A 57,671-nucleotide genomic window follows, 5' to 3' on the forward strand; every position below is an offset into this window, starting at 1 on the left:
TGCAGAGCGTTCGTTTGATATGATCATCGGAATTTTAGGAATACTGAAAGCTGGCGGAGCGTATGTGCCGTTAGATCCAAGTTTTCCGCAAGAACGATTAGAGTACATGCTCAAAGACAGTCAGGCATCCATTGTCCTCACCCAACCTAACGTTCATGATAGGATCATCGGATTAACTGGCAGCCATGTAAAAGCGATCAATATCGAGTTAGCTTGCCGAAACGGTTATACAGACCAGCAAAGAAGCGGTTTAAAGCGGGAAGTAAAACCGGAACACCTCGCTTATATTATTTATACATCGGGAAGCACTGGAGAGCCTAAAGGGGTTATGGTAGAGCATCGGAGCATTATGAATACCCTGAATTTTCTTGAATCTCACTATCCTGTAACGGCTGAGGATGCATATTTATTGAAGACGAACTATGTGTTTGATGTATCGATCTCAGAATTATTCGGATGGTTTATTGGAGACGGCCGTCTTGTGATTCTTCCGCCTAATGGGGAGAAATCACCGCAGCTTTGCATGGATTATATTGAAACATATAAAGTGACTCACATTAATTTTGTGCCGGCCATGCTGCATGTTTTTTTAGAAATGGCGAAAGACAACAAGCGATTCACAGAGGATGGTCCGCTGAAGTATATGATGGTTGCAGGTGAAGCCTTCCCTAAAGAATTAGTGAAAAAGGCGGTATCGCTCTTTACAAACTGCCGTGTTGAAAATATATACGGACCGACGGAAGCCTCCATTTACGCTGCGTATTTCGGATGCGGAAAAGGAGATATCGCAAGTCACCATACACCGATTGGAAAGCCTGTCTCCAACACGAAAATTTACATTGTGGACCAGCATTTGAAGCCTGTCCCGATCGGAAAGCCTGGTGAGCTTTGCATCGCTGGAGCCGGCTTAGCAAGAGGCTATTTTAAAAAGCCGGGGCTTACGGCTGAAAAATTTATTGATAATCCCTTTGAACCAGGGACGAAGCTATATAAATCGGGTGATTCAGCAAGGTGGCTTCCTGACGGCAACTTAGAATACTTGGGACGGATTGATAGCCAAGTCAAAATACGCGGTTTTCGCGTCGAGCTGGGCGCAATAGAAGCAAAGCTTAGTGAATTTCCGGGCATTTTAGATCAGGCGGTAGTGGTGAAGCAGCTGGAAGGCCATCAACAGCTCGCTGCTTATTATACAGAGGAAAGCGGACATGCCTCTGCCAATCCAAAAGATTTGCGCCTTCATCTTAAATCGAGTCTGCCGGAATATATGATACCTTCACACTTTATCCGCTTAGATGAGCTTCCATTATCGCCCAGCGGAAAAGTGAACCGTAAAGAATTAGAAAAACGCGAGATCGTGTTCAACAGTAGGAAACCAAATCACTTGCACTTAACGGAAATAGAGGATCAGGTGCTGCGCATTTGGGAGGAAACGCTCAAGGTCAGCGGATTTGGGCCGGATGACGGATTTTTCGATGCGGGCGGCGATTCGCTTCTGGCTGTAGCTGTGGCTGAACGAATCAAAAAAGAATTCGATTGTGAGTTTCATGTTACTGAGCTGTTTGAGTATTCCACGATCCGTGCAATCAGTGAATACATTTTGGAGATGAAAAACTCAGATCTAGCCGGGACACAAAATGAAGATTATTATGATATCAAAAAAGATATAAAACACCTAGAACAGAAGATTCCTCCTTATTTTGACGACAGTGTTGCGATTGTGGGGATATCTTGCCAGTTCCCGGGTGCGAAAAATCATCATGACTTCTGGAACCACATCAAAGAAGGCAAAGAAAGCATACGATTCTTTTCTGAAGAAGAGCTTCGCGCAAATGGAGTTCCTGAAGAATTGATACAGCATCCTGACTATGTGCCGGTGCAATCTGTGATCGAAGGGAAAGATTTATTCGATCCCGGTTTCTTTCAAATCTCGCCAAAAGATGCTGAGTATATGGACCCTCAGCTCCGCCTCTTATTGCTGCACTCCTGGAAAGCGATTGAAGATGCAGGATATGTGGCTAAGGAGATTCCGGCAACAAGCGTATATATGTCTGCAAGCAGCAATTCATATAGAACGTTATTACCGAAGGAGACAACAGAAGGACATAAATCACCGGATGGTTATGTCTCATGGGTTTTAGCCCAAAGCGGAACCATTCCCACAATGATCTCACATAAGCTCGGATTAAAAGGGCCAAGCTATTTTGTTCATTCTAACTGTTCTTCATCACTAGTCGGTTTATATCAAGCATACAAAAGCCTGACATCGGGCGAATCACAATATGCGCTTGTCGGAGGCGCAACATTGCACGCACAATCAGCGATCGGCTACGTGCACCAAAACGGGTTGAATTTTTCAAGCGACGGGCATGTAAAGGCGTTCGATGCTTCGGCTGACGGAATGGCCGGAGGTGAAGGCGTAGCAGTCATCCTGCTGAAAAAAGCTGTGGATGCCGTAAAAGACGGAGACCATATTTATGCCATTATGCGCGGAATAGGCATCAATAATGATGGGGCAGAGAAGGCCGGCTTCTATGCGCCAAGTGTAAAAGGCCAAACAGAGGTGATACAGCATGTATTGGATACAACCAAGATCCATCCTGAAACGGTCAGTTATATTGAAGCGCACGGGACGGGAACGAAATTAGGCGATCCTATTGAAATGTCTGCGCTAAATAAAGTGTACAAGCAATACACCGACAAAACACAATTTTGCGGAATTGGTTCAGTGAAAACGAATATCGGCCATTTGGATACAGCTGCGGGGTTAGCCGGATGCATTAAAGTTGCGATGAGTTTATACCATAATGAACTTGCACCGACCATCAATTGTACGGAGCCGAATCCGGATATAAAGTTTGAAAGCTCTCCTTTTTATGTTGTCCGTGAACGAAAATCGTTAGAGAAACACGCAGGTGTCCATCGGGCGGCTCTGAGCTCATTCGGCCTTGGCGGAACTAACGCCCATGCAATATTTGAGCAATATGAAAACATTTCTGATGCAGGTACCGAAAACGAAGGCAATCAGCCTTACATCATTCCTATATCAGCTAAAAATAGTGAACGGCTCCAAGTATACGCGAAGGAAATGCTGTCCTATATCAGTCAAGACGAGCAAAGGCATTTCTCTTTAAGAGATATTGCATATACCTTCCAAGTCGGCCGTGAAGCAATGGATAACAGGATCGTTTTTATAGTGAACGATCTGGAAGAATGGACACAGCAGCTGGAAGCTTTTGTGACTGGAAAGCCGCTCACAGAAGGCTGTATTCAAGGAGAAAAAACGAGAATGACATCCGCTGAACAGCTGCTTGGAAATGCTGAAGCAGATGATATGGCTTCATCACGGATATCAAAAGAAGAATTGAGAAAGCTTGCCGAGATGTGGGCAAATGGCTTTCACGTTGAATGGCGCAGGCTCTATCCAAATACAAAGCCACGCCGCATCAGCTTGCCGACATACCCTTTTGCCGAAGAACGATACTGGCCTGAAAGCAGCACCGGCGCTATCACAACAATTGAACCATCTCGTTTGCATCCTTTGGTGCACCATAATACATCGGTTCTGTCAGAGCAGCGTTTCAGCTCCATTTTCACAGGACAAGAGTATTTTATTGCCGAGCATATCATTAAAGGCATGGCGATTTTGCCGGCGGCGGTCACGCTTGAAATGGCAAGAGCCGCTATAGAACAAGGAATTGGCGGATTGGAAGATCATGAAACTGGAATCAGGCTGAAAAATGTCGTGTGGGTTCGCCCGGTTGTAGCAGGAAGTGAGCCGGTTCAGGTAAATATCGGACTTTACGATGAAGATGGCGGACACATTGCTTATCGGATGTATGGCGATCCGGAATCCGCTGATGCAGAACCAGTTGTATATAACCAAGGTATAGCGGAATTGATTCAGTTAAAGCGAGAAAAAGCACTGGATCTTTCTAAGATCAAGAAACAATGTGATCAAAGCAGAATGGATGCTGCTTCGTTTTATAAAGGGATGATCGGCGCCGATTACGGTCCAGGTTACAAGAGTGTAGAGGCCGTATATAAAGGCGACGGCCAGCTGCTTGCCAAATTATCACTGCCGGAATCTGTTTCACATACGTTGGGCGATTATGTTCTTCATCCAAGTGTAATGGACGGGGCGTTACAGGCGGCTGAATATTTGCAAAATGTCGTCAGAGCGGAACTTTCAGACACTGAAGACTTTAAGGCAGCACTGCCATTTGCCCTGGAGGAACTTGAGGTCTTTCGTCAGTGCGTTTCTGACATGTGGGTTTATGTTCAATTCAACTCGAAAAACAAACCGGGAGATTTGATACAGAAAGTCGATATTGATCTATGCGATGAGCATGGCATGATCTGCGTGCGGCTGAAAGGATTTTCGACGAGAGTGATGGAGGCAGATATACAAACCGAACCATCAAAAATCAACACTGAAACTTTATTTCTTCAGCCCGTTTGGCAAGAACAAAAGGCTGCTGACAGCTTAGCTGCAAAAAAATATGCAGAGCATCTCGTATTCCTATGTGAATATGATCATGAGACGAGAAAACAAATTGAAGCAGCCATCGAGGATGTCCATGTATACAGCCTGGAAGCAAGGCCTTCTTCAGTAGATGGGCGTTTCCATTCTTATACAGAACAAGTGTTTAAAAAGGTACAAGAGATCATTCGTACGAAACCGAAGGACGGCATTCTCGTTCAGATCGTAACCTCTGCAGAGGGAGAACAGCAATTGTTTTCAGGGTTGACAGGACTGCTGAAAACAGCTTGTCAGGAAAATGCCAAACTAACCGGCCAAATGATTGAAGTCAGCGGTGAAGAAAGTGGAGAAAGCATCGCTGGCAAACTGTTAGAAAATCAAATGAGCGGCGATTCATATGTCAAATATCAAAACGGGACACGGTATATTGCTGATTGGCGTGAAATCAAACAGGCAAAAGGCGACGGCAGCAAACCGTGGAAAGACAATGGCGTTTATCTCATTACAGGAGGTGCCGGCGGACTAGGTCATATTTTTGCAAAGGAAATTGCGGAACAAACGAAAAATGCGACAGTCATTCTGGCGGGCCGCTCACCTCTTAGCGAAAGCAAAAGCAAAAAGCTGGAAGAGCTTCATAGCAAGGGGGCTGACATCACCTACAGGCAAACAGATGTTACCAATAAAATTGAAGTCTATCAGCTCATTGACGACATTCAAAAAAGATATGGCCGTCTGAGCGGTATTCTTCATAGTGCCGGAATCATCAAGGACAGCTACCTGGTTAATAAACAGGCAAAAGATCTGCACGATGTACTGGCGCCTAAAGTAAAAGGGCTTGTTTATCTAGACGAAGCGAGCAAGGATTTGCCTTTAGACTTCTTTATTCTCTTTTCATCTCTTTCAGGAAGTTTAGGGAGCATTGGCCAGTCTGACTATGCGGCAGCCAATGTATTTATGGATATGTATGCAGGCTATCGAAATAGGCTTGCCGACCTCAGCCAGCGGCATGGGAAGACGCTTTCTGTAAACTGGCCTTTATGGAGAGATGGAGGCATGCAGGTCGATCAAGAAACTGAGAAAAGGCTTGTGCAATTTGCCGGTATTGTTCCTATGAGGGCGGAAAAAGGAATTCAGGCATTATATCAAGCACTTCATTCAGAGGCAAACCAAGTAATGGTGATCGAAGGCGATGTGCAGAAAATAAAACAAAACATGCTGGCAAAAAACGCCTCAGCACCTATGGGAAAGATGGAAGCAGAACACATGACTGAACAAATAAATAGCATTGATACAGACAGTTTGCTGGATAAAGTAAAGGCGATGTTAAAGCGAGAGATCGCCAAGCTGTTAAAGGTCAAGCTTGAAACGATTGATGATCATGCCGAGATGACGGTGTATGGTTTTGATTCTATCTCCATGACTGAATTCACCAACCATATCAATCGCGCCTATCAGTTAGAGCTGACGCCAACCGTATTTTTTGACCACCCGACGATTCATGCGTTTGGCAAGCATTTGTCAGAAGAATATCAATCGGTATTTGCGAAGACATTTGCTGTGCGCGCTGCATCGGCTCAGCTTCAGCCTGGTGCGAAACAGGAACAAGCCGTGCGTGCCAAAGCTAAAAGACGCAGAAAGCAGCAAGTCATGCTGCCAAGCGCCATACAGAGTGATGCTGGGCCTGAGCCAATTGCCATCGTAGGCATAAGCGGGATTTTCCCTATGGCGAAAGATATTGAGGCATACTGGAACATCTTAAAAGAGGGCAAAGACTGCATGACGGAAATTCCGAAAGACCGCTGGGATTGGCGTGAATATGAAGGTGATCCGGCGAAGGAAGTCAATAAAACGAACGTAAAATGGGGCGGTTTTATTGACGGAATAGCAGATTTTGATCCATTATTCTTTGGCATTTCCCCGCGTGAAGCTGAACAAATGGAACCTCAGCAGCGCTTACTGCTGACTTACGCCTGGAAAGCGATCGAAGATGCAGGATATTCGGCGAAAAGGTTGTCAGGCACAAAGACCGGCGTTTTCATCGGAACAGGAAATACAGGATACAGCTCTCTTCTATCTAAAGCGAACTCGGCAATAGAAGGATCAGCGGCAGCCAATACGAGCCCTTCAGTCGGTCCAAACCGGGTCAGTTATTTCCTTAATCTGCACGGACCGAGCGAACCGATTGATACAGCGTGCTCAAGTTCACTAGTGGCGATCCACCATGCCATCTCTTCAATTGAGGAAGGCACTTGTGACATGGCATTAGCCGGCGGTGTAAATACGATTATCCTTCCTGAGGTGTATATCAGCTTTGATAAGGCGGGTGCACTGAGCAAAGAAGGAAAATGCAAGACGTTTTCAAATCAAGCCGATGGTTTTGCGCATGGGGAAGGTGCCGGCATACTGTTCCTGAAAAAATTAAAAGCGGCTGAAGAAGCGGGAGACCACATTTACGGAGTCATAAAAGGCAGTGCAATCAATCACGGCGGCCGTGCAGCCTCTTTAACGACTCCCAATCCGAAGGCGCAGGCAGATGTTATTCAGTCGGCATATCAAAAAGCGGGAATCGATCCGAAAACCGTGACCTACATTGAAGCCCACGGAACCGGGACGGAGCTTGGAGACCCGGTTGAAATTAACGGTTTGAAATCAGCTTTTAAAGCATTGGGTGTAAATGAAGGAGACACATCAGCCAATCCTTACTGCGGATTAGGGTCTGTAAAGACAAACATCGGCCACTTATCGCTGGCAGCCGGTGCAGCAGGAGTTATTAAAATATTATTGCAGCTTAAGCATAAAACCTTAGTGAAAAGTCTGCATTGCGAAAACGTGAATCCATACATTCAGCTGAAAAACAGTCCGTTCTATATCGTACGGGAAACGGAAGAATGGAAAGCGCTGAAAAATGAACGGGGAGAAGAGCTTCCTCGCCGGGCAGGTGTCAGTTCATTTGGAATCGGCGGGGTAAACGCCCACGTGATTATCGAGGAATATATTCCGGAAGCATCCGATGAGAATATACCATCCATCACGCCTGAACATCCGGGTATCTTCGTTCTATCGGCTAAAAATGAAGCGCGGCTAAAAGAACATGCACAGCAGCTGGCAGATGCGCTTGATAAGCAAACATATAGTGACGTAAATCTCGCCCGAATCGCTTATACACTGCAAGCCGGACGGGATGCGATGGAAGAACGTCTCGGGATTATTTCCGGTTCCATTGAGGATGTACAGCAAAAGTTAAAAGACTTTGCAGCAGGCAAAAGCGGTGTGGAGGATGTATTTAAAGGCAGGATTGATAAAGGCACACTCCAAATGCTGACAGATGACGAAGAGATTCAAGAAGCCGTCGAGAAATGGATGGAACGGGGAAAGTATGCAAAATTGCTTGAATTATGGGTAAAGGGGCTTGATGTAGACTGGACGAAATTGTATGGCGAGAATCTGCCAAAGCGCATCAGCTTGCCGACGTATCCTTTCGCAAAAGACCGTTATTGGATCTCTGATCATATTGAAAAAAGCGGCAGCATTGATGCAAATCAAGCAGCCTCCCGCCTTGGCGGAGCCATGCTGCATCCATTAATGCATCAAAACACATCGAATCTCTCGGAACAAAGGTTTAGCTCTATTTATACGGGAGAAGAGTTTTTCCTTGCTGATCATGTTGTGAAAGGCCAACGGATTTTGCCGGGAGTGGCTCATCTTGAATTGGCGCGGGCAGCTGTTGAGCAGGCCGCAGAGGTACAAGGTGTACCGCGCACCATAAAGCTAAAGAATGCGGTGTGGGTGCGGCCTATTGTTGTAGAGGATCAGCCGCAGCAAGTACACATTAGGCTTTTACCGGGAGAAAATGGTGAGATCTCTTATGAAATCTATGGTCATTCAGACGTTACTGGCGAACAGTCAATCGTCTACAGTCAAGGCAGCGCGGTATTGAATCCTGCTGAAAGTCTGCCGGCGGTTGATTTGCAATCTATGCGGGAGCAGTGTCAGGAAAGCCATTTCAGCGTAAACGAAGTATACGACACCTATCGGATGATTGGATTTGAATATGGTCCTGCTTATCGCGGAGTGAAAAAAATCTATACAGCTGAACAATTTGTTTTGGCAAAATTGTCATTGCATCCGTCAGCTGCAGATACGCTCAGCCAATACAAAATGCACCCTGGGCTGATGGATTCTGCTTTGCAGGCGTCAAGCATTTTGACAGGCGCCGGGGATAACCAGCTGACACTGCCTTTTGCGGTCCAGGAGCTTGAAGTCTTCGGAGCATGTTCGTCAGAAATGTGGGTATACGCAAGATACAGCCAAGGCAGCAAGGCAACTGATAAGGTGCAAAAGCGCGATATTGATGTTTTAGATGAGAGCGGCAATGTTTGCGTACGGATGAAAGGATTATCTTTCAGAGCAGCGGAAGGCGGCTCTGGATCGGCGGAATCTGATCAAACGCTGGAAACCCTGATGTTTGAAGAAAAATGGGTGCCTAAGGATTTTAAAAAAGAAAGTCCTGAGCCTCATTACGAACGGCACATTGTCATGCTTTGCGACATGAATGGCCTCTCAAAAGATCGCATTGAATCAAGAATGACAGGAGCGGAATGCATCGTTTTGGAGTCATTCCGCGAAGGACTTGCAGAGAGGTTCCAAGATTATGCCGAACAAGCGCTTGAGACGGTCCAGGGTCTTCTCAAAAGCAGACCTCAGGGCAATGTTCTGATCCAGCTGCTTACCTCTGCACAAAGAAAGCAGTACTCATTCTCAGGGCTATCGGCGCTCCTTAAAACCGCCGGCCTGGAGAATAAAAAGCTAATCGGCCAGACAATTGAAATCGATTCACATGAAAATATTGAAAGTGTAATAGAAAAACTGAAAGAGAATAAAAGGCACACAGAAGATCAGCACATCAAATATGAAAAAGGCAAACGGTACATCAATGATCTGGATGAAATGCAAATAGATGATCGGGAAATAAGCATGCCGTGGAGAGATAAAGGTGTATACCTCATCACGGGCGGCGCAGGGGGACTTGGGTTTATTTTTGCAAAAGAGATTGCTCGTCAAGCCGAACAGCCTGTGCTCATTCTGACAGGCAGATCCGCGTTGAATGCGGATCAGCAGGCGGAGCTTAACGAACTTCAGCAATTAGGGGCTCGCGCAGAATACAGGCAGATTGACGTGACACAAACGGAAGCAGCCTCCGAGCTTATCACAAGCATTACGTCTGATTACGAAGACTTGAATGGTGTCATTCACAGCGCTGGGCTGATTAAAGATAACTATCTTATGAGCAAAACCAATGAAGAGCTGACACAAGTTCTCGCTCCTAAGGTGAAAGGGCTTGTGAATGTGGATGAGGCAACCGAGCATCTTGCGTTAGATTTCTTTATCCTCTTTTCTTCAATATCAAGTGTTGCCGGCAGCGCGGGACAGGCCGATTATGCAATGGCTAATGCATTTATGGACAGTTATGCTGCTTATCGAAATGCGCTTGTAACCGCCATGTACAGGCACGGACAAACGTTGTCGATCAATTGGCCGCTCTGGAAAAAAGGCGGCATGCGCGCGAATAAAGAAATTGAAAACATGACGTTGAAAAACACAGGTGTGACTCCAATGCGGACCGAGACCGGCATTCAAGCGCTGTATAAAGGTTTGGCATTTGGCAAAGATCAAGTCATCGTCATGGAAGGAATCAAAGACATGATGAGGGAAAAGCTGACTCAAAAGCCGTCTTCTGATGATGTACCAATGAAAACAGTGCAAGTACCGGTGACATCTGAAGCGAGAATGGATCAAGGGAATATGTTTGACCACATTCAAGAAGTTTTAAAGCAAACAATCTCTCAATTGCTCAAAATCAAACCTGAAGAGATTGACCCGGACATGGAGTTTAATCAATATGGATTTGATTCGATTACGTTAACTGAATTCGCAAATACACTGAATGAGAAGTACAAGCTGGATCTTACGCCTACGATCTTCTTTGAGCACGCAACTGTTTATGCATTTGCAGGGTATCTGTCAGAAGAATATCCAAATGCTTTTACAGCTCAAACGCCTGCCAAAGCTGGGGTGCTGATGCAGCCTGTCGAAAAGAATATAAAAAATATGACGTTTTCGACTGAAAACCGCTTTGTAAAACCTTCAGTAACACCAATGCAAAGGGAAGCTGATCACAAGCCTGAGCCTATTGCGATTGTTGGGATGAGCGGCGTTTTCCCAAAGGCAAAAGACGTTGAGGAATATTGGGAGAACCTGTCATCGGGCACAGATTGTATTACAGAGGTTCCAAAAGACCGCTGGGATTGGCAGGAGTATTACGGAGACCCTCTGAAAGAAGCGAATAAAACAAACGTCAAATGGGGCGGTTTTATTGATGAAGTAGCTGACTTTGATCCATTGTTCTTCGGCATATCTCCGCTGGAGGCTGAGCAGATGGAGCCTCAGCAGCGCCTGTTAATGACCTATGCGTGGAAGGCGGTAGAAGAAGCGGGACACTCAGCGAGAAGCCTGGCAGGAACCAAAACGGGCATCTTCATCGGGACAGGAAACACAGGGTACAGTTCACTTCTGTCAAATGTAGACATCGAAGGCTCAGCGGCTGCGAATATGAGTCCTTCTGCAGGACCGAATAGAGTCAGTTATTTCCTGAACATTCATGGACCGAGTGAACCGATCGACACTGCGTGCTCAAGCTCTTTGGTCGCCATTCATCATGCGGTTTGCGCCATTGAAAATGGAAACTGTGAAATGGCGATTGCGGGAGGGGTCAACACGGTCGTAACTCCGCAAGGCCATATCGCCTATGATAAGGCCGGGGCGCTGAGCAAAGAAGGAAGATGCAAAACATTTTCTGACAAAGCCGATGGATTCGCAGTCAGTGAAGGTGCCGGCATTCTCTTTATGAAAAAGCTGACAGCGGCTGAACGAGACGGTGATCATATTTACGGTGTCATTAAAGGAAGTGCGGTAAACCACGGTGGCCGCGCAAATTCTCTAACGACTCCTAATCCGAAAGCTCAGGCGGATGTCGTAAAAACAGCATATGAAAAAGCGGGAATTGATCCAAGAACCGTAACTTATATTGAAGCGCATGGGACTGGAACCGAGCTGGGCGATCCAGTAGAAATCAACGGCTTAAAAGCGGCATTTAAAGAGCTGTATGAAAAAACGGGGGACCCGGCTGTTCATGGCAGCCATTGCGGACTTGGGTCAGCGAAAACAAACATCGGTCACTTATCGCTTGCGGCCGGTGTGGCGGGTGTCATTAAAGTGTTATTGCAGCTCAAGCATAAAACGCTTGTCAAAAGTCTGTACAGTGAAACTGTTAATCCGTATATCAGACTGGATGACAGCCCGTTTTATATTGTGCAGGAATCGAGAGAGTGGCAGGCGCTTCGGGATGAAGCCGGCCGAGAGCTCCCGCGCCGCGCAGGCATCAGTTCGTTCGGGATAGGCGGCGTCAATGCCCACGTGGTCATTGAGGAATATATTCCGAAAGAAGCAACCCATCCTGCAACAGCACCAGCTGTGACAGCACAGAACCCGGGCATCTTTATTTTGTCGGCAAAGGATGAAGATCGTCTGAAAGACCAAGCCCGGCAATTAGCAGACTTTATCAGCAAGCGATCTATCACTGCTCGTGACCTCACTGATATTGCTTATACACTCCAAGAGGGGCGTGATGCAATGGAGGAGAGATTAGGGATCATCGCTGTCTCGACTGGGGATTTGCTGGAAAAACTGAACCTCTTTATAGAAGGGGGCACCAATGCGAAGTACATGTACAGAGGCAGAGCAGAAAAAGGTATCGCACAAACATTGAGATCAGATGACGAAGTACAGAAAACGCTCAACAATAGCTGGGAGCCTCACATATATGAAAGACTGCTTGATTTATGGGTAAAAGGCATGGAAATAGGCTGGAGTAAACTGTATGACGGCAAACAGCCGAAACGCATCAGCCTCCCTACCTATCCATTTGCGAAAGAACGCTACTGGATAACGGATACGAAAGAGGAGGCAGCCGCCCATCAAACAGCTTTAAAAACAGTCGAATCAGCAGCTTTGCATCCATTGATACATGTCAACACATCTGATTTGTCAGAGCAGCGTTTCAGCTCGGCCTTTACAGGTGCTGAGTTCTTTTTCGCCGATCATAAGGTGAAGGGAAAACCGGTTATGCCGGGCGTGGCATATCTTGAGATGGTTCATGCTGCCGTTACAAGAGCAGTGAGAAGAACCGAAGATCAACAATCTGTTATTCACATCAAAAATGTTGTGTGGGTGCAGCCGATTGTGGCGGACGGCCAGCCTGTGCAAGTGGATATCAGTCTAAATCCCCAGCAGGACGGCGAGATTGCTTTCAACGTCTATACAGAGGCTGCACACAATGATCGAAAGATACATTGTCAAGGCAGTGCTTCAATCCGTGGGGCAGGAGACATTCCAGTCCAGGATATCAGCGTGCTTCAAGACCAATGCAGTTTAAGCACACTCTCACACGACCAGTGTTATGAATTGTTTAAGGCGATCGGCATTGACTACGGACCTGGTTTTCAAGGGATAGATCGGCTTTACATCGGCCGCAATCAAGCCTTGGCAGAGCTTTCTCTGCCTGCTGGTGTAACTCACACACTGAATGAATTCGTTCTTCATCCAAGTATGGCCGATTCTGCTTTACAAGCGTCGATCGGGCTAAAGCTGAATTCCGGTGACGAGCAGCTTTCTCTGCCTTTTGCGCTGCAAGAGCTAGAAATATTCAGCCCGTGTACAAATAAAATGTGGGTGTCTGTGACATCTCGTCATAATGAGGACAAAATACAGAGACTGGATATTGATTTGTGTGATGAACAAGGCCGAGTGTGTGTAAGAATCAAGGGGATTACCTCAAGGCTGCTGGAAGAAGGCATACAACCGCCAGACGCACCGACATCACTAGGAAACTCCAAAGCAACTCTTAACGGAGCGCTTCTTATGGCGCCGATATGGGATCGAGTTGTGCTGGAGAAGAGGATCATTTCGCCTGCTGATGAGCGTGTTGTCATCCTCGGAGGGGATGACAACAGCAGAAAAGCTGTTCAAAGGGAGTTCCCGTTTGCCAAGGAGCTGTACATTGAGCCGAACGCATCAATTCATAGAATTGCAGGCCAGCTTGAAGCACTCGGATCGTTTGACCACATCGTGTGGATGTCTCCTTCTCGTGTGACAGAGTGCGAAGTCGGCGATGAAATGATTGAAGCCCAAGATCAAGGCGTCATTCAAATGTATAGGCTCATTAAGGCAATGCTTTCTTTAGGCTATGGACAGAAGGAGATAAGCTGGACGGTCGTGACGGTGAACACACAATATGTTGATCAGCATGATATTGTCGACCCGGTAGATGCCGGGGTACACGGCCTGATCGGTTCAATGTCAAAAGAATATCCAAATTGGCAGACAAAGCTGATCGATGTTAAAAAATACGAAGACCTGCCGTTATCTCAACTCCTTTCCTTGCCTGCCGATCAAGAAGGGAATACGTGGGCCTATCGAGACAAGGTCTGGCATAAGCTTCGTTTGATTCCAGTACACAACAATCAACCGGTGCACACGAAGTATAAGCACGGAGGTGTTTATGTTGTCATAGGCGGAGCTGGCGGTATTGGTGAGGCGTGGAGTGAATATATGATCAGAACATATCAGGCGCAGATCGTTTGGATTGGCAGAAGGAAAAAGGATGCAGCCATTCAAAGCAAGCTGGACAGACTTGCACGTCTAGGGCCAGCCCCGTATTACATTCAAGCAGATGCGGCTAACCGAGAGGAATTAGAACGCGCGTATGAAACAATGAAACAAACGCATCGAGAAATCAACGGCATCATCCATTCTGCGATTGTCTTACAAGACCGAAGCCTGATGAATATGAGTGAGGAATGTTTCAGAAACGTTCTTGCTGCAAAAGTTGATGTAAGCGTGCGAATGGCCCAAGTTTTCCGGCATGAACCACTGGATTTTGTTTTGTTTTTCTCTTCCGTACAATCGTTTGCAAGAGCTTCCGGACAAAGCAACTACGCTGCGGGCTGCAGTTTTAAGGATGCTTTTGCACAACGGCTTTCTCACGTATGGCCTTGTACAGTAGCCGTGATGAATTGGAGTTATTGGGGAAGCATTGGTGTTGTTTCATCACCGGATTACCAGAAGAGAATGGCTCAGGCAGGCATAGGCTCAATTGAAGCCCCTGAAGCAATGGAAGCTTTGGAATTGCTTCTCGGGGGACCGCTGAAGCAGCTAGTAATGATGAAAATGGCAAACGAAACGAATGATGAAACGGAACAGGCAGACGAAACAATTGAAGTGTACCCGGAAACTCACGGCTCCGCCATTCAAAAGCTGCGAAGCTATCACCCGGGTGACAGCACAAAGATTCAACAACTGTTATAGGAGGGGAAGCGCCAATGCTGAACACAGAAGACATTCTCTGTAAAATGCTTTTCGCACAATTACAGTCCATAGGGTTTTTCACAGAAAGTAAATCCCAGCCGGTATTGGAGAATTTCTATGGCAGATGGTTTGAAGAAAGCCAATCGATTTTAGAGCGGCATCAATTTCTCAAGCGAACGGAGAACGGACATGTTCCAACACGCTCAATAGGCACCATGAGCGAGCTGTGGAAAGAATGGAATGAACAAAAATCTGACCTGCTTCAAGACAATAATATGAAAGCCATGGTGACATTGGTGGAGACAGCACTTAAAGCCTTGCCGGAGATTCTGACCGGCAAGGCCTCAGCCACCGATATCCTGTTTCCGAATTCATCTATGGATTTAGTAGAAGGGGTCTATAAAAACAATCAAGTCGCAGACTATTTTAATGATGTTCTTGCAGATACGTTAACAGCCTATCTGCAAGAACGTCTGAAGCAAGAGCCTGAGGCGAAGATTCGAATATTAGAAATCGGAGCCGGGACCGGCGGGACAAGCGCGGCTGTTTTTCAAAAATTGAAAGCATGGCAGACACATATAAAAGAATATTGTTATACAGATCTGTCTAAAGCTTTTTTAATGCATGCAGAAAATAAGTATGGTCCTGACAATCCATATTTGACATATAAACGATTTAATGTCGAGGAGCCGGCGTCTGAACAGCATATTGATGCGGGAGGCTACGACGCGGTCATCGCGGCAAATGTGCTTCATGCCACAAAAAATATCCGGCAGACATTGCGAAATGCAAAAGCAGTTTTGAAAAAAAACGGGCTGCTCCTTTTAAATGAAATTAGTGATCATAATATATATTCGCATTTGACGTTCGGCCTTTTAGAGGGCTGGTGGCTGTATGAGGATCCTGATCTCCGCATTCCGGGCTGCCCGGGCCTGTATCCGGATACTTGGAAAACGGTGCTTGAGAGTGAAGGATTTCGCTATGTTTCCTTTATGGCTGAACAATCGCATCAGCTCGGCCAGCAGATCATTGCCGCTGAAAGTAACGGAGTCGTCCGTCAAAAGAAGAGAACGGAGGCAGAAGAAGATCCAAGCCATATACAAATGAATGCTCAAATCGATCATTCACAGGAAAGCGATTCTCTCATCGAACAAACGGCACAATTTGTGAAGCATACGCTGGCAAAATCAATCAAACTATCACCAGAACGTATTCACGAAGATACGACATTTGAGAAGTATGGAATTGATTCGATTTTGCAGGTGAATTTCATTCGTGAATTAGAAAAAGTGACGGGAGAGCTTCCAAAAACCATTTTATTTGAACATAACAACACAAAAGAACTCGTCGAATATTTAGTAAAGGGGCATGAAAATAAGCTCCGGACAGCATTGTTAAAGGAAAAAACGAAGCCTGCAAAAAGTGAAGCTCCACTTCAAACAGAGCGTACAAATCCTAATAAGCCATTTACTTTTCATACACGCCGCTTTGTTACAGAGCAGGAAGTCACTGAAACTCAGCTAGCAAATACCGAACCACCAAAAAAAGAAAAGACAAGCAATTTGCAAAGAACACATTTTAATGATTCTAGTACAGAAGATATCGCAATAATCGGGGTAAGCGGGCGCTATCCGATGTCTAACAGTTTAGAAGAGCTTTGGGGGCATTTAATTGCCGGAGACAATTGTATTACAGAGGCACCGGAATCCAGATGGCGCACATCTTTATTGAAAACATTATCAAAAGATCCAAAAAAGCCGGCAAATAAGAAACGCTATGGCGGATTTTTACAAGATATAGAGGCATTTGACCATCAGCTTTTTGAGGTGGAGCAAAACCGGGTGATGGAAATGACACCGGAACTCCGTTTATGTTTAGAAACCGTCTGGGAAACGTTTGAGGACGGCGGCTATACGCGAACCCGGCTGGATAAATTGCGGGATGATGACGGAGTAGGTGTTTTTATAGGGAATATGTATAACCAGTATTTTTGGAATATCCCATCTTTAGAGCAGGCAGTCCTCAGCTCAAATGGGGGAGACTGGCACATTGCAAATCGCGTTTCCCACTTTTTTAACCTGACCGGACCGAGTATCGCTGTCAGCTCAGCATGCTCTAGTTCATTAAACGCCATACATCTTGCGTGTGAAAGCCTGAAATTGAAAAACTGCCCAATGGCGATTGCTGGAGGCGTCAATTTAACACTCGATCTCTCTAAATATGATTCTTTGGAGCGTGCCAATCTGCTGGGAAGCGGCAATCAAAGCAAAAGTTTTGGCACAGGAAACGGGCTTATTCCCGGGGAAGGCATCGGAGCTGTCCTGTTAAAACCGCTTTCGAAGGCGATGGAAGATCAGGATCATATTTACGCTGTAATCAAAAGCAGTTTTGCCAACCATAGCGGCGGAAGACAGATGTATACAGCTCCGGATCCGAAGCAGCAAGCAAAGTTAATTGTCAAGTCGATTCAGCGGTCGGGCATTGATCCAGAGACTATCGGCTATATTGAATCGGCGGCAAATGGTTCAGCGCTGGGCGATCCTATTGAAGTAATTGCCTTAACAAACGCGTTTCAACAATATACAAACAAGAAACAGTTTTGTGCGATAGGCTCTGTCAAATCCAATCTAGGGCATTTAGAGGCGGCTTCCGGTATTTCTCAGCTGACAAAAGTGCTGCTGCAGATGAAGAAAGGGACGCTGGTGCCGACAATTAACGCGATGCCTGTCAATCCAAATATTAAGCTGGAGCACACGGCTTTCTATCTTCAGGAACAAACAGAGCCATGGCATCGCTTAAATGATCCTGAAACTGGAAAACAATTGCCTCGCAGAAGCATGATCAATTCCTTCGGAGCGGGGGGAGCCTATGCCAATCTTATTATAGAAGAATATATGGAGACGGCCCCTGAGAAAGAACATATCGCTCCCCGCCAGCAGGAATTCACTGCCGTTTTTTCAGCCAAAACAAAATGGAGCCTGCTTAGCTATCTAGAAAATATGCAATTGTTTTTAGAGAAGGAAGCTTCTCTGGATATTGAACCCGTTGTACAGGCTTTACACAGGAGAAACCATAATTTAGAGCATAGGGCTGCATTTACAGTGACATCGACTCAAGAGCTGATCGAAAAACTAAAGGTGTTCCGAACATCAAGAGAAAGCTCACTCCAGCAAGGCATCTATACATCATTCGATTTACAGCCATGTGCGGAATCAGCATCTAGGGATAGAGAAATAAACGCTGCAGAGCAATGGGCACAAGGGGCCTCGATTGCTTTTAAAGAAGCTGATATAGGGAACCGATCAGGCTGGGTTCATCTGCCTCACTATGCATTTGACCATAATACATCATTTCATTTCGATGTATCGTCTATCAATGAGAAATCGTCAGATGTTGAAGACAATATCAATCAGCCGGTCATTCAAGATCAATTCACTTATGATGAGCCTTACGTTCAAGGACACGTCTTCAACAATGAACGGGTGCTTGTCGGTGCCACATATGGCAGTCTGGCCATTGAAGCATTTTTTAACCTGTTCCCTGAGGAAAACAGCGGCCGTATCAGCAAATTAAGTTATATCAGTCCAATTGTCATCAAACAAGGCGAGACCATTGAACTTCAGGCAAAGCCGCTGCAAAAAGATCAAGTCATAGAACTGCAAATCATGTATCGCGAGCCGTCCTCTGGTTTGTGGAAGCCTGCCGCAATCGGACAATGCGGAATCGGTTCTTTTGAGCCCAAAAAAGTCAATATTGAGAACGTTAAGCATTCATTAACTAAGCTTCATCACATCGAGCAGATGTATAAAACCGGAAACGGTCTTGAATGGGGAGAGTTGTTTAAGACAATTACTCATCTCTACAGAGATCACAAGTCTATACTGGCAAAAATTCGCCTGCCCCAAAGCGGGCTGGCAAACGGGCACCATTACACTGTAAGCCCATTGATGACAAACAGCGCGTACTTGGCTATCCTCAGTTTCTTAGAGCAGTTTGACATGACAGGCGGCTTCCTACCGTTTGGAATCAATGATATCCAGTTTACAAAGCAAACGATAAAAGAGGATTGCTGGCTTTTGATTACATTGGTTAAGAATACAGGTGACATGCTGCTGTTTGATGTAGATGTGATCAATGAGTCGTCAGAAACAGTGCTGCACTACTCGGGCTACTCGCTTAAACAGCTTCGTATTTCGAATCAAGGAGGAAATCAAAATAAGGCCATCAAAGCCAGTAATCTGAAAGATCGTATCAGAAGCTATGTAACAGATAAACTGGCAGTAAACATGGCCGATCCGTCAAAATTGTCTCTTGCAAAAGCGCATATCATGGATTTTGGAATCGATTCTTCTCAATTGGTTGCACTGACAAGGGAGATGGAAGCAGAGACAAAGATCGAATTAAATCCGACTCTGTTTTTTGAGTATCCGACTATTCAAGAGCTAATCGACTTTTTTGCGGACAAACATGAAGCATCTTTTGCTCAGCTGTTTGGTGAAGATCATCAGCAGGAAGAACGCCCAGCTCAAATCGAAAACCAAATGAAACAGATTCCGGCATACGAGACGAACACGGATAAAACAATCGAACACGCGGCAGACGGCATAGCCATTATCGGCATGTCGGGACAGTTTCCGAAGGCAAACAGCGTAACGGAATTTTGGGATAACCTTATCCAAGGAAAGAACTGTGTCTCTGAAGTGCCGAAAGAACGCTGGGACTGGCGCAAATATGCCGCAGCCGATAAGGAAGGGCAATCAAGCCTTCAATGGGGCGGTTTTATAGAAGGAATAGGTGAGTTTGATCCCCTGTTTTTTGGCATATCGCCTAAAGAAGCGGCGCATATGGACCCACAGGAGTTTCTGCTCTTGATACATGCATGGAAGGCGATGGAAGATGCAGGCTTAACAGGGCAGGTTGTATCCAGCCGCCCGACAGGAGTATTTGTCGCAGCCGGCAATACGGATACAGCTGTGGTTCCTTCCCTAATTCCAAACCGTATATCCTATGCACTTGATGTAAAAGGGCCAAGTGAATATTATGAAGCTGCCTGTTCCTCAGCTCTCGTGGCTTTGCACAGAGCTATACAATCCATTCGAAACGGCGAATGTGAGCAAGCCATTGTCGGGGCTGTGAATTTGCTGCTTTCACCAAAAGGCTTTATTGGCTTCGACTCAATGGGCTATTTGAGTGAGAAAGGACAGGCCAAATCCTTTCAAGCAGATGCAAATGGCTTTGTCAGAAGTGAAGGAGCAGGAGTTCTCATCATTAAACCATTGCAAAAAGCCATTGAAGATTCTGACCATATTTATTCGGTTATTAAAGGTTCAGGTGTATCGCATGGCGGCAGGGGAATGTCACTTCACGCGCCAAATCCGGCCGGCATGAAGGATGCAATGCTGAAGGCTTATCAAGGAGCGCAAATTGATCCCAAAACGGTGACCTATATAGAAGCACATGGGATCGCCTCTCCATTGGCAGACGCGATAGAAATAGAGGCGTTAAAGTCAGGCTGCAGTCAGCTCGAATTGGAACTTCCACAGGAAGTACGGGAGGAAGCGCCATGTTATATCAGCAGCTTAAAGCCGAGCATCGGACACGGTGAACTCGTATCAGGCATGGCTGCTCTTATGAAGGTCAGCATGGCGATGAAGCATCAAACAATACCAGGCATAACCGGATTTTCGTCTTTGAATGACCAGGTGTCAATAAAGGGCACCCGTTTCCGCGTGACTGCCGAGAATCAGCAATGGAGGGATTTAAGTGACGATGCAGGCAAAAAAATTCCGCGCAGAGCGAGTATCAACAGCTATAGCTTTGGAGGCGTAAATGCGCACGTCATTTTAGAAGAATATATTCCTTTACCAAAACCACCGGTTAGTATGAGTGAGTATGGTGCCCACATTGTGGTTCTTTCTGCAAAGAATCAAGACAGGCTAAAAGCAATTGTTCAACAGCAGCTTGACTATGTGAATAAACAACAAGCACTGCCATTACAAGATTATGCTTATACACTCCAAACCGGCCGAGAGGAAATGGAAGACCGCCTGGCGCTCGTCGTCCGCAGTAAAGAAGAACTGGTAATCGGCTTGCAAGAACACTTAGCTGCAGAAAAAGGCGATAAGCCGAAAAGTTCTATACCTGTCTTTAGCGGAAATGCAGAAAATGGCTCGTCAGATCTCGAAGCCTTGCTGGATGGTCCATTAAGAGAAATGGTGATCGAGACTTTGTTGTCTGAAAACAACCTGGAAAAGATCGCGTTTTGCTGGACAAAAGGGGTGCAAATCCCATGGGAGAAGCTTTATCAAGGAAAAGGTGCCCGCAGAATACCGTTGCCAACCTATCCATTTGAAAAGAGAAGCTGCTGGAACGGCTTTCAAGCAGTAGAGAATACGCCTTCTGTTTCACAGGATGAGCGTATCAACAACAGCAGCGATCATCACATATTCGCAAATGTACTAGGGATGGCTCCGGATGAACTGCAGCCTCATAAGCCATTGCAGCAGTATGGATTTGATTCAATTTCTTGCATACAGTTATTACAGCAATTGCAATCAAAGGTGGACCCTCTCATTGCCTTGACGGAGCTTCAAGCATGCCATACTGTTCAGGACATGATGGACTTGATCGCAAAGAAAAAGGAGGATCCATCCTTACAAAATGATCAAGCTCGCACGTTTCCGGAATTGATACCGTTAAATGACGGCAAGCGGGGGCGCCCTGTCTTTTGGTTCCATGGCGGAGTAGGAGGAGTTGAAATTTATCAGCAATTTGCACAAAAGAGCCAGCGCCCTTTTTACGGCATTCAAGCCAGAGGATTCATGACTGATTCTGCTCCTTTGCACGGAATTGAACAAATGGCTTCCTATTATATAGAGATCATTCGATCCATACAGCCTGAAGGTCCTTATGATGTAGGCGGATATTCCTTAGGCGGGATGATTGCATATGAAGTCACTCGCCAACTGCAAAGCCAAGGCCTTGCTGTCAAAAGCATGGTGATGATTGACTCTCCATATCGTTCTGAGACAAAAGAGAATGTGGCATCTATGAAAACGTCAATGCTGCAAACAATTAATACGATGCTGGCATCGATTGCGAAACGGGAAAAGCTTACGGATGTTCTCATCAGCCGTGAAGAGGTGGACATAAGCTTAGAGGATGAAGAATTCCTGTCTGAGTTGATTGACTTGGCAAAAGAACGAGGGCTAAACAAACAAGATAAGCAAATACGTGCGCAGGCTCAGCAAATGATGAAAACACAGCGTGCCTATGATTTGGAGTCGTACACTGTTAAGTCTCTCCCTGATCCTGAGACGGTAAAATGTTATTATTTCCGCAACAAAAGCAGGTCTTTCTTTGGTGATTTAGACACTTATTTCACTTTATCAAATGAAAAAGAACCGTTTGATCAAGCTGCTTATTGGGAGGAATGGGAGCGGCAAATTCCCCATTTCCACCTGGTGGATGTCGATTCTAGCAACCACTTCATGATATTAACCGAACCGAAAGCGTCAACAGCCATGTTAGAATTTTGTGAAAAGCTTTATTCAAACAGGGGAGTAGTGAATGCGAATTTCCTTAAGGCTTTCCGGAAGAAACATGAAGCGAGGGAAGAAAAAGAAACAGATGAATTGGTGAAGCGCTGAGAAAACACAAACGCCCCCTCTTTTAAAAGGGGGCGTTTTGAATGTTATTTTGAAAGTGAAACAGGGAGACTTTCTAATCCTCTTAAAAAGACATTTTTTCTCCATTGAATGTCATCAGGTGCAACCGCAAGTTCAATATCAGGAAATCTCTTCAGAAGTGCGTTAAATGCAATGTGGCCTTCCAGCCTGGCAAGAGGCGCTCCTAAGCAGAAATGAATGCCAAAACCGAAAGAAATATGTCTGTTAGGCGACCGATTTATATTTAATATTTCGGGGTTCTCGAAAAAATTCGGGTCGCGATTGGCAGATCCGATCCCTATAAAAATCATGTCTCCTCTTTTGATCGAATGCCCCTTATATGTAAAGTCTTCGATGGCCCACCGATTTGCCATCATAACGACAGGTGAGGTGTATCGCAGCAATTCTTCAACCGCTGTAGCGATCATTTCAGGATGCTGCTTGAGCTTCTCACATTCCTTCTTGTGCTGCAGCAATGCGAGTGTGCCTGAGCCGAGTAAGTTAACAGTTGTCTCAAGGCCGGCTACAACGAGCAAGAACAGCATCGAATAAAGCTCTTTTTCGCTTAGCTTGCTGCCGTTTTCCTCAGCATGCACAAGTTTGCTGATTAAATCGTCTTTTGGCTTTATTCTTCTGTCATGGATCAGCTTGGCGATATAATCTTTAAATTCACGAAGAGCCTGATTTGTCAGCTCTCTATTACCTTCAGAGGTATCAACCATCGCATTGGTCCAGATTTGAAACTGTGACCGATCTTCTTTTGGGATTCCCATCAATTCAGATATAACAATAAAAGGCAAAGGGGAAGCGAAGGATTTCATGATATCCGCTTTATTTTCTTTTTCCATTTCATCTAAAAGCTGGTCAGCAATTTGTTCAATGCTGCCGCGCAGATTTTCAATGGTTCGGGGAGTAAATGCTTGATGAACAAGTGATTTCAGGCGGGTATGGTCAGGTGTGTCTTTTGCCAGCATATGATCGGATACAAAATCGATATCTTCACTAACGTTGAGCATTTTGATTTGTTCTTGGTTCATCACATTTTTTACGTCTCTTGTAATTCGATTGTCTTTTAAAAAGGCCATACAATCATCGTATCTGGTAATTAACCAGGCCGGATATGTGGCTCCGAACCGTTTTAATTCAAATCGGTGAATGGGCTCTTCCTCTCTAAATCGTCCTAAAACTGAAAAAGGATTGTGATGAAACTCTTTACCATGCGGATGAAACATCAATTTTTCCATTTGCATTCTCCTCGCCTAATAGGGTAAATAGATGAATCAAATTGCTGAATTAGTTTACAAAAAACAGAATTGTTTGAAATGTAATCCTGTCTCTAAAACTATATATCTATTTTAGGAGTCATTCAATAGGGTGAAGAACGAAAAAGTGAAAAAACGGCTCGATATAAAGCAGCGCCTTTGCACGAAAGCTCAAAGGCGCTACGCTGTATTATTTTGATGAAAGTGACTGTCAGCTGTGCTGGATATCAATTGTATATACTGCACGATCTGTTACGACCTTCAATCCTTCGTTTTCTTGATGAATATGAATGTCACCTAATAAAGGAATCTCATAGGCATTTTGCGGAAGCGGTACGTTTCCGTCCTCAGTGAATGTTGTTCCTGCGCCTTCTAAAACAAGCTCTTCTTTCGCAACATAATCATCAGGATGATTCGTACTGCGTATAGCCACTTTTTGAAGGTGGAGAACAATCTGATCCAAGTCTGATATCTCTTCATCATGGGTCAATTCACCTTTTCTAATATCAAGCGTCTGGCCGACTTTTGATTCCAGCCATTGAGAAAGCTGTGTATTCGTGTGTGCCATCAATATTCCTCCTTTTGATCTACACGATACTATTCCCAATTGCTGCATCTTTTACACGGAAAAGAGCCGCCTCACTCTTTATGTATGAAACAATTCGCTGTTGAGAGCCTTGATATAGCGTACGGCAGAACGCTGGACCGCTTCGCCGGCATTTTCTTTGACAACTTTAGAAAAAGCATTGTAAAGCCGGTTGAATTGAAGCGGTTTTACTTTGGCTGCTATTTCTTCAACTTTGGAGGCGGGAAGGGGAATGAGATTTGGGTAGCTGTACATAAAGCTGACCCAGTTTCGGTCCGCCGCAACCGTAATGATATCTCCCGTCAATAGACAGCCTTTCCCTTCATTGCCCTTGCTCCAATGCAAAACAGCACCACCTTTAAAATGTCCGCCCAGTCGGTAAAGGTCCAGTCCCGGCTTTACGTTGAGCGATTCCCCTGACCAGAAGTGAATGTGATTGCTTGGCCTTGTCACCCATTCTTTATCATCCTCATGGATATAGATCGGGGCCTGAAATGCTTCAGCCCACTCAACCTGAGTAGAGTAATAATGCGGATGAGACAAGGCGATGGCTTGAATACCGCCTAATCCGTTGATTTGGTCAATTGTCTTTTGGTCAAGATATGTCATACAATCCCACAGCACATTGAAGCCATTATGCTGGATAAGATGGGCTGTTTGTCCGATCGCAAACTCTGGTTCAGTTTTGATGCTGTAAAGATGCTCTTCTTCCTTTTGGAGGATGTTTTGAAGGTTTCCTTTCTCACGCATGTCTTCAAGGGTTGTCCAACTTTGTCCATCGGGATGAATATACTGTCTTTCATCCTCGCAAATCAGACACGAGTTGGGCGGATCTACAGTCTGTGCATGTTGCACACCGCATGTATTGCAGATATAATATGGCACTTTCTTCACTTCCTTCATCTATTTTCCATTATTTTACCTTATTATTATGAATATTCAAATGGAAAAACCGGCAGTTCTGCTGAGAGAGAATTGCCGGCTTTTTGGTGCTTTTTATTGGCCGGGAACGGAATTTTCTGCGTTGACAGCGCCCGCTCCGTAGATATTCGGATCTTCATCTTTCCATTTGTCCGTGCCGTTTTTCAAAAGCTCTTTTACTTCATCAGGGGTAAGATCCGGGTTTTGCTGAAGAATTAAAGCTGCGATTCCTGCGCAAATCGGTGTTGCCATCGAGGTTCCTGACATTGTAAAGTACTGAGACCCTACACGGCTTGACTTTTGGAGCTTATCAATATAAGAATTCGGAGAGCGAAGGGAAATAATATTAACACCCGGCGCTAAAATATCGGGCTTTTCTTTCCCGTATACTGTCGGGCCGCGGCTTGAGAAGGAAGCGACAGTATCATCATCGCTGCTTGCAGTATTGTTATCGTCAAGCGCACCTACTGTAATCACCTTTTCGCTCACGCCCGGGCTTGCAATGGTCTGCGAATCAGGGCCTGAGTTTCCGGCAGCGACACAGACGACAATCCCTGCGTTCCACGCTTCTTCAACCGCTCTGACTAACGGATCTTCCTGTTCATGATCATATCTAAGGGCATCGCCCCCAAGCGACATACTAATAATATCAATCGGTTCATCGGGGTTGTCCTCATTGTATTGAATACACCACTCAACACCCTCTATAATATCTGCTAACGTTCCTGAACCCTGCTTGTTTAATACCTTTACACCGATGAGATTGGCTTCCGGTGCAGGTCCGCGGTATTGACCGGAAGAGGATGCACCGCTGCTTGCGACATCACCTGCACAGTGTGTACCATGACCATTATCATCGTACGGCTCTGTTTTTTGATTGACCATGTCCGCGAATCCGATAATTCTGCCTTCTAGATCAGGATGCGGGTAGATTCCTGTATCGACAACAGCGACAGTAACACCTTTTCCTGTCAGGGTTTGCCCGTTTCTGACGACTTCCTTCGCATGGCTTGCTTCGGTTGCCGTGTCTAAAAGCGCTTTGACTTCGCGGTTTAAATACACTTTACGGATATTGCTGCATTCAGAGAGAAGGGAATGTAATGCTGAAGGAGTAACCTCGGCGCTACAGCAGTTGATTTTGTTGAAGCGGCTTTTTAGCTTGCTGCGTTTTTCTTTTTGCAGCACCTCTCCAGCCATTTGAAAGCCGGTCTCGTGACAGCCTTCCTCAAATTCGATAATGACTGACATTTTTTTTCTGTTTTGCAATTTGGTTTCGAAAAATTTATGCAAGAAGCAAGGAGTCCATTTGAAGGGCTTGTAAAGCTGCAATACGGTTTCCCGTAACGGCCAATCTAGCTTGTGAGCATTTGCTCTCACCATTTGTACCATAGAGTACCCAAACATGTATTTTCCTCCTATTATAAGGTTCTCTGTATACTCTATGAACAGATGATAGGTTTTGTAAGTTTGTTTGTCCTCTATAAGAGACAGACAAGAGTTTGTTTTTCTGAATCTTTCGCATTAGATACGATAGATTCAGAAGTTGAGGAAATCATTGGGGATTGATAAGGAACGTTTGTTCGTATTATAATGTGATCATATCAAACTGGGAAGGGGAGAGCAACCGTATGAATTTCTACTTGCACCGATCTTTGGAAAGCCAAATGCCAATCAGCATTATATATATGAAGAAAGACGGAACGATTAGTAAAAGAACGATTATTGTAAGACAGAAAAGCAAAACGAAAATCAAAGCATTTTGTTTTTCGAAACAACAGATCAGAACATTTTTATTGGACTCTATCCTCTCCTGTGACTTTGTGAGAACAAATAAGCAAAATCTCTATTCTGCAGGCCGGTAACAGCTGTCCGTCTCAGCAATCGGGCAGTCTGTTACTAAAACCCTCCTTAAACCTATATACATTTATTTGCCAAGTGAGGTTGTTCCTACCTTTTTTGTCTTTCCTCTCAACCTTTTTTCACTCTTATTTGAAATGAACCGCTAATAACCGTGACAATCAATTGATTTTTTGAAACCGGGAACTTTTTCACTGATGATATTGTGTATACAATGGTAAGATAAAACCTATTGGCTAAACCTCATATAATGAACCGCGCCATTCTTATGAAAGGAGTTAAACATGAGAAGATTTTTACTAAATGTCATATTAGTCTTAGCCATTGTCTTGTTCTTGAGATATGTTCATTACTCATTGGAACCTGAACCATCAAATCAGCCAGATACATATTCAAATTTCAGCAGCTTGGCAGAGAATGAGAGCCCAGCCGATTACGATATTTCATATAATGAGAAAATAGGAAGCAAAGTCTTAATTATGTCTCCGCATGGCGGAAGAATTGAAGGCGGAGTAAGTGAGCTTGTTCGTTATTTCAATAATGAATACTCTACATACCTGTTTGAAGGGTTGAAGTCCCACGATAACCAAACGCTGCACATTACAAGCACCAACTTTGATGAGCCATTGGCAAAAAAGAAAATCAAGGAGCATCAATATGTGGTGGCTTTTCACGGATATAAAGGGGAGAACAAGAATACGCTTGTAGGGGGAACAGACCGAAAGCGGGCGAAAATGATTGTGAGAGCCCTTGAGCGGAGAGGGTTTTCCGCTGAGTTAGCGTCGTCTAAAAGCGGTCTTGCTGGATTGAATGCCGAAAACATTAATAACCAAGGGGAAACGGGGCTAAGTATCCAGCTGGAAATCAGCCGTGAGCAGCGAGAAGCATTTTTTGATGATTTTTATTATAAAAATAGAAAATACACAAAGAATAGTGAATTTTATGCTTATGTCAGTGCGATCAAAGGTGTCCTGGAAAAAGAGTATTCGTAACAAGCAGATCAGAAGACAAAATAAGAGAAGATCAGTAGACTGAAATAGGATAAAAAAGGAGGCAAAACAATGGCAGATCATCATTTTTATTTAAAAGCGAATTGGCCGGGTAACCGCAATGATGTCGGTACGATTGAAAGCGGAAACCTGATCACATCGATTTCCATTCCTAAAGAAATGGATGGCCCGGGAGAAGGGACCAACCCAGATGAAATGCTTCTCGGGGCGGCAGCGACCTGTTACATTATTACACTTGCAGCGATGATGGAGAGAAGCGGGCTGGAAAAAGAAGACTTACAGATGGAGTCAGAAGGCATTGTGGACGTCACAAAAGGAGTCTTTACATACAAAAAGATCATTCACCGTCCCTCTGTCGTGCTTAAACATGATGCTTCACAAGACGACGTCGCATTGGCGCACAAGCTTTGTAAAAAAGCGGAGTCGTCATGCATGATTTCGCGTGCAATTCAAGGAAATGTCGAGCTGCAGCTTGAAGCCTCTGTGAAACTGGGTGGAGAATAAAGAAAACAGACGGTCACTCACAGACCGTCTGTTTTTTATCTTCAGCGTGGGCTTTCGATTGATTTAGCACGACCACGCCTGCAATGACAAGCGTGAGACCGAATACACCTTTTAAACTGATGGTTTCGCCAAAAAGCAAAAACCCGACAATTGCTGTAAGTGCGGTACCAATGCCCGACCATGTTGCATACGCGCTTGATAAGTCAATTGTTTTTAAAGAAAAGCTTAGAAACGTAAAAGCAGAAAGAAATCCGACTATGACTCCGGCAATGGGCCAGGCTTGTGTAAATCCTTCTGAAAGCTTCAGCATCGTGCTCCCAAACACTTCAGATACAATGGCGAGAGCCAAATAAAGCAATCCTCTCATCTTCATCACTCCTTTACTGCCAATTAAGTAACACGACCCCTGATAGTAATAAAAGAATCCCGATAAGCCCTTTGGCATTCAGATCTTCCTTGAACCATTTTACTCCGATCACTGTCGTCAGCACCGTGCCTGCCCCGCTCCAAGTCGCATAGGAGAGGCTCAGGGGAATATGGTTTAAAGTCAGGGACAGCATATAAAAGGCGAGGGAATAGCCAATAACGACCAAAGCACTTGGCTTCCACTTTTTGAAGCCATCAGATACTTTCAGCATGGCTGCTCCTATCGATTCCGAACATATGGCAATCGTGAGGAATATATATCCTATCAACATCATGAATTCTCCTCACTATATTTTTAGATTAGAAAAAACTTCAGCTAGAAAAATATTAGTGTATGCCTATGTATGAGTCAAGAGATTCATTTTCACACACTTAAAAAGACCCCTTTTTAAGGGGTCTTTTGCGTTTAATAATAATAAGGGAACGGGGCATACGGATAATAGGGGTATCCATACAAATAAGGATTAAATAAAGCGCTTCCTATAAGCCCGCCTGCAAGGCCGCCGATAAACGGTCCTCCAAAAAATCCGAATGGCCGGCCAAAACCAAATCCATAACCAAATCCGGGTCTTCCAAACCCGTAACCGAACCCGAACGGTCTTCCAAACCCAAATGGTCTCCCGAATCCGAACGGTCTTCCAAATATTCTTGTATCTTCAGGGCTGAAATTTTCTAACTCGTTCATGTTTTCTTTCCTCCTGTAATAAAGTGTAGATGATGCAGTGTATTCACCCTGCCCGGATTTGATTGGGCGAATCGAGGAAAAGGAGGATGTGAACACATTGGGCCTGTATCAGTCTGACTGGTCAAAAGCACCGCCCCACGCACATGCTTATCATGTCAAAACAACGAGAGAACAGGGCCATTATCATCTCATTGAAGGGTTTACTCAGCCGGCAAACGGATCAAATACCGATCAGCATACACATTACTATACAGGGATCACTTCATTTGAAAACGGCCATTTTCATCGGTATTACGGAATCTCAGGGCCGGCGATTCCCTTAGCAGATGGCACACATTATCATGAAATCGAAGAAACGACGTATCTGGCCTATAACGAGCCGATTGAGATCCAGTACGGAGGGGTTGTGTACGATCCCGGAGATGACAGAAGAAAAACGCATCGTCATACCCTGAAAGGAAAGACAAGGGAAATTGTCGGCAATGAGCCGCTCGGCTGGTAGAAGGATGTTTACCGATGCAAAAAAAGGGCAAAATGGATAGGTGGTTGTCCATGTTGAATGCTATAATGGGGGGAGATTTATAAAAGAGAGTGATACATATTGAATAATACGAAGCAGCCCGTTGTCATTTTAGTCGGACCGACGGCAGTGGGGAAAACCAATTTAAGTATTCAGCTAGCCAAATCCTTAAACGCGGAAATTATCAGCGGAGATTCGATGCAGATTTATAAAGGGATGGATATTGGAACAGCTAAAATTACCGAACAGGAGATGGAGGGAGTGCCCCATCATCTGATTGACATTTTAGATCCCCAAGACTCTTTCTCTACTGCCGATTATCAAAGCTTAGTAAGAAATAAAATCAGCGAGATTGCAAATAGAGGAAAGCTTCCGATGATTGTCGGCGGTACAGGGCTTTATATACAATCTGTGCTTTACGATTATACATTTACGGAAGAGGCAAATGATCCCGTGTTTCGAGAGAGCATGCAAATGGCTGCTGAGCGGGAAGGCGCTGACTTTCTTCATGCCAAACTTGCTGCAGCAGATCCCGAGGCAGCAGCTGCGATTCATCCGAATAATACAAGAAGAGTCATTCGCGCACTGGAAATTTTACATACGTCCGGAAAAACGATGTCCCAGCATTTGAAGGAACAAAAACGAGAACTTCTGTACAATGCAGTGTTAATTGGCCTGACAATGGATAGAGACACGCTTTACGAAAGAATTAATCAGCGGGTCGATTTGATGATGGAGTCAGGCCTTCTTCCGGAAGTGAAACGCTTATACGACAAGAACGTGAGAGACTGTCAATCAATACAGGCGATAGGCTATAAAGAGCTGTATGCATATTTTGACGGTTTTGTGACACTTTCCGATGCTGTCGAACAGCTAAAGCAGAACTCGAGGCGGTATGCGAAACGCCAGCTGACGTGGTTTCGCAACAAAATGCAGGTCACATGGTTCGATATGACACCGCCTGTTGATATGGAGCTGAAAAAAAAGGAAATTTTCACACATATAGCAGGAAAACTCGAACTTTAATCGAAACTGTATGATATAGAGAATCAAGGAGGACGAAACATGAAACCGATTAATATTCAGGATCAGTTTTTGAATCAAATCCGGAAAGAAAATACGTATGTCACTGTTTTTTTGCTGAACGGCTTTCAGTTGCGGGGCCAGGTGAAAGGCTTTGATAACTTTACCGTATTGTTGGAATCGGAAGGTAAGCAGCAGCTTATATATAAACATGCGATCTCAACGTTTGCGCCGCAAAAAAACGTCCAGCTTGAACTCGAATAGATCAAAAAATGCCATGTCAAGACATGAGGAAAGGCTGCCGGGGGTTCCCGGCGGCCATTTTTAACATGAATCCACTTTTGCTCCAAGCTTTTTGTGTAAGCTGACCATGCCAAGGCACGGTCTTTTTTTATGAGAACAACATACAGAAGTAAAAATGGTATATTATGTATAAAATGAATTTGGGAGTGATCGACCTTGTTTGAAAGTGAAGCAGAACTGAGACGAATCAGGATTGCACTTGTATGGATAGCTGTTTTTTTACTGTTCGGGGCGTGCGGGAATCAAGAAACCATTATTGAAACAGACAGCGGCAATTCAGACTATGAAATGCCTCAACCCACCTCGTTTCCGCTTGAACATAATCATTTTGGCGTTATGGAGGACGGCTATATCAAAATTTATGAGTATAATGAGTCCCGCAATGAGGTAAAGCTGAAGAAAGAATACGCGGATGATGAGCTTGAATAAAATTCACAAGCATTCGAATTTACAAAGCGGATGCCAGCGGCTAAACTAAATACAGACACAGATCAAACAGAGGGTGAAAACATGAAGCATAAAGTGATCGTGAATCATTGGGAAGAAATTTGCGAAGATGATTCTTGCTATGAATACGGAACAAGTATCATTGTGAACGGAAAAGAATTAATCAGAGAAGCGTCAATTATCACTGCTTTGAAGGCGGTTTTAGAAGAGATCGGCGCGGATGTTGAAATAGAAGAAACAGTAGAGAGCGAAAAATGCTGTGATAGCTTAAGAAAAAAAAATCTAGACTACTAAGCAGTTTTTTTTCATGTTATGATATACATCGGCTAAAAAACGACACCCCGAGTAGGACGAGAGATGATTCTCGTTCTGCTCTCTTTTTTGGGCCCTAATGAGTCTGCCCATTTGCCTGATTTGATCAAAATATGAATTTTTCATAAAAACGAATCTATATATTGTGTTTTTGCTAGAGGGTAGTATACTATATATAGTGTTAGTGATGAGAGATTCATATTTTTTGATAGGTCGTGATAAAACGTGGTACAAATCATATTTGATTCGAAAACAGGGAATGTTCAGCGGTTTGTGAATAAAACAGGCTTTCAGCAGATACGCAAGGTGGACGAAATGGACCACGTGGACACTCCGTTTGTTTTGGTCACCTACACGACAAACTTCGGCCAGGTACCGGCATCAACACAATCATTTCTCGAAAAATACGCCCATCTCTTATTAGGAGTCGCTGCGAGCGGCAACAAAGTATGGGGCGATAACTTTGCAAAAAGCGCCGATACCATTTCAAGACAATATCAGGTGCCGATCTTGCACAAATTTGAACTCAGCGGCACATCTAAAGACGTTGAATTGTTTACTCAGGAGGTAGAAAGAGTTGTCACAAAATCAAGTGCCAAAATGGATCCAGTTAAATAACGAAATCATGATCCAAAAAGATGGAAAATTCCAGTTTGATAAGGATAAAGAGGCTGTACATAGCTATTTTGTAGACTATATCAATCAAAACACAGTGTACTTTCACGATTTAAAAGAGAAGCTGGATTATTTGATTGAAAATCAATACTACGAAGAGGAGTTCTTAAGCCTTTATTCTTTTGAGGACATTAAAGAAGTGTTTAAGACAGCTTACGCAAAGAAGTTTCGTTTTCCTTCCTTCATGAGTGCGTTTAAATTCTATAATGACTATGCTTTGAAAACGAATGACAAGAAAAGAATCCTCGAGCGTTATGAGGACCGGATCTCAATTGTTGCGCTGTTCTTCGCAAACGGCGACACTGAGAAAGCAAAGGAATATGTGCACCTGATGATCAATCAGGAATATCAGCCGAGCACACCGACATTTTTGAATGCCGGCAGAAAACGCCGCGGAGAACTTGTGAGCTGCTTCTTGCTGGAAGTCAATGATTCCTTAAACGACATTTCAAGAGCGATCGATATCTCCATGCAGCTTTCTAAATTGGGCGGAGGGGTTTCTCTTAACCTGTCCAAGCTTCGCGCGAAAGGTGAAGCCATCAAAGATGTTGAGAATGCGACAAAAGGCGTTGTAGGCGTCATGAAGCTTCTTGATAACGCGTTCCGTTACGCTGACCAAATGGGACAAAGACAAGGATCCGGCGCGGCGTATTTAAACATTTTCCACCGCGATATCAATGATTTTCTTGATACGAAAAAGATTTCTGCGGATGAAGATGTGCGTGTCAAAACGCTTTCGATCGGTGTTGTCATTCCGGATAAGTTCGTTGAGCTTGCACGTGAGGACAAAGCGGCTTATGTATTCTATCCGCACACGATTTATAAAGAGTACGGCCAGCATATGGATGAGATGGACATGAACGAAATGTACGACAAGTTTGTCGACAACCCTCGGGTGAAAAAGGAAAAAATCAACCCGCGGAAATTGCTTGAAAAACTGGCGATGCTTCGTTCTGAATCAGGCTATCCATACATCATGTTCCAAGATAACGTGAATAAAGTGCATGCGAATAACCATATTTCCAAGGTGAAATTTTCTAACCTTTGCTCTGAAGTGCTGCAGGCATCTCAAGTTTCTTCATACACAGACTATGATGAAGAAGATGAAATCGGTCTGGATATTTCCTGCAACCTGGGTTCGCTTAACATTCTCAATGTCATGGAGCATAAATCAATCGAAAAGACAGTCAAGCTTGCGACCGACTCTTTAACACACGTGTCTGAAACAACTGACATCCGTAATGCGCCTGCTGTAAGACGGGCAAACAAAGCGATGAAATCAATCGGCCTCGGTGCTATGAACCTTCACGGCTATCTTGCGCAAAACGGCATTGCGTATGAAAGTCCGGAAGCGCGTGACTTTGCAAACACGTTCTTTATGATGGTGAACTTCTACTCCATCCAGCGTTCTGCGGAAATCGCAAAAGAGAAGGGCGAAACGTTTGATCAATATGAAGGCTCAACCTATGCGACAGGTGAATACTTTGACAAATACGTTTCTACTGATTTCTCACCGAAATATGAAAAAATAGCTAATCTGTTTGAAGGTATGCATATCCCGACGACAGAGGACTGGAAAAAGCTAAAAGCATTTGTGGCTGAACACGGTATGTATCACAGCTACAGATTATGCATTGCGCCGACAGGCTCTATCTCATACGTTCAATCAAGCACGGCGTCTGTTATGCCGATTATGGAACGGATTGAAGAACGAACATACGGCAACTCAAAAACGTACTACCCAATGCCTGGGCTTGCATCTAATAACTGGTTCTTCTATAAAGAAGCCTACGATATGGACATGTTCAAGGTTGTGGATATGATCGCCACTATCCAGCAGCACATTGATCAGGGAATCAGCTTTACATTATTCTTAAAAGACACAATGACGACCCGTGATTTAAACCGAATCGATCTGTATGCACATCATAGAGGAATTAAAACCATTTACTATGCAAGAACGAAAGATACTGGGCAAGACAGCTGCCTTTCTTGTGTTGTTTGATTAAAGGAGAGTTTATAGTGACAAAAATTTATGACGCAGCAAACTGGTCAAAGCATGAAGACGATTTTACCCAAATGTTCTATAACCAAAACGTGAAACAGTTCTGGCTTCCGGAAGAGATTGCTTTAAACGGCGATCTCCTCACATGGAAGTACCTCGGAAAAAATGAGCAGGACACTTATATGAAGGTACTGGCCGGACTTACGCTTCTTGATACAGAACAGGGGAATACGGGGATGCCGATCGTGGCTGAACACGTAGATGGCCACCAGCGGAAAGCGGTGCTGAACTTTATGGCGATGATGGAGAACGCTGTCCATGCGAAGTCGTACTCTAATATTTTCATGACCCTTGCACCGACTGAAACGATCAATGAAGTATTTGAATGGGTTAAACAAAATAAATATTTGCAGAAAAAAGCGCAAATGATTGTCGGGCTTTACAAAGCCATTCAAAAAGATGATGAAATTTCACTGTTCAAAGCGATGGTTGCTTCCGTCTATCTGGAAAGCTTCCTTTTCTACAGCGGTTTCTATTATCCGTTATATTTCTACGGACAAGGAAAACTGATGCAAAGCGGTGAGATCATTAACCTGATCCTTCGTGACGAAGCGATTCACGGCGTGTATGTCGGTCTCCTTGCTCAGGAAATTTATAATAAACAGACAGAAGAGAAAAAAGCAGAGCTTCGTGAATTTGCGATCGACCTCCTGAATCAGTTATATGAAAATGAGCTTGAGTATACAGAGGACTTGTACGATCAAGTCGGGCTCTCACATGATGTAAAGAAATTCATCCGCTATAATGCGAATAAAGCGCTGATGAACCTTGGATTTGATCCATACTTCGAAGAGGAAGACATTAATCCGATCGTTTTAAACGGATTAAACACAAAAACAAAATCGCATGACTTCTTCTCTATGAAGGGGAATGGTTATAAAAAAGCGACAGTTGAGCCGCTCAAAGATGATGACTTTTATTTTGAAGATGAAAAAGAGCAGATATAATATCTGCTCTTTTCGGCTTGAAGGTTCAAATGAGGAGGACGCAGTACCCATGGGAAAAATGGACGAAATGATTTTAGTTGCCCCGCGCGATGATGTGTTTAAGAAAGAAAGCTTAACCTTCCAGGGCGTGTACAGTGAAGATAGCAGAGTAGCCGAAATCATGGCTCAGATTGAAGCGGCCTATCGTGAAATGAGAAGAGGGGACGCAGAAGAAGATCCGCGTTTCAAGCAGCCGATACCTTATGTCGTCATTAAGCGTGAAGATGAAGTTTTTCTTTACGAGCGGCTGGCTGGTGGCGGTGAATCACGACTGCACAACAAGCTTTCTCTCGGCTTTGGCGGTCATATGAACGCCATCGAAGGGGCAGCTTCATTTGCTGAAGTCTTAAAGCTGAACACAGACCGTGAGCTTGAGGAAGAACTGCAAATAAATGAAGAAGATAAACAGGCGATTGTCACACTGGGATTGATCAATGATGATGAAAACAGTGTTGGCAAAGTGCATATCGGTATTCTTTCTGCGCTTCAATTAAAGCCTGGCGCACAAGTGGAAGTGAAGGAGAAAGAACAAATTGCGGGTAAATGGATGAAAGTTTCTGAATTAAAACAGGATGACATCTACAACCGTCTGGAAACATGGTCACAGTTTGTTGTTGATATTCTTGAATAAAAAAACCCGGTTTCTCGCGATGAGGAGCCGGGTTTTTTTATGAGACGCTCGTCCCCGTCTCGGCTATGATTCTAGGATCACAATAGCGTCAAAGCCGGCATTTTTCGCTCTGGCAGCGAGGGTGTCTGCATTGTCTTTGGATGAAAATGCGCCAATCTGCACTTTGTATAATCCGTCCTTTAAAAGGACAATCGAGTCAAAACCTTTGGCTTCGGCTTTACTTGCGAGCGAGTCGGCATTCGCTTTGACTTTAAATGCGCCGATTTGAACCTTATATAATCCTGAGCTGGAAGTCTTTTTAAGGTTAAAGGCTTGCTCCAGCCCGTTTGCATGTCCTCTCGCTAAGCTTTGAATAAAACTGCTCGTTTTCAGCTTATTTGCATCGGCAACGGTATCAATGAAGCCGTTCTCGGTCAAGAGGGCAGGCATTGCCGACTCCCTTAGGACGTGGAAGTTCGCTGTTTTTTTGCCGCGATCGGCAAAGTCGACAGCTTGTATCACTTCAGAGTGAATTGTCGATTGATAAGTCGTCGTCGGGGCTCCTACACCTGGATAAATATAGCTTTCAAAACCTGTGCCTCCCCCGGAATTAACGTGAATGGACAAAAGGAAATCTGCTCCCCAGTTATTTGCGGCATTTGTCCGGTCGTTTAAGCTGACATATTGGTCGCTTGTCCGGCTCAGCAGCAAAGAAACGCCTTCATATTCATTAGTTAATATCGTACGTAAGGCTAAAGCGATTTGCAGGGTTAACGTTTTTTCCTGAAGGCCATTACCTGTTGCGCCTGGATCAGACCCGCCATGGCCAGGATCAATAAAAATTTTAACCATTTTTCATCACCTCATTACAGGATATGAAAAAACACGGCTTCTGCTTGTACGATTATCATTCAACTGAAAAATGAGGAAATAACCCTTTCACATCCGAAATTATTTCTCGGGAAAGCGCACAATTCAACATGAAGCGACAGCAGATACGGTCCGACATGAAATATGTGCATATGCCATATGTTTGTACTATGGGTTCGGTTAATCTGCACTGAGTCCTGCTGGTTTTAAGCTTTGCGTTCATAAGCATTTGAAACGTAAATTGATGAGAAAAGCTCCTTTCATTAAAGACACCACTTTATAAATCGAAAAAAAGAAAAACACTTCAGGTATCTTAGGGCGGGTAATACGCTTCGTACAAAAAACAGCCCGTTGCATGAAAAAAGGATTGGCGAATGAAGAAAATAATGAGAAAAAGAAGTTCATCATAATACTCTGACAAAATGATTAAAAACAAAATCTCATGGTTTGTCCACCCCATGTCCGTGAATACAATAAGAAATAAAGTATTTCTCGGGAAAGCGCAGGATTCCTTATTGTTCCCGAAAAAAGCAATTGTTTCGACACATGATAGGCGTTTGTCACAATCGGCATCCGCTTGAATATCATATAGAGAGAACAGAGAGGTGAAGATGTTGGAGCGCGCTGTGACTTATAAAAACAACGGACAGATCAACATTATTCTGAACGGGCAAAAGCAGGTGCTGACGAATGCTGAGGCAGAGGCGGAATATCAGGCTGCATTGCAAAAAAACGAAGCAAAGCACGGCATTTTGAAGGAAATCGAAAAAGAGATGAGCGCATTAGTTGGGATGGAGGAAATGAAACGCAACATCAAGGAAATATACGCCTGGATTTTTGTGAACCAAAAACGCGCGGAGCAAGGCTTGAAGGTTGGAAAGCAAGCGCTGCACATGATGTTTAAAGGAAATCCGGGAACGGGAAAAACGACGGTTGCACGGCTCATCGGCAAGCTGTTCTTTGAAATGAATGTCCTGTCAAAAGGCCACTTAATAGAAGCGGAGCGGGCAGACCTGGTCGGGGAGTATATCGGACACACCGCCCAAAAGACGAGAGATTTAATCAAAAAGTCATTAGGTGGCATTTTGTTTATAGACGAAGCCTACTCGCTGGCAAGAGGCGGCGAAAAGGACTTTGGGAAAGAAGCGATCGACACACTTGTAAAGCATATGGAAGACAAACAGCATGAGTTTATTTTGATACTCGCCGGATATTCACGGGAAATGGATCATTTTCTCTCGTTAAATCCCGGACTCCAATCAAGATTTCCCATCTCCATTGATTTTCCGGATTATTCTGTGACCCAGCTCATGGAGATTGCGAAACGAATGATCGATGAAAGGGAATACCAGCTCAGTCAAGAAGCTGAATGGAAATTGAAAGATTACTTAATGACAGTGAAAAGCACGACAAGTCCCATTAAATTCAGCAATGGACGTTTTGTCAGAAATGTGATCGAAAAATCGATCAGAGCACAAGCCATGAGGCTTTTAATGGGAGACCAATACTTAAAAAGCGACTTGATGACCATCAAAAGCCAAGATCTTTCCATTAAAGAAGAAGCATCTGGATCTGCATAGACCTCTCAGTTTTTGAGAGGTCTGTTTTTTGCTCGTATTTCCGCTTTTCAAAGCAATCGATTTGTGGTATACACATGCAGGGTTTGGTATGATAATACTACTGCCCAATATGCAAAAGAAAGGAACATCCATTTGAACGAACAAGAAACGATTCAGGAGAAAGCCATTTTAGTCGGATGTCAGCTGCCGCATATCACGGATGAGCATTTTGAAAATTCTATGGAAGAGCTAGCATCTCTGACAAAAACAGCAGACGGAAAAGTACTGACCAGCGTCACACAAAAACGGAACAGGGCTGACGCCGCTACATATATAGGAAAAGGGAAGGTAGAAGAGCTGAAGGCACTAGTGGAAGAGCTTGAAGCTGATCTCCTCATCTTTAATGATGAACTGTCGCCAAGTCAGCTGAAGTCATTGGCAACAGCAATTGAAGTGAAGATGATTGACCGCACGCAATTGATATTAGATATTTTTGCAAAGCGGGCGAGAACGAGAGAAGGCAAACTTCAAATTGAGCTGGCTCAGCTGCAATATGCACTGCCGCGTCTGACGGGACAAGGGATCAACCTTTCCCGGCAAGGCGGAGGAATTGGGGCAAGAGGTCCCGGGGAAACGAAACTGGAAACCGACCGCCGCCATATCAGAAATCGCATTCATGAAATCAACACACAGCTTTCCACTGTCATTCGCCATAGAAGCCGATACCGTGAAAGAAGAAAGAAAAACGGTGTGCTTCAAATTGCGCTTGTCGGCTATACAAACGCAGGGAAATCAACATGGTTCAACCGCCTGACGAGTGCTGACAGCTATGAAGAAGACCTCCTGTTTGCCACGCTCGATCCGATGACCAGAAAAATGGTCCTGCCAAGCGGCTACAGTGTTCTTCTTTCAGATACAGTAGGATTTATTCAGGATCTTCCGACGACATTGATTGCTGCATTCCGCTCAACGCTTGAGGAAGTAAAAGAAGCGGATTTGATCCTGCATTTAATTGATTCTTCAAATGAGGATTATGTGGGACATGAAAAAACAGTGCTTGGGCTTCTTGAGGAGCTTGAAGCAGATGATATCCCGATGCTGACGGCTTACAATAAACGTGATCAAAAACTGCCTGATTTTATACCGTCCGCCGGAAGGGATCACATTATGGTCAGTGCGAAATTTGAGGACGACGCTGCAGCCTTTAAAGAAGCGATTCAGCGCTATTTGCGCCAAGAACTGTTAACGTCTTTTGAAGCACATGTGCCGGCAAGTGAAGGGAAGCTCCTTTCCAGAGTCAAATCGGAAACGATGGTAGACCGCTTCTATTTTAATGAAGAAAATGAACAGTATGACGTATCCGGCTATGTCCAAGAAGAGCAAAGTATCATCGGTGAATTAAAGAAGTATATGTAGGAAGGAAATATAAAGACATGTTTGACACATTAACACACGGAGAATTATTGAAGAAAACGGCAATGGAAGTGGAAGCGGACATTGCCGGCATTCATAAACAAATAGAAGAAATCAGCGAGCGAAATGAGTGGAGAGTGCTTCAAAGCTATAGAAAACACAAAGTAAGCGACACTCATTTCACGCCGTCTACTGGATACGGCTATGATGATATCGGAAGAGACACGCTTGAAAGCATATATGCGGATGTGTTTGGCGGAGAAGCGGGGCTTGTAAGGCCGCAAATCATTTCAGGCACACATGCCATTTCGATTGCTTTGTTCGGTGTCCTCAGACCGGGGGACGAGCTCCTTTATATCACGGGCAAGCCGTATGATACGCTAGAGGAAATTGTGGGCGTCAGGGGTGGAGAAAACGCTGGATCGTTAAAGGATTTTCAAATCGGCTATAATGCGGTTGATCTGACGAAAGACGGAAAGATAGACTATGATGCAGTCGCCGCTGCGATCAATCCGAAGACCAAAGTAATCGGCATTCAGCGCTCAAAAGGATATGCGAATCGCCCTTCTTTCTTAATTAGTGAAATAAAAGAAATGATCCGTTTTGTAAAAGAAATCAATGAAAACCTGATCGTCTTTGTGGACAACTGTTACGGAGAATTTGTGGAAGAGCTTGAGCCTTGCCATGTCGGAGCCGATCTGATGGCGGGATCTCTCATTAAAAATCCGGGCGGCGGCCTTGCGAAAACAGGCGGCTACCTCGTCGGAAAAGCGAAATGGATTGAAGCTTGCTCATACCGTATGACGTCACCCGGCATCGGCAGAGAAGCGGGGGCATCTCTTTACTCGCTCCAAGAAATGTACCAAGGCTTCTTTTTGGCGCCTCATGTTGTGTCTCAAAGTTTAAAGGGAGCGGTGTTTACAGCGAGATTCCTTGAAAAACTCGGCTTCACTTCAAACCCGAAATGGGATGCGAAAAGAACGGATTTAATACAATCCGTTGAGTTTTCAGACAGAGAAAAGATGGTTGCTTTTTGCCAGGCTATTCAATATGCATCGCCAATCAATGCTCATGTGACGCCTTATCCAGCCTACATGCCGGGATACGAAGATGATGTCATTATGGCAGCAGGAACGTTTATTCAAGGAGCAAGCATCGAATTATCAGCTGATGGCCCTATCCGCCCGCCGTATGTAGCGTATGTTCAGGGAGGATTAACCTATTCGCATGTGAAGAATGCCATATGCAGTGCAGTGGATTCATTGATGGAAAAGCAATTAATTTAAATTTTTTAAAAATTTCTCTGGATTTGATGTTAAGAATCCTTACATCGTATTGACACATAATATAACATCACCTATAATGAAACTAAGTTAAGAAAAGGAGGAAATTGAGATGAGTGATAATATTCGCCGCTCAATGCCTTTATTTCCAATAGGAATTGTCATGCAGTTAACTGAGTTATCAGCAAGACAAATTCGATATTATGAGGAGAATGGACTGATATTTCCAGCCAGAAGTGAAGGGAATAGACGATTATTTTCATTTCATGATGTAGATAAACTGTTAGAAATCAAGCACCTGATAGAACAAGGTGTAAACATGGCAGGAATTAAACAGATTCTGGCGAAAGCCGAAGCCGAGCCAGAACAAAAACAAAGCGAGAAGACGAAAAAACCAATGAAACATGATCTGTCCGATGACGAACTGAGACAGCTCCTGAAAAACGAGCTCATGCAAGCCGGCCGTTTTCAAAGAGGGAATACATTCCGTCAAGGCGACATGTCCCGCTTCTTTCATTAATCCGTTAGCAACTGTTTTGCTATATACATTTACCTTTTAAGAGGAGGAATTTTACCAAATGGCAAAGTACACTAGAGAAGATATCGAAAAATTAGTAAAAGAAGAAAACGTGAAGTATATCCGTCTTCAATTTACTGACATTCTTGGAACAATCAAGAATGTTGAGATTCCTGTAAGCCAGCTTGGAAAAGCGCTTGATAATAAAGTCATGTTTGACGGTTCTTCTATTGAGGGATTCGTTCGTATTGAAGAGTCAGACATGTACCTGTATCCAGATCTAAATACATTTGTTATCTTCCCATGGACAGCTGAAAAAGGTAAAGTAGCACGTTTCATCTGTGATATTTACAATCCGGATGGCACACCTTTTGAAGGTGACCCGCGAAACAACTTAAAACGGATTCTGAAAGAAATGGAAGACCTCGGATTCAGTGATTTTAACCTTGGACCTGAGCCTGAATTCTTCTTATTCAAATTGGACGAAAAAGGCGAGCCAACGCTTGAACTAAACGACAAAGGCGGATATTTCGACTTAGCTCCAACGGATTTAGGAGAAAACTGCCGCCGCGATATCGTACTTGAGCTTGAAGAGATGGGCTTTGAAATCGAAGCGTCTCACCACGAAGTAGCACCTGGTCAGCACGAAATCGACTTTAAATATGCTGGAGCAGTGCGCTCTTGTGATGACATCCAAACATTTAAACTAGTTGTCAAAACAATTGCCCGCAAACACGGCTTGCATGCGACATTTATGCCAAAACCATTGTTCGGTGTGAACGGTTCAGGTATGCACTGCAATCTATCACTCTTCAAAAATGGTGTTAACGCATTCTTTGACGAAAACGCAGATCTTCAGTTAAGTGAAACAGCGAAACACTTCATTGCAGGTATCGTGAAGCACGCAACAAGCTTTACAGCAGTAACAAACCCGACAGTAAACTCTTACAAACGTCTTGTTCCTGGCTATGAAGCACCTTGCTATGTAGCATGGAGCGCGCAAAACAGAAGCCCGCTTATCCGTATCCCGGCTTCTCGCGGCATCAGCACACGTGTTGAAGTACGCAGCGTAGACCCAGCTGCAAACCCATACCTTGCACTTAGCGTATTGCTTGCTGCAGGATTAGACGGAATCAAAAACAAACTGGAAGCGCCGGCTCCAATCGACCGCAACATCTATGTGATGAGCAAAGAAGAGCGCATGGAAAACGGAATCGTTGACCTTCCAGCAACACTTGCGGAAGCACTAGAAGAATTCAAATCAAACGAAGTCATGGTCAAAGCGCTGGGCGAGCACCTATTCGAACACTTCATCGAAGCAAAAGAAATCGAATGGGATATGTTCCGCACGCAAGTACATCCTTGGGAACGCGAACAGTATATGTCTCAATATTAATCTCTCAATCCCTTGGCACTATTGGTGTCAGGGGATTTTTTGATTAATTAAACAATTTAATAATTTAATATAGATTATGTAACACCAGACAAAAGGGCGAAGAATAACGGCATTGCCGGCGTGTATGGTCCGAAAACAGCAAACGCGGTCCAACGGTTCCAGTCAGTATGTGGCCTTTCTGCTGACGGTATTTATGGACCTAAGACTAAAGCGAAAATTGAAGCGAAATTGAATTAATAAAAGAAGCCCTTCTTAAAAGAGGGCTCTTTTTCTAGCTATGTTGTTTTAAGGTGTTTTCTAATTTGTTCAGTGACTTGCTTAAGCCATTCCAAGGGTGTTATATCATCTTCAGGAAAGTATATACCATCCGCTGCTTCCTCTATAAATTCATTCTTGTCTTCTTCTGAATAATCACTATTTAAAAACTCAGTTAGTCTATTAAATCTCTTTCTTTTAGCTTTTGTGATGCTTCATTTAGATATTCATTAAGAGCATCTTCAGGAGATTCTATATCTTGGTGGAAATGTCCGCCGAGAAATCTAAATACAGGATCAGAAACTTTAATTTCAATCATTGCTTATATAGCCTCTTTTATTTCAATAATTACTTTTTTCAACCATTGTAAAGGAGTTAAATCGATTGCCGGAAAATAAATCTCCGTATATGATTTTATAAAACTTTCTTTCTCTTGATCAGATATGTTTTCATTTAAAAACTCTTCACAAAATTTTATTGTGAAAACTAAGCATTCTTTACTTGATTCAGCTATAAATTCTTTCAGAGCTTGTTCTGGTGAACCCATGTCCTGGTGAAATGTTCCTTCTAAAAAATCACTTAATTCTTCCAGAGTATCATAATTCTCGTACATTGTTATTCAGAACTCCTTTTATTTTGTAGGATAGCCAGTTAAAATAAATTCCCCATTTTTACTCTTTTTCAATACTATTGTAGCGTTGGTAGCATCCTTAGCAACATTTGAACCTTTTTCTACTCTTCTGCCGAGAACTTCTCCATCACCTTTGTATCTTAAAGGAAGAGTACGTCTACTGTTAGGATTAGAGAGCCATTTTTTTATTTTAGTAATGTTTTTTGGATCACTTAGAACTGAACTGGCGACTTTTTCTGCAGTAGCTCTATCTTTAAATGAAGAAGACCCAGAGATTTTTGTATCTTTTATTAAACGTTGAAATAATTCGCCATCAGTCTTCCCGACATGTCTTTCTATAAGATGCCCGCCTTTTGCTTCATGAGCAGCTAATCCGCCGCCAGGTGCGAGAGGGGTACTATCACCTTGTTTGACATTACCTGTACCCATGTTGTTAGAACTTTCAGATCTTCTGAGAACACTCTCTTTTTTATCTTCCGCAATACTTTTTAGCAGCGGAGTATTTTTCACATTAATGGTATTCTCAGCATCTTGAAGGATTCCTTCTAATGCAGGAGTATACCGATTAACAGGAGATTTGACAAACTGTTTTACAGACTTTCCACCTTTCTTAATTGTATCACTAGCTGTTTTCCCAACTTTAGCAAGATCCTTCGAGCCTGTTGAGACAGAGGACTTTCCACCTTTCAATAACAGAAGACTTCCGCCCAAATAAGTGACATAGTGCAACCGCGTGTATGCATCCCCGTGAATCATTTTTGTATCCCAATTATCCTTCAATGTGTCGACCATACTTTGAAAGGCAGCTTGATAGTCGTATTCCAGAACTGTATCCAGCACTTTTTGAGGATCCTTGTTTAAGTTGTCAATTGTCCAACCGATATTCCATCCGAATTGAATGGCTCCTTCACCGGTATCCTTGGCAAGATCGTATAAACCAACAATCGCACCCTTGGCGCCATCACCTATGATTTGCAACACTTCTTTTCCGTTATCCATGAAAGCTTTACGCTGTTCAAGAAATGAAACAAATTCAAGCTGTTCAGAGGTAAGGTTCTCATATCCGACCTTCTTGGCAATTTCTAAGTATTCATCCGGATCCGTCACGCCATCAGCTAGCTTCTTCTTCAATTCTTTGATTTCTCGTTCTTTTGCTTCATCTTTCTTGATCTTCAAATAAGCTTCAGTTTGTTTCTCAATATCGCCTTTTTTCTTATGTATGTCACTTTCTCTATACGCTTTGGCATTGTAGTGGATGGGTGTAGCATTCTTACCCTTGCCAGTGGATTCCTCAAGCTTTTGAAAGTCTTTCTTGATGAATTGCTCGTTTGGCTCTGATTGGGCATATTCAGTAACAAGTGCTTCGTCCACGCTGCCTAGTTTATCGACTGTTTTTTTGCGTTTGTCCTCCGCATCGGCGAGTTCGTCTTTAAAGTCCTCAGTTGAAAACAGATCAAGCGGAAGGATATCGTCGATATCATGTAAGATATCTTTCATGGCTTTCTTTTGTTCAGACATAATAGATTTTGATTTTGTGTAGGCGTTAGCCAGCTCGTGTTCTAAGAAGGATTCTTCTATATAAGCATCAGATAAGCTGGCGTCCTCTAGAGTGCCTGAAATGCTTGTCAAGAAAGCAATTTTCATATCAAGTAAGTCAATCCAATTGTCAGCTACACCTGCATGGTCTTGATAAAATGCTTTAATGTTGTCAGCACCTTTGCCGGAAAACTCACTGTCATCTAAATCAGCTACAGCTTTAAAAGCCTTTTTTAGATTGACCATCTGACTTCTTAATTCTTTGTATTCCTTTGCACGTCTATCTGCTTCTGAAAGCAGTGATTTGGCTTCAAATACTTTCATGATCATATCCTTTCATTTAAATAGCTCCAACAAGATTTTACCATGGGGAAATGAAGAAATAGACACGGATGTGATTCAAAAGTGAGAAATGATTAATTTGATCTGTGTCATTTTACCTATCTGAATTAATTGAAGACCGTTTACGCAGTCAGGCGGTTCCAGTCCGTGCATGGATATCGCATAACAAAAATAGCTTTAGCACCTTACTTTTTTTGTTAAAATGATGAAAACAGCAGGGGAGATAATATGGCATTACTACGCTTTATAAGTTTATATGGAATAGCCATCATTATCCTGATGGTCATAGCGAATTTTGCTCCTTTTTTGGCGATGCCATTATACTATGTTGCCATGGCTACATTAGTCTTTCTGATTGTTTATCTGATATATTATTATTCCCAAAAGTTTAGAGGGAGGAAAAAGTAAACAAGCAAAAAGAATTCCAAATATATTTTTGCGCAAACTTTGCACAAAAATATTGTTATAAATCCTATTAAATTAATGATTTAATAGGGGTGATAACTCCCTCCTAGGTAGTAAGCATATTATTCATAAAACATGCTTTTGACCAAAATTAAGACCAAAATTTGACCAAAAAAATTAACTAATCATACTTAATGTATTACAAATCTAAACGAATGAATTTGCTGAAACGCTTGATAAGTAAGGGTTTTGATTGTTATAGATTAGCTATTTTATCTAAAGAATCATGTTCCGCACGCAAGTACATCCTTGGGAACGCGAACAGTATATGTCTCAGTATTAATTTTTCAATCCCTTGTCACTATTGGTGTCAAGGGATTTTTTTTATGTTAATAGGTAATGAATCATGGAGCGGCACTGCTAAAAAGCAGGGTCACTTTTATCTATGTCACTAATAAGTCTATGTACTAAATTTTCAATTAGAAAAATAATTCTATGCTTAAGGAAAGCAATACGCATAAATAATTCGACAAATTCTGTGATGATTTCATTGTTCAATACTTCTACCAGTAATAATAAGATGAGTGAAGCAGATGTTTGTCATTGACATCATAACCTAATAAATCCATAATTGCGTTGAAATCTAAATCAATTTTCAAAAAGGAGATTTCTATGAAAAAATTGACTATCTTCTCCGGGGGATTAGGAGCGGTTTTTTCTGTACTGGCTCAACTGTTTGCAGTTTTGGATGACTCTTACACTTTGGGGAATTTATGGTTTTTAGGTGCTTTGGCGGGAATTATAACCATGCTTGCTTCAATCCAGACAAATAATAAACCAATCTTCAGCATTTTATTAATTGCTAGTTCAGTAATAGGTCTACTTGGAACTGGTCTTGTATACATCATACCAACACTGTTCAATATAATAATAATTTATAAATTTTCAAAAGTAAGCCAATGGTAAAATAAAGGTTCTTTTTTTATTTAGTATCCCTTTGACAAGGTCAGTAATGATGTTTATGCTTGCAACTGGTCCACACAGCTGGGACTTCCGTGGGCATGATTATCGAACGCCATGTTTCTAGGATACCGGAATTGAAACATTTGCTGAGGCATTCCGTGAAGCTGATCACTAAATGACCATTTTCATAGAGGCACGTCTAAAGAAGCTATCATAGGAGGACAACACTGTGTGGAAAGCTTTAAGTCAATTACTCAAGAAACAGAAAAATCAAAGCCCACTCGATGAGGGTTATATACAGATTCCAGAAAAGGATTTTAATCTAGAATTAAAACAAATGATATTTGAGTTGGAGAGCCAGGGGGAAGTAGTATCGAAAAAGCTGCAGAATAAGTATATAGATGTTTTTGAAGCACAGGGTAAACCAAACCTTAGCATCAAAATTTGTAGAGACATAGATGGAGATGTGCTAAATGATTTTACAGCTGAGAGATGTTTTGAAAAAGAGTACCGTTCACAAATAGCAATTAATTACTATCAACCTACAATAGTCTGTGAAGAAGAATTAGACTGTTTCACAATGGATTTGTGGTATTACTACGGTGGATATAAAGGGACGGGTTATGGAACATTATTCGATTTAAATAATAATGACTTAGAAAAAGAAATTGAAGAGACATTAATATTTTTACTCAATGACAAACAATTTGAGAAATAAAAAAGAAAGCCGCAAAGGGCTTTCAATCAACTGATGAAGCTAAGAAAAGCGTTTAAGAATTAGCTGACTTGGGTGACAGCGAGTTTTTTCCGGGAAGGGTGCAGACAACATTAAAGCAATTTATCTTGATCATGCCGGCATTACAGATCAATGTATCGATCGGATTGACATGGAAATTGCTTTCTTAAGCATCATTTCTGCAAAACTTGTAAGTGCAAAGATGTGAAGATGCTTACATAGAAGAGTCCTTTTTAAAACATGAGCTGGCTAACGATTACACAAAATCAAAATTCATTATGTCTGAACAAAAGAAAACGATGAAAGACATTCTGAATAACATCATTGAATAAATATCTTAAGAGGATAAAAAAGTGAATTGGTCAAAGGAATTGAAATATTTAAAAGGGCTATTAGGCTCCAAAACGCTTGCAAAAGATTTAAAAATCCAAATGAATGTTTAAGTATTTGTTTTCAGGTTTAGTGATAACTATGTTTATACTTAAAATTATATCCATTTGATAATCCAGAGAGAAAACCTTAATGTCCCGTTTAATAGGGGAAAGAACTATGATATCTCCTAGTCACCAATATATAAGAAATGGGACAAGCAAAGATTTGTTAGGCGCAACTTTAATTAAATAAAATAGCAATCTTGTGATAATAGTAGCTAAGCTGTTGGTACCCTTGCCAGCAGCTTTTATAAAACGTTTTTTTGACTTTGAGTTGCTCTTTCTTAGTCTGATAAAACTTCTTCATTAGCGTCCGCTTCTCAATCTAGGATATGTGAAATCCTCAATCGCATTGCAAATTCCCGAAAAGCTTTTTCTGTCTTTAAATCAAGCTGCCGTCTAAGAAGCTAATTTATTGTTTCTTCTTTTCAGGTTCCATGTACCGGTCTTTACAGCGTCTGGGAGAAAAAGTGATTCGGGACATTCATCTTTTTTTATTTCAGCTAGCGAAGTGAAAGACCGATGGCATTTTTCCTGCATATAATAGCTGGAACTATTCAAAAAGGCAGGGAATGAAGTTGAATGAATGATGTGATTGTAAATGGAGGTTTTGAAACAGGCAATCTGACGGGCTGGGCTTCTGCAAATACGTCCGTTATTAATACTTTTGCCCATTCTGGAAGATATTCCGCACAGTTTTTCAGTAACCAGCCGTATGCTTTTTTAGGGCAGATCGTGCCTGTCGTTTCTGGACAATCTCTGATATTCATCGTTTCGCTTGGGAGAATTGGAAACAATTCAAGTCCCCAAGTAACTATACAAATTTTATTTGTTAACAGTGAAGGCGAAGAGATTGAAGGCGGACAGGAAATTATCATTGCTTCCGGAAATTTGCCAAATGTCTCATTTAATACATGGAATGAAATATATAGAACAATTGAACCCCCCGCTGAAGCAGTAAACGCAGTAGTGGTAATAAGCAAAACTACTTTTGGGTCTGTTCTAATTGATGATGTTTCTTTAATAGAGTCTGCTGGGGGAATTGGACCGACTGGACCAACAGGTGCAACGGGATCAACAGGAGCAACAGGAGCAACAGGTGCAACGGGAGCAACCGGAGCAACCGGAGTAACAGGCGCAACCGGTCCAACTGGAGTAACGGGAGTAACAGGGGCAACTGGTGCAACCGGAGCAACTGGATCAACCGGAGAAACAGGATCAACCGGAGAAACAGGATCAACCGGAGCAACAGGAGCAACAGGAGTAACAGGAGACACCGGTCCAACCGGAGTAACAGGAGTAACGGGAGCAACCGGAGCAACTGGTGCAACGGGAGTAACCGGAGCTACAGGAGTCACAGGAGAAACTGGAGCAACGGGAGTAACCGGAGCCACTGGAGCAACCGGACCAACTGGTGCAACGGGAGTAACAGGAGCAACGGGAGTAACCGGAGCCACTGGAGCAACCGGACCAACTGGTGCAACGGGAGTAACCGGAGCTACAGGAGTAACCGGAGCTACAGGAGTAACAGGAGAAACAGGATCAACCGGAGTAACGGGATCAACCGGATCAACAGGAGCAACAGGAGCAACGGGACCAACAGGATCAACAGGATCAACAGGATCAACCGGAGTAACTGGTGCAACAGGATCAACCGGAGCAACTGGAGCAACTGGAGTAACAGGAGTAACAGGAGTAACAGGAGAAACTGGAGCCACAGGAGTAATAGGAGAAACTGGAGCTACAGGAGTAACAGGAGAAACTGGAGCCACAGGAGTAACAGGAGCAACAGGATCAACAGGAGCAACAGGCGCAACAGGAGCAACCGGAGTAACGGGAGAAACAGGAGCAACCGGAGTAACGGGAGAAACAGGATCAACAGGAGCAACTGGAGCTACAGGAGTAACAGGAGCTACAGGAGTAACAGGAGAAACAGGAGCAACCGGAGTAAGGGGATCAACCGGATCAACAGGAGCAACAGGAGCAACGGGACCAACAGGATCAACAGGATCAACAGGAGCAACCGGAGTAACTGGTGCAACAGGAGCCACAGGAGTAACAGGTGCAACAGGATCAACCGGAGCAACTGGAGCAACTGGAGTAACTGGAGTAACAGGAGAAACTGGAGCCACAGGAGTAATAGGAGAAACTGGAGCTACAGGAGCAACAGGAGTAACTGGTGCAACAGGATCAACAGGATCAACAGGAGTAACCGGAGCTACAGGAGCAACTGGTGCAACAGGAGTAACCGGAGCTACAGGAGCAACTGGTGCAACGGGAGTAACAGGATCAACAGGAGCAACCGGACCAACTGGTGCAACGGGAGTAACTGGTGCAACAGGATCAACCGGAGCAACTGGAGCAACTGGAGTAACTGGAGTAACAGGAGAAACTGGAGCCACAGGAGTAATAGGAGAAACTGGATCAACCGGAGCAACAGGCGCAACAGGATCAACCGGAGTAACGGGAGAAACAGGAGCAACCGGAGTAACGGGAGAAACAGGAGCAACCGGAGCAACTGGAGCTACAGGAGTAACAGGAGACACCGGTCCAACCGGAGTAACAGGAGTAACAGGAGCAACTGGAGCAACTGGAGCAACCGGACCAACTGGAGTAACCGGAGCTACAGGAGTAACAGGATCAACAGGAGCAACTGGTGCAACGGGAGTAACAGGATCAACAGGACCAACTGGTCCAACAGGAGAAACTGGCGCAACAGGATCAACCGGAGCCACAGGAGCCACAGGATCAACAGGAGCCACAGGAGTAACAGGTGCAACCGGAGTAACAGGAGTAACCGGAGCAACTGGTTCAACTGGAGAAACTGGCGCAACAGGATCAACCGGAGCCACTGGATCAACCGGATCAACCGGAGCCACTGGATCAACCGGAGCAACAGGAGCAACTGGAGCAACTGGAGTAACAGGAGTAACAGGAGAAACTGGAGCCACAGGAGTAATAGGAGAAACTGGAGCCACAGGAGTAACAGGAGAAACTGGATCAACAGGAGCAACAGGCGCAACAGGATCAACCGGAGTAACGGGAGAAACAGGATCAACCGGAGTAACGGGAGAAACAGGATCAACCGGAGCAACTGGAGCTACAGGAGTAACAGGAGCTACAGGAGTAACAGGAGCTACAGGAGTAACAGGAGAAACAGGAGCAACCGGAGTAAGGGGATCAACCGGATCAACAGGAGCAACAGGAGCAACGGGACCAACAGGATCAACAGGATCAACAGGATCAACCGGAGTAACAGGTGCAACAGGAGCCACAGGAGTAACAGGTGTAACAGGATCAACTGGAGTAACAGGAGTAACAGGAGTAACAGGAGTAACAGGAGTAACAGGAGTAACAGGAGTAACAGGTGCAACAGGATCAACTGGAGTAACAGGAGAAACTGGAGCCACAGGAGTAATAGGAGAAACTGGAGCTACAGGAGCAACAGGAGTAACTGGTGCAACAGGAGCAACAGGAGTAACAGGTGTAACAGGATCAACTGGAGTAACAGGAGTAACAGGTGTAACAGGTGCAACCGGACCAACTGGTCCAACTGGAGAAACTGGAGCAACCGGACCAACTGGTGCAACGGGAGTAACTGGTGCAACGGGAGTAACAGGATCAACAGGATCAACAGGAGTAACCGGAGCTACAGGAGCAACTGGTGCAACGGGAGTAACAGGATCAACCGGAGCAACCGGACCAACTGGTGCAACGGGAGTAACTGGTGCAACAGGATCAACCGGAGCAACTGGAGCAACTGGAGTAACAGGAGTAACAGGAGAAACTGGAGCCACAGGAGTAATAGGAGAAACTGGAGCTACAGGAGTAACAGGAGACACCGGTCCAACCGGAGTAACAGGAGAAACTGGAGCCACAGGAGTAATAGGAGAAACTGGAGCTACAGGAGTAACAGGAGACACCGGTCCAACCGGAGTAACAGGAGAAACTGGAGCAACCGGACCAACTGGAGCAACTGGAGTAACCGGAGCTACAGGAGTAACAGGATCAACCGGAGCAACTGGTGCAACGGGAGTAACAGGATCAACAGGACCAACTGGTCCAACAGGAGAAACTGGAGCAACCGGATCAACCGGAGCAACTGGTGCAACAGGACCAACTGGAGCAACTGGAGTAACCGGAGCCACTGGAGTAACAGGACCAACTGGTGCAACGGGAGTAACTGGAGCAACCGGATCAACCGGAGCAACAGGAGTAACAGGAGTAACAGGAGTAACCGGAGCCACAGGAGCAACCGGACCAACTGGTGCAACTGGAGTAACAGGATCAACAGGATCAACGGGAGTAACAGGATCAACAGGAGCAACAGGACCAACTGGTCCAACAGGAGAAACTGGAGCAACCGGATCAACCGGAGCCACAGGAGCAACAGGAGCAACAGGAGCCACAGGAGTAACAGGTGCAACCGGAGTAACAGGAGTAACCGGAGCAACTGGAGTAACTGGTGCAACAGGAGTGACAGGAGTAACAGGAGTAACCGGAGCAACCGGATCAACTGGTTCAACTGGAGAAACTGGCGCAACAGGAGTAACAGGAGTAACAGGAGCAACCGGATCAACTGGTTCAACTGGAGAAACTGGCGCAACAGGAGCAACCGGAGCCACTGGATCAACCGGAGCAACAGGAGTAACCGGAGTAACCGGAGCTACAGGAGTAACAGGAGAAACTGGATCAACGGGAGTAACCGGAGCCACAGGATCAACAGGACCAACTGGTCCAACAGGAGAAACTGGATCAACGGGAGTAACGGGAGCCACGGGAGTAACCGGAGCCACAGGATCAACAGGACCAACTGGTCCAACAGGAGAAACTGGAGCAACAGGAGTAACGGGAGTAACTGGATCAACCGGAGTAACAGGAGAAACTGGAGCCACAGGAGCCACAGGAGTCACAGGAGCTACTGGAGAAACTGGCGCAACAGGAGTTACTGGAGCCACAGGAGCTACTGGAGAAACTGGTGCAACTGGAGATACAGGACCAACCGGATCAACAGGAGTAACAGGATCAACGGGAGAAACAGGAGCAACCGGAGCAACTGGAGCAACAGGAGCAACCGGAGCAACTGGTCCAACCGGAGTAACAGGATCAACGGGAGCAACCGGAGCAACTGGAGCAACAGGAGCAACGGGACCAACAGGATCAACAGGATCAACTGGAGCAACCGGAGCAACTGGTGCAACGGGAGTAACTGGAGCTACTGGAGCTACTGGAGTAACAGGAGACACCGGTCCAACCGGAGTAACAGGAGTAACAGGAGTAACAGGTGCAACAGGATCAACAGGATCAACAGGATCAACTGGAGCAACAGGAGCAACCGGAGCAACTGGAGCAACAGGAGCAACCGGAGTAACCGGAGTAACCGGAGCTACAGGAGTAACAGGATCAACGGGAGTAACGGGAGCCACGGGAGTAACCGGAGCCACAGGATCAACAGGACCAACTGGTCCAACAGGAGAAACTGGAGCAACAGGAGTAACGGGAGTAACTGGATCAACCGGAGTAACAGGAGAAACTGGAGCCACAGGAGCCACAGGAGTCACAGGAGCTACTGGAGAAACTGGCGCAACAGGAGTTACTGGAGCCACAGGAGCTACTGGAGAAACTGGTGCAACTGGAGATACAGGACCAACCGGATCAACAGGAGTAACAGGATCAACGGGAGAAACAGGAGCAACCGGAGCAACTGGAGCAACAGGAGCAACTGGAGCAACTGGAGCAACCGGAGCAACCGGAGCAACTGGTCCAACCGGAGTAACAGGAGTAACGGGAGCAACCGGAGCAACTGGAGCAACGGGAGAAACAGGATCAACAGGATCAACAGGAGCAACCGGAGCAACCGGAGCAACAGGAGCAACCGGAGCAACAGGATCAACAGGATCAACCGGAGTAACAGGATCAACAGGACCAACTGGAGCAACTGGAGCAACCGGATCAACCGGATCAACTGGTGCAACGGGAGTAACTGGTGCAACGGGAGTAACTGGTGCAACAGGATCAACAGGATCAACCGGAGCAACTGGAGTAACTGGTGCAACAGGAGTGACAGGAGTAACAGGAGTAACAGGTGCAACCGGATCAACTGGTTCAACTGGAGAAACTGGCGCAACAGGAGCAACCGGAGCAACAGGATCAACAGGATCAACAGGAGTAACCGGAGTAACCGGAGCTACAGGAGTAACAGGAGAAACTGGATCAACGGGAGTAACGGGAGCCACGGGAGCCACGGGAGTAACCGGAGCCACAGGATCAACAGGACCAACTGGTCCAACAGGAGAAACTGGAGCAACAGGAGTAACGGGAGTAACTGGATCAACCGGAGTAACAGGAGTAACGGGAGCAACCGGAGTCACAGGAGCTACTGGAGAAACTGGAGCCACAGGAGTTACTGGAGCCACAGGAGCTACTGGAGAAACTGGTGCAACTGGAGATACAGGACCAACCGGATCAACAGGAGTAACAGGATCAACGGGAGAAACAGGATCAACCGGAGCAACTGGAGCAACTGGAGCAACAGGATCAACCGGAGCAACTGGTCCAACCGGAGTAACAGGAGTAACGGGAGCAACCGGAGCAACTGGTGCAACGGGAGAAACAGGAGAAACAGGAGCAACAGGATCAACAGGATCAACAGGAGCAACAGGATCAACAGGAGCAACAGGAGCAACAGGAGCAACCGGAGCAACTGGAGCAACAGGAGTAACAGGATCAACAGGACCAACTGGAGCAACTGGAGCAACTGGATCAACCGGAGCAACTGGTGCAACGGGAGTAACTGGTGCAACGGGAGTAACTGGTGCAACAGGATCAACCGGAGCAACCGGAGTAACCGGAGCAACTGGAGTAACTGGTGCAACAGGAGTGACAGGAGTAACCGGAGCAACTGGAGCCACAGGAGCAACAGGATCAACCGGAGCAACTGGTGCAACGGGAGTAACCGGATCAACAGGAGTAACTGGCGCAACCGGTCCAACCGGAGCAACTGGCGCAACCGGATCAACCGGAGCAACGGGAGTAACTGGGTCAACCGGAGCAACGGGAGTAACAGGTGCAACAGGACCAACAGGACCAACCGGTTCAACCGGGGCAAATCCACAGCTGTTTTACAGTGAAATAGCAGGCCCCGTTCCGCTTGCTATTAACGGTACTGAAACGTCGATTGGTACTTTAAGTGTGCCAACAGTCGCAGGACAATTAATAAAATTAGACCTTGCCATTTCTGTAGATGTTACAACGACAGCTAACTCAAACTTTACTTTTCAAACCAGAATTTATAGAAACGGAGTATTAGTAGATACACGCTCCGTCCAAAGAAATGTCAACGCTGCAATTACGTCAAGATTTCCAATTGCTACAACGTATGTAGATGCTACAACGGTCACAGGCACGACTTCTTATGATATTAGGATAATCTTCACAACAGTAAGTAATGTGAGTGGCAGCAGCGCACTAAACCTAGATATAAATGCTATTAGGTTCCCTTAATAATAGAGAATTAAAAAATCACTTTTTTAAAAAAATTCAAGCATATGAAACAAGAAACCTACTTTTAAACAGTAGGTTTCTTTGTCGTGGTATTGAAACCTTAACATGTCTCGGAATATTCCTCCAAAAATTTTTTAAGGTAATAAGAATACTGGTCTGTATCAAACTCATTGCCGCATGCATGTAAAACCCATGGCTCTTTCTGATGAGGGATGCCGATAGTATATCCTTTTTTTCTAAACTCAAAGCATTGAGAAGTATCGTATAAATGCCACCCGTCAAAAATCTCTTTTCGCCATGGAACATCGTACTGAGTCGCCAGCAATAAACCGTCTAATGCTTGAACTGTTTTCACAGTTTCATCAATTTCATCAAACAATAAATAGTTGTACGTGCTGCGGTATTCAATGACTTTTCCGGCTTTTTTAGAAGCCTCCCACCAAATGCCGCTTTGCGGCACTTCTTCAGCTCCTATGACGCCTATCATGCCAAGCTGATCATTCTGCTGAAAGACATGGAGAATATCATAAATAAAGGAACGATTGATGATAAATGTGTCCTGATGTAAATACACTTTATATTTTGAGTCAGAGTCCTCCATTGCCGTCTGGTAGCCGGACGCCATACTGTCTGCGTCTCGGATATTGATTAATTTTACCTTCATATGCGGCGGTACAGAAAGAGACTGAATATGTCTTAGACAGAGATCATAAAGGGTATCGTCATTCACGCATGTAATAAAGCTAATTGAATTTTCATTTGTATGCTGATTCATCTTTTCTCTGCCTTTATGACATATTGATAGGCTCTGGCCTCCTCCTCAAGATCTGCATGGTGAATTCCCATGCATGATCTGACATAAGCAAGTTTGCTGATCATTTTTTCATAATAATGAGTCGTAAAAACAATAGGCTCGATTTGGCTGATCTTGTAGCCTGTTTCATGAAACATCTTTTTCATTTCCTCCAAGGTGAAAAAACGGAAGTGTGTTTTATCGAGCAGCCCTGCCTGTGTATACGTCCATTTGCCGGACAGCAGACTTTCGAAAATCGAGATATGTCCGATATTCG

At 44.3% G+C, this 57,671-nt stretch carries 34 protein-coding genes and 3 pseudogenes (2 of these 37 cut by a window edge); 24 read left to right on the forward strand and 13 right to left on the reverse strand.

Going from position 1 to position 57,671, the window contains the following annotated elements; genetic code table 11:
* Together WA279_RS06870 and WA279_RS06875 are read left to right on the forward strand one after the other, a co-directional pair.
* Nucleotides 1–14,902, forward strand: partial view of a non-ribosomal peptide synthetase gene (locus WA279_RS06870; RefSeq protein WP_336154843.1) — the 3' portion only. It extends 1,565 nt beyond the left edge of the window; 14,902 of the gene's 16,467 nt are visible here — the last part of the coding sequence; its start codon lies beyond the left edge, outside the window; it ends in the stop codon at nt 14,900–14,902.
* A 14-nt stretch (nt 14,903–14,916) separates the two neighbouring features.
* Nucleotides 14,917–22,551 carry a beta-ketoacyl synthase N-terminal-like domain-containing protein gene (locus WA279_RS06875; RefSeq protein ID WP_336154769.1) on the forward strand — a complete coding sequence of 2,545 codons (7,635 nt, stop codon included), beginning with the start codon at nt 14,917–14,919 and terminating at the stop codon, nt 22,549–22,551.
* Between the two features lie 44 nt (nt 22,552–22,595).
* On the opposite strand, the gene WA279_RS06880 is transcribed toward WA279_RS06875, so the two are convergent.
* From WA279_RS06880 to aprX, 4 genes are all read right to left on the reverse strand, one after another.
* On the reverse strand, nt 22,596–23,813 hold the full coding sequence (locus tag WA279_RS06880; RefSeq protein ID WP_336154771.1) for a cytochrome P450 family protein: 1,218 nt from the start codon (nt 23,811–23,813) through the stop codon (nt 22,596–22,598).
* Between the two features lie 229 nt (nt 23,814–24,042).
* Nucleotides 24,043–24,399, reverse strand: coding sequence for a hypothetical protein (locus tag WA279_RS06885; protein ID WP_251188401.1), 357 nt, complete (start codon nt 24,397–24,399; stop codon nt 24,043–24,045).
* 78 nt (nt 24,400–24,477) lie between these two features.
* Nucleotides 24,478–25,302 (reverse strand): MBL fold metallo-hydrolase, encoded by an 825-nt coding sequence (locus WA279_RS06890; protein ID WP_336154772.1) that lies wholly within the window; start codon nt 25,300–25,302, stop codon nt 24,478–24,480.
* A gap of 111 nt (nt 25,303–25,413) precedes the next feature.
* The gene (gene aprX, locus WA279_RS06895; protein WP_042975826.1) at nt 25,414–26,742 is read right to left on the reverse strand and encodes a serine protease AprX; all 1,329 of its coding nucleotides are present in this window, start codon (nt 26,740–26,742) and stop codon (nt 25,414–25,416) included.
* Between the two features lie 224 nt (nt 26,743–26,966).
* Between aprX and WA279_RS06900 the strand changes: the two genes are divergently transcribed.
* The 3 genes from WA279_RS06900 (at nt 26,967) to WA279_RS06910 (ending at nt 28,709) form a co-directional block, all read left to right on the forward strand.
* Nucleotides 26,967–27,200: a hypothetical protein gene (locus WA279_RS06900; protein WP_014476869.1), complete on the forward strand. Its 234-nt coding sequence runs from the start codon at nt 26,967–26,969 to the stop codon at nt 27,198–27,200.
* A gap of 279 nt (nt 27,201–27,479) precedes the next feature.
* The gene (locus WA279_RS06905; RefSeq protein WP_100506594.1) at nt 27,480–28,187 is read left to right on the forward strand and encodes a poly-gamma-glutamate hydrolase family protein; all 708 of its coding nucleotides are present in this window, start codon (nt 27,480–27,482) and stop codon (nt 28,185–28,187) included.
* A gap of 69 nt (nt 28,188–28,256) precedes the next feature.
* Nucleotides 28,257–28,709, forward strand: coding sequence for an OsmC family protein (locus WA279_RS06910; RefSeq protein WP_003231775.1), 453 nt, complete (start codon nt 28,257–28,259; stop codon nt 28,707–28,709).
* A gap of 13 nt (nt 28,710–28,722) precedes the next feature.
* On the opposite strand, the gene ebrB is transcribed toward WA279_RS06910, so the two are convergent.
* The 3 genes from ebrB to WA279_RS06925 form a co-directional block, all read right to left on the reverse strand.
* Nucleotides 28,723–29,076 (reverse strand): multidrug efflux SMR transporter subunit EbrB, encoded by a 354-nt coding sequence (gene ebrB, locus WA279_RS06915; protein WP_336154776.1) that lies wholly within the window; start codon nt 29,074–29,076, stop codon nt 28,723–28,725.
* 13 nt (nt 29,077–29,089) lie between these two features.
* The gene (gene ebrA / locus WA279_RS06920) at nt 29,090–29,407 is read right to left on the reverse strand and encodes a multidrug efflux SMR transporter subunit EbrA (RefSeq protein WP_015483253.1); all 318 of its coding nucleotides are present in this window, start codon (nt 29,405–29,407) and stop codon (nt 29,090–29,092) included.
* A gap of 134 nt (nt 29,408–29,541) precedes the next feature.
* Nucleotides 29,542–29,820 (reverse strand): hypothetical protein, encoded by a 279-nt coding sequence (locus tag WA279_RS06925; RefSeq protein ID WP_336154778.1) that lies wholly within the window; start codon nt 29,818–29,820, stop codon nt 29,542–29,544.
* Between the two features lie 88 nt (nt 29,821–29,908).
* On the opposite strand from WA279_RS06925, the gene WA279_RS06930 reads away from it, so the two are divergent.
* The 9 genes from WA279_RS06930 to WA279_RS06970 all read left to right on the forward strand — a co-directional run bounded on the left by WA279_RS06930 (nt 29,909) and on the right by WA279_RS06970 (nt 36,782).
* The gene (locus WA279_RS06930) at nt 29,909–30,322 is read left to right on the forward strand and encodes a YmaF family protein (RefSeq protein ID WP_003231769.1); all 414 of its coding nucleotides are present in this window, start codon (nt 29,909–29,911) and stop codon (nt 30,320–30,322) included.
* A gap of 99 nt (nt 30,323–30,421) precedes the next feature.
* Nucleotides 30,422–31,366: a tRNA (adenosine(37)-N6)-dimethylallyltransferase MiaA gene (miaA, locus tag WA279_RS06935; RefSeq protein ID WP_038429003.1), complete on the forward strand. Its 945-nt coding sequence runs from the start codon at nt 30,422–30,424 to the stop codon at nt 31,364–31,366.
* Between the two features lie 39 nt (nt 31,367–31,405).
* Nucleotides 31,406–31,627 (forward strand): RNA chaperone Hfq, encoded by a 222-nt coding sequence (gene hfq, locus WA279_RS06940; RefSeq protein ID WP_003221097.1) that lies wholly within the window; start codon nt 31,406–31,408, stop codon nt 31,625–31,627.
* A 195-nt stretch (nt 31,628–31,822) separates the two neighbouring features.
* Nucleotides 31,823–32,095: a YmzC family protein gene (locus WA279_RS06945; protein WP_336154782.1), complete on the forward strand. Its 273-nt coding sequence runs from the start codon at nt 31,823–31,825 to the stop codon at nt 32,093–32,095.
* A gap of 81 nt (nt 32,096–32,176) precedes the next feature.
* Nucleotides 32,177–32,407 (forward strand): hypothetical protein, encoded by a 231-nt coding sequence (locus WA279_RS06950; RefSeq protein WP_003245262.1) that lies wholly within the window; start codon nt 32,177–32,179, stop codon nt 32,405–32,407.
* A gap of 243 nt (nt 32,408–32,650) precedes the next feature.
* The gene (nrdI, locus tag WA279_RS06955; protein ID WP_003231758.1) at nt 32,651–33,043 is read left to right on the forward strand and encodes a class Ib ribonucleoside-diphosphate reductase assembly flavoprotein NrdI; all 393 of its coding nucleotides are present in this window, start codon (nt 32,651–32,653) and stop codon (nt 33,041–33,043) included.
* Nucleotides 33,003–35,105 (forward strand): class 1b ribonucleoside-diphosphate reductase subunit alpha, encoded by a 2,103-nt coding sequence (gene nrdE / locus WA279_RS06960; protein ID WP_014476877.1) that lies wholly within the window; start codon nt 33,003–33,005, stop codon nt 35,103–35,105. Before nrdI ends, nrdE begins: the two co-directional genes overlap by 41 nt.
* Nucleotides 35,106–35,122: 17 nt before the next feature.
* Nucleotides 35,123–36,112: a class 1b ribonucleoside-diphosphate reductase subunit beta gene (nrdF, locus tag WA279_RS06965; RefSeq protein WP_003231754.1), complete on the forward strand. Its 990-nt coding sequence runs from the start codon at nt 35,123–35,125 to the stop codon at nt 36,110–36,112.
* 49 nt (nt 36,113–36,161) lie between these two features.
* Complete coding sequence (locus WA279_RS06970; RefSeq protein WP_003245105.1) at nt 36,162–36,782, forward strand: hypothetical protein; 621 nt, start codon at nt 36,162–36,164, stop codon at nt 36,780–36,782.
* 63 nt (nt 36,783–36,845) lie between these two features.
* Here the strand turns inward: WA279_RS06970 and cwlC are convergent, their stop codons facing one another.
* Nucleotides 36,846–37,613, reverse strand: a complete 768-nt coding sequence (gene cwlC / locus WA279_RS06975; protein WP_336154784.1) for a sporulation-specific N-acetylmuramoyl-L-alanine amidase — start codon at nt 37,611–37,613, stop codon at nt 36,846–36,848.
* A 629-nt stretch (nt 37,614–38,242) separates the two neighbouring features.
* Between cwlC and spoVK the strand changes: the two genes are divergently transcribed.
* The 6 genes and pseudogenes from spoVK to WA279_RS07005 form a co-directional block, all read left to right on the forward strand.
* Entirely contained in the window at nt 38,243–39,211 is a 969-nt protein-coding gene (gene spoVK, locus WA279_RS06980) for a stage V sporulation protein K (RefSeq protein WP_003231746.1), read from the forward strand.
* 132 nt (nt 39,212–39,343) lie between these two features.
* The gene (hflX, locus tag WA279_RS06985; protein ID WP_336154786.1) at nt 39,344–40,606 is read left to right on the forward strand and encodes a GTPase HflX; all 1,263 of its coding nucleotides are present in this window, start codon (nt 39,344–39,346) and stop codon (nt 40,604–40,606) included.
* A gap of 17 nt (nt 40,607–40,623) precedes the next feature.
* Nucleotides 40,624–41,889 carry a methionine gamma-lyase family protein gene (locus WA279_RS06990; protein WP_336154788.1) on the forward strand — a complete coding sequence of 422 codons (1,266 nt, stop codon included), beginning with the start codon at nt 40,624–40,626 and terminating at the stop codon, nt 41,887–41,889.
* Nucleotides 41,890–41,998: 109 nt separating this feature from the next.
* Nucleotides 41,999–42,406, forward strand: coding sequence for a transcriptional repressor GlnR (gene glnR / locus WA279_RS06995; protein WP_014476884.1), 408 nt, complete (start codon nt 41,999–42,001; stop codon nt 42,404–42,406).
* Nucleotides 42,407–42,464: 58 nt separating this feature from the next.
* Nucleotides 42,465–43,799 (forward strand): type I glutamate--ammonia ligase, encoded by a 1,335-nt coding sequence (gene glnA / locus WA279_RS07000; RefSeq protein ID WP_003231737.1) that lies wholly within the window; start codon nt 42,465–42,467, stop codon nt 43,797–43,799.
* A 75-nt stretch (nt 43,800–43,874) separates the two neighbouring features.
* Nucleotides 43,875–44,036 (forward strand): annotated as a pseudogene (locus WA279_RS07005) (peptidoglycan-binding domain-containing protein); the annotation flags it as partial.
* Between the two features lie 38 nt (nt 44,037–44,074).
* Here WA279_RS07005 and WA279_RS07010 read toward each other — a convergent pair.
* The 3 genes and pseudogenes from WA279_RS07010 to WA279_RS07020 all read right to left on the reverse strand — a co-directional run bounded on the left by WA279_RS07010 (nt 44,075) and on the right by WA279_RS07020 (nt 46,545).
* Nucleotides 44,075–44,373: pseudogene (locus WA279_RS07010) on the reverse strand (contact-dependent growth inhibition system immunity protein).
* A 3-nt stretch (nt 44,374–44,376) separates the two neighbouring features.
* The gene (locus tag WA279_RS07015) at nt 44,377–44,667 is read right to left on the reverse strand and encodes a contact-dependent growth inhibition system immunity protein (RefSeq protein ID WP_069839412.1); all 291 of its coding nucleotides are present in this window, start codon (nt 44,665–44,667) and stop codon (nt 44,377–44,379) included.
* An 18-nt stretch (nt 44,668–44,685) separates the two neighbouring features.
* Complete coding sequence (locus WA279_RS07020; RefSeq protein WP_336154790.1) at nt 44,686–46,545, reverse strand: ribonuclease YeeF family protein; 1,860 nt, start codon at nt 46,543–46,545, stop codon at nt 44,686–44,688.
* 1,095 nt (nt 46,546–47,640) lie between these two features.
* Between WA279_RS07020 and WA279_RS07025 the strand changes: the two genes are divergently transcribed.
* The 4 genes and pseudogenes from WA279_RS07025 (at nt 47,641) to WA279_RS07040 (ending at nt 56,601) form a co-directional block, all read left to right on the forward strand.
* Nucleotides 47,641–47,934, forward strand: coding sequence for a hypothetical protein (locus tag WA279_RS07025; RefSeq protein WP_336154791.1), 294 nt, complete (start codon nt 47,641–47,643; stop codon nt 47,932–47,934).
* A gap of 226 nt (nt 47,935–48,160) precedes the next feature.
* The gene (locus tag WA279_RS07030; protein WP_251188387.1) at nt 48,161–48,649 is read left to right on the forward strand and encodes a hypothetical protein; all 489 of its coding nucleotides are present in this window, start codon (nt 48,161–48,163) and stop codon (nt 48,647–48,649) included.
* Between the two features lie 24 nt (nt 48,650–48,673).
* Nucleotides 48,674–48,990: pseudogene (locus WA279_RS07035) on the forward strand (T7SS effector LXG polymorphic toxin); the annotation flags it as partial.
* 690 nt (nt 48,991–49,680) lie between these two features.
* Nucleotides 49,681–56,601: an NTTRR-F1 domain gene (locus WA279_RS07040; RefSeq protein WP_336154793.1), complete on the forward strand. Its 6,921-nt coding sequence runs from the start codon at nt 49,681–49,683 to the stop codon at nt 56,599–56,601.
* Between the two features lie 100 nt (nt 56,602–56,701).
* Here WA279_RS07040 and WA279_RS07045 read toward each other — a convergent pair whose 3' ends face one another.
* Both WA279_RS07045 and WA279_RS07050 read right to left on the reverse strand, forming a co-directional pair.
* Nucleotides 56,702–57,376, reverse strand: coding sequence for a glycosyltransferase family protein (locus WA279_RS07045; RefSeq protein WP_335389023.1), 675 nt, complete (start codon nt 57,374–57,376; stop codon nt 56,702–56,704).
* A protein-coding gene (locus WA279_RS07050) for a class I SAM-dependent methyltransferase (protein WP_336154796.1) crosses the window boundary here: on the reverse strand, nt 57,373–57,671 show its 3' end. Its footprint extends 409 nt past the window's final position; the window shows 299 of its 708 coding nt (coding positions 410–708); its start codon lies off the right edge, out of view; its stop codon occupies nt 57,373–57,375. Before WA279_RS07050 ends, WA279_RS07045 begins: the two co-directional genes overlap by 4 nt.

This window comes from Bacillus sp. 204(2023), from assembly GCF_037027505.1.
Lineage (GTDB): Bacteria > Bacillota > Bacilli > Bacillales > Bacillaceae > Bacillus > Bacillus subtilis.

Excerpts from the sequence above, each read along its gene's own strand:
- WA279_RS07025 (WP_336154791.1), top strand. The coding sequence starts at position 47,641 with ATGAAAAAATTGACTATCTTCTCCGGGGGATTAGGAGCGGTTTTTTCT.
- aprX (WP_042975826.1), bottom strand. The coding sequence starts at position 26,742 with ATGTTTGGGTACTCTATGGTACAAATGGTGAGAGCAAATGCTCACAAG.
- ebrB (WP_336154776.1), bottom strand. The coding sequence starts at position 29,076 with ATGAGAGGATTGCTTTATTTGGCTCTCGCCATTGTATCTGAAGTGTTT.
- WA279_RS06900 (WP_014476869.1), top strand. The coding sequence starts at position 26,967 with ATGAATTTCTACTTGCACCGATCTTTGGAAAGCCAAATGCCAATCAGC.
- WA279_RS07015 (WP_069839412.1), bottom strand. The coding sequence starts at position 44,667 with ATGTACGAGAATTATGATACTCTGGAAGAATTAAGTGATTTTTTAGAA.
- WA279_RS07045 (WP_335389023.1), bottom strand. The coding sequence starts at position 57,376 with ATGAATCAGCATACAAATGAAAATTCAATTAGCTTTATTACATGCGTG.
- WA279_RS06990 (WP_336154788.1), top strand. The coding sequence starts at position 40,624 with ATGTTTGACACATTAACACACGGAGAATTATTGAAGAAAACGGCAATG.
- cwlC (WP_336154784.1), bottom strand. The coding sequence starts at position 37,613 with ATGGTTAAAATTTTTATTGATCCTGGCCATGGCGGGTCTGATCCAGGC.
- ebrA (WP_015483253.1), bottom strand. The coding sequence starts at position 29,407 with ATGTTGATAGGATATATATTCCTCACGATTGCCATATGTTCGGAATCG.
- WA279_RS07020 (WP_336154790.1), bottom strand. The coding sequence starts at position 46,545 with ATGAAAGTATTTGAAGCCAAATCACTGCTTTCAGAAGCAGATAGACGT.
- WA279_RS06925 (WP_336154778.1), bottom strand. The coding sequence starts at position 29,820 with ATGAACGAGTTAGAAAATTTCAGCCCTGAAGATACAAGAATATTTGGA.
- WA279_RS06875 (WP_336154769.1), top strand. The coding sequence starts at position 14,917 with ATGCTGAACACAGAAGACATTCTCTGTAAAATGCTTTTCGCACAATTA.
- WA279_RS06880 (WP_336154771.1), bottom strand. The coding sequence starts at position 23,813 with ATGGAAAAATTGATGTTTCATCCGCATGGTAAAGAGTTTCATCACAAT.
- WA279_RS06970 (WP_003245105.1), top strand. The coding sequence starts at position 36,162 with ATGGGAAAAATGGACGAAATGATTTTAGTTGCCCCGCGCGATGATGTG.
- glnA (WP_003231737.1), top strand. The coding sequence starts at position 42,465 with ATGGCAAAGTACACTAGAGAAGATATCGAAAAATTAGTAAAAGAAGAA.
- WA279_RS06885 (WP_251188401.1), bottom strand. The coding sequence starts at position 24,399 with ATGGCACACACGAATACACAGCTTTCTCAATGGCTGGAATCAAAAGTC.
- WA279_RS06905 (WP_100506594.1), top strand. The coding sequence starts at position 27,480 with ATGAGAAGATTTTTACTAAATGTCATATTAGTCTTAGCCATTGTCTTG.
- WA279_RS06950 (WP_003245262.1), top strand. The coding sequence starts at position 32,177 with ATGAAGCATAAAGTGATCGTGAATCATTGGGAAGAAATTTGCGAAGAT.
- glnR (WP_014476884.1), top strand. The coding sequence starts at position 41,999 with ATGAGTGATAATATTCGCCGCTCAATGCCTTTATTTCCAATAGGAATT.
- WA279_RS07040 (WP_336154793.1), top strand. The coding sequence starts at position 49,681 with ATGAATGATGTGATTGTAAATGGAGGTTTTGAAACAGGCAATCTGACG.
- spoVK (WP_003231746.1), top strand. The coding sequence starts at position 38,243 with ATGTTGGAGCGCGCTGTGACTTATAAAAACAACGGACAGATCAACATT.
- hfq (WP_003221097.1), top strand. The coding sequence starts at position 31,406 with ATGAAACCGATTAATATTCAGGATCAGTTTTTGAATCAAATCCGGAAA.
- WA279_RS06910 (WP_003231775.1), top strand. The coding sequence starts at position 28,257 with ATGGCAGATCATCATTTTTATTTAAAAGCGAATTGGCCGGGTAACCGC.